The sequence below is a fragment of the Ureibacillus sinduriensis BLB-1 = JCM 15800 genome (assembly GCF_000772955.1).
Lineage (GTDB): Bacteria > Bacillota > Bacilli > Bacillales_A > Planococcaceae > Ureibacillus > Ureibacillus sinduriensis.
On record NZ_JPVO01000055.1, the window covers coordinates 403,700 to 461,370 of the forward strand.

General features: G+C 41.0%; 59 protein-coding genes and 1 riboswitch (2 of these 60 running past the window's edge). Of the genes, 47 read left to right on the forward strand and 12 right to left on the reverse strand.

The features are described from left to right. From mutS to CD33_RS17860, 7 genes are all read left to right on the forward strand, one after another. A protein-coding gene (gene mutS, locus CD33_RS17830) for a DNA mismatch repair protein MutS (RefSeq protein WP_036204140.1) crosses the window boundary here: on the forward strand, positions 1 to 1,686 show its 3' portion. It extends 927 nt beyond the left edge of the window; 1,686 of the gene's 2,613 nt are visible here — the last part of the coding sequence; its start codon lies off the left edge, out of view; the stop codon is at positions 1,684 to 1,686. Positions 1,687 to 1,776: 90 nt separating this feature from the next. Continuing rightward, positions 1,777 to 3,681: a DNA mismatch repair endonuclease MutL gene (gene mutL / locus CD33_RS17835; RefSeq protein WP_036203324.1), complete on the forward strand. Its 1,905-nt coding sequence runs from the start codon at positions 1,777 to 1,779 to the stop codon at positions 3,679 to 3,681. A 142-nt stretch (positions 3,682 to 3,823) separates the two neighbouring features. After that, on the forward strand, positions 3,824 to 5,461 hold the full coding sequence (locus CD33_RS17840; RefSeq protein ID WP_036203327.1) for a glycerol-3-phosphate dehydrogenase/oxidase: 1,638 nt from the start codon (positions 3,824 to 3,826) through the stop codon (positions 5,459 to 5,461). A gap of 11 nt (positions 5,462 to 5,472) precedes the next feature. Beyond that, on the forward strand, positions 5,473 to 6,387 hold the full coding sequence (locus tag CD33_RS17845; protein WP_235863136.1) for an alpha/beta fold hydrolase: 915 nt from the start codon (positions 5,473 to 5,475) through the stop codon (positions 6,385 to 6,387). After that, positions 6,384 to 7,301: a tRNA (adenosine(37)-N6)-dimethylallyltransferase MiaA gene (gene miaA / locus CD33_RS17850; RefSeq protein WP_036203329.1), complete on the forward strand. Its 918-nt coding sequence runs from the start codon at positions 6,384 to 6,386 to the stop codon at positions 7,299 to 7,301. The genes CD33_RS17845 and miaA overlap by 4 nt, the downstream gene beginning before the upstream one ends. Positions 7,302 to 7,366: 65 nt before the next feature. Continuing rightward, complete coding sequence (hfq, locus tag CD33_RS17855) at positions 7,367 to 7,600, forward strand: RNA chaperone Hfq (protein WP_036203332.1); 234 nt, start codon at positions 7,367 to 7,369, stop codon at positions 7,598 to 7,600. Between the two features lie 169 nt (positions 7,601 to 7,769). Beyond that, complete coding sequence (locus CD33_RS17860) at positions 7,770 to 8,072, forward strand: rhodanese-like domain-containing protein (RefSeq protein ID WP_036203336.1); 303 nt, start codon at positions 7,770 to 7,772, stop codon at positions 8,070 to 8,072. 102 nt (positions 8,073 to 8,174) lie between these two features. Here CD33_RS17860 and CD33_RS17865 read toward each other — a convergent pair whose 3' ends face one another. Next, positions 8,175 to 8,840: a trimeric intracellular cation channel family protein gene (locus tag CD33_RS17865; protein WP_052130326.1), complete on the reverse strand. Its 666-nt coding sequence runs from the start codon at positions 8,838 to 8,840 to the stop codon at positions 8,175 to 8,177. Positions 8,841 to 9,078: 238 nt separating this feature from the next. Here CD33_RS17865 and CD33_RS17870 point away from each other — a divergent pair, with 238 nt between their 5' ends. The 4 genes from CD33_RS17870 (at position 9,079) to glnA (ending at position 13,454) form a co-directional block, all read left to right on the forward strand. Continuing rightward, positions 9,079 to 10,326, forward strand: coding sequence for a methionine gamma-lyase family protein (locus CD33_RS17870; RefSeq protein ID WP_036203338.1), 1,248 nt, complete (start codon positions 9,079 to 9,081; stop codon positions 10,324 to 10,326). A gap of 341 nt (positions 10,327 to 10,667) precedes the next feature. After that, entirely contained in the window at positions 10,668 to 11,285 is a 618-nt protein-coding gene (locus tag CD33_RS17875) for a Bax inhibitor-1 family protein (protein ID WP_036203342.1), read from the forward strand. A 350-nt stretch (positions 11,286 to 11,635) separates the two neighbouring features. Next, positions 11,636 to 12,037 carry a MerR family transcriptional regulator gene (locus tag CD33_RS17880; protein WP_036203344.1) on the forward strand — a complete coding sequence of 134 codons (402 nt, stop codon included), beginning with the start codon at positions 11,636 to 11,638 and terminating at the stop codon, positions 12,035 to 12,037. Between the two features lie 82 nt (positions 12,038 to 12,119). Continuing rightward, positions 12,120 to 13,454, forward strand: a complete 1,335-nt coding sequence (glnA, locus tag CD33_RS17885; protein ID WP_036203348.1) for a type I glutamate--ammonia ligase — start codon at positions 12,120 to 12,122, stop codon at positions 13,452 to 13,454. Positions 13,455 to 13,912: 458 nt separating this feature from the next. Here the strand turns inward: glnA and CD33_RS17895 are convergent, their stop codons facing one another. The 3 genes from CD33_RS17895 to CD33_RS19615 are packed head-to-tail and all read right to left on the reverse strand — an operon-like array spanning position 13,913 to position 16,314. After that, positions 13,913 to 15,388: a hypothetical protein gene (locus CD33_RS17895; protein WP_036203354.1), complete on the reverse strand. Its 1,476-nt coding sequence runs from the start codon at positions 15,386 to 15,388 to the stop codon at positions 13,913 to 13,915. Continuing rightward, the gene (locus CD33_RS17900) at positions 15,372 to 15,809 is read right to left on the reverse strand and encodes a prepilin-type N-terminal cleavage/methylation domain-containing protein (RefSeq protein WP_036203357.1); all 438 of its coding nucleotides are present in this window, start codon (positions 15,807 to 15,809) and stop codon (positions 15,372 to 15,374) included. Before CD33_RS17900 ends, CD33_RS17895 begins: the two co-directional genes overlap by 17 nt. A 1-nt stretch (position 15,810) precedes the next feature. After that, positions 15,811 to 16,314, reverse strand: coding sequence for a hypothetical protein (locus CD33_RS19615; protein ID WP_052130327.1), 504 nt, complete (start codon positions 16,312 to 16,314; stop codon positions 15,811 to 15,813). A 587-nt stretch (positions 16,315 to 16,901) separates the two neighbouring features. Between CD33_RS19615 and CD33_RS17910 the strand changes: the two genes are divergently transcribed. The 10 genes from CD33_RS17910 (at position 16,902) to CD33_RS17955 (ending at position 26,975) form a co-directional block, all read left to right on the forward strand. Further along, a complete protein-coding gene (locus tag CD33_RS17910; RefSeq protein WP_036203360.1) occupies positions 16,902 to 18,275 on the forward strand; it encodes a VanW family protein in 1,374 nt (457 codons plus the stop codon). 23 nt (positions 18,276 to 18,298) lie between these two features. Next, the gene (locus CD33_RS17915; RefSeq protein WP_235863152.1) at positions 18,299 to 19,957 is read left to right on the forward strand and encodes a GspE/PulE family protein; all 1,659 of its coding nucleotides are present in this window, start codon (positions 18,299 to 18,301) and stop codon (positions 19,955 to 19,957) included. Between the two features lie 11 nt (positions 19,958 to 19,968). Continuing rightward, on the forward strand, positions 19,969 to 21,012 hold the full coding sequence (locus CD33_RS17920; protein ID WP_036203366.1) for a type IV pilus twitching motility protein PilT: 1,044 nt from the start codon (positions 19,969 to 19,971) through the stop codon (positions 21,010 to 21,012). 15 nt (positions 21,013 to 21,027) lie between these two features. Next, on the forward strand, positions 21,028 to 22,236 hold the full coding sequence (locus CD33_RS17925) for a type II secretion system F family protein (protein WP_052130328.1): 1,209 nt from the start codon (positions 21,028 to 21,030) through the stop codon (positions 22,234 to 22,236). Positions 22,237 to 22,284: 48 nt separating this feature from the next. Next, entirely contained in the window at positions 22,285 to 22,773 is a 489-nt protein-coding gene (locus CD33_RS19620; protein WP_373906710.1) for a prepilin-type N-terminal cleavage/methylation domain-containing protein, read from the forward strand. Positions 22,774 to 22,852: 79 nt separating this feature from the next. After that, positions 22,853 to 23,830 carry a type IV pilus biogenesis protein PilM gene (pilM, locus tag CD33_RS17935; RefSeq protein WP_036203368.1) on the forward strand — a complete coding sequence of 326 codons (978 nt, stop codon included), beginning with the start codon at positions 22,853 to 22,855 and terminating at the stop codon, positions 23,828 to 23,830. Beyond that, positions 23,827 to 24,414, forward strand: coding sequence for a PilN domain-containing protein (locus CD33_RS17940; RefSeq protein WP_036203370.1), 588 nt, complete (start codon positions 23,827 to 23,829; stop codon positions 24,412 to 24,414). Before pilM ends, CD33_RS17940 begins: the two co-directional genes overlap by 4 nt. Continuing rightward, positions 24,414 to 25,148: a hypothetical protein gene (locus CD33_RS17945; RefSeq protein ID WP_052130329.1), complete on the forward strand. Its 735-nt coding sequence runs from the start codon at positions 24,414 to 24,416 to the stop codon at positions 25,146 to 25,148. Before CD33_RS17940 ends, CD33_RS17945 begins: the two co-directional genes overlap by 1 nt. 98 nt (positions 25,149 to 25,246) lie before the next feature. Further along, positions 25,247 to 25,999 (forward strand): prepilin peptidase, encoded by a 753-nt coding sequence (locus tag CD33_RS17950; protein ID WP_036203374.1) that lies wholly within the window; start codon positions 25,247 to 25,249, stop codon positions 25,997 to 25,999. 232 nt (positions 26,000 to 26,231) lie between these two features. Further along, the gene (locus CD33_RS17955) at positions 26,232 to 26,975 is read left to right on the forward strand and encodes a gamma-glutamyl-gamma-aminobutyrate hydrolase family protein (protein ID WP_036203376.1); all 744 of its coding nucleotides are present in this window, start codon (positions 26,232 to 26,234) and stop codon (positions 26,973 to 26,975) included. A 112-nt stretch (positions 26,976 to 27,087) separates the two neighbouring features. On the opposite strand, the gene lexA is transcribed toward CD33_RS17955, so the two are convergent. Then, positions 27,088 to 27,708, reverse strand: coding sequence for a transcriptional repressor LexA (gene lexA, locus CD33_RS17960; protein ID WP_036203378.1), 621 nt, complete (start codon positions 27,706 to 27,708; stop codon positions 27,088 to 27,090). A gap of 170 nt (positions 27,709 to 27,878) precedes the next feature. On the opposite strand from lexA, the gene yneA reads away from it, so the two are divergent. The 24 genes from yneA to CD33_RS18080 all read left to right on the forward strand — a co-directional run bounded on the left by yneA (position 27,879) and on the right by CD33_RS18080 (position 50,971). Next, entirely contained in the window at positions 27,879 to 28,217 is a 339-nt protein-coding gene (yneA, locus tag CD33_RS17965; RefSeq protein ID WP_036203382.1) for a cell division suppressor protein YneA, read from the forward strand. Beyond that, positions 28,214 to 28,873 (forward strand): YneB family resolvase-like protein, encoded by a 660-nt coding sequence (locus CD33_RS17970; RefSeq protein ID WP_036203387.1) that lies wholly within the window; start codon positions 28,214 to 28,216, stop codon positions 28,871 to 28,873. The genes yneA and CD33_RS17970 overlap by 4 nt, the downstream gene beginning before the upstream one ends. Positions 28,874 to 29,081: 208 nt before the next feature. Then, positions 29,082 to 29,259, forward strand: a riboswitch (cobalamin riboswitch). 190 nt (positions 29,260 to 29,449) lie between these two features. Next, the gene (gene cobJ, locus CD33_RS17975; protein WP_036203390.1) at positions 29,450 to 31,093 is read left to right on the forward strand and encodes a precorrin-3B C(17)-methyltransferase; all 1,644 of its coding nucleotides are present in this window, start codon (positions 29,450 to 29,452) and stop codon (positions 31,091 to 31,093) included. 10 nt (positions 31,094 to 31,103) lie between these two features. After that, a complete protein-coding gene (gene cobK / locus CD33_RS17980) occupies positions 31,104 to 31,871 on the forward strand; it encodes a precorrin-6A reductase (RefSeq protein ID WP_036203393.1) in 768 nt (255 codons plus the stop codon). Further along, entirely contained in the window at positions 31,864 to 32,538 is a 675-nt protein-coding gene (locus CD33_RS17985; protein WP_036203395.1) for a precorrin-8X methylmutase, read from the forward strand. The genes cobK and CD33_RS17985 overlap by 8 nt, the downstream gene beginning before the upstream one ends. Next, on the forward strand, positions 32,513 to 33,655 hold the full coding sequence (locus CD33_RS17990) for a cobalt-precorrin-5B (C(1))-methyltransferase (protein WP_036203397.1): 1,143 nt from the start codon (positions 32,513 to 32,515) through the stop codon (positions 33,653 to 33,655). The genes CD33_RS17985 and CD33_RS17990 overlap by 26 nt, the downstream gene beginning before the upstream one ends. Beyond that, complete coding sequence (locus tag CD33_RS17995; RefSeq protein ID WP_036204156.1) at positions 33,630 to 34,832, forward strand: bifunctional cobalt-precorrin-7 (C(5))-methyltransferase/cobalt-precorrin-6B (C(15))-methyltransferase; 1,203 nt, start codon at positions 33,630 to 33,632, stop codon at positions 34,830 to 34,832. The genes CD33_RS17990 and CD33_RS17995 overlap by 26 nt, the downstream gene beginning before the upstream one ends. Next, positions 34,825 to 35,532, forward strand: a complete 708-nt coding sequence (gene cobI / locus CD33_RS18000; RefSeq protein ID WP_036203399.1) for a precorrin-2 C(20)-methyltransferase — start codon at positions 34,825 to 34,827, stop codon at positions 35,530 to 35,532. The genes CD33_RS17995 and cobI overlap by 8 nt, the downstream gene beginning before the upstream one ends. Beyond that, positions 35,532 to 36,314 carry a precorrin-4 C(11)-methyltransferase gene (gene cobM / locus CD33_RS18005; RefSeq protein WP_036203401.1) on the forward strand — a complete coding sequence of 261 codons (783 nt, stop codon included), beginning with the start codon at positions 35,532 to 35,534 and terminating at the stop codon, positions 36,312 to 36,314. Before cobI ends, cobM begins: the two co-directional genes overlap by 1 nt. Next, a complete protein-coding gene (locus CD33_RS18010) occupies positions 36,307 to 37,431 on the forward strand; it encodes a cobalt-precorrin 5A hydrolase (protein WP_036203404.1) in 1,125 nt (374 codons plus the stop codon). The genes cobM and CD33_RS18010 overlap by 8 nt, the downstream gene beginning before the upstream one ends. Positions 37,432 to 37,440: 9 nt before the next feature. Continuing rightward, positions 37,441 to 38,799 carry a cobyrinic acid a,c-diamide synthase CobB gene (locus CD33_RS18015; protein ID WP_036203406.1) on the forward strand — a complete coding sequence of 453 codons (1,359 nt, stop codon included), beginning with the start codon at positions 37,441 to 37,443 and terminating at the stop codon, positions 38,797 to 38,799. After that, the gene (locus tag CD33_RS18020) at positions 38,796 to 39,434 is read left to right on the forward strand and encodes a precorrin-2 dehydrogenase/sirohydrochlorin ferrochelatase family protein (protein WP_036203410.1); all 639 of its coding nucleotides are present in this window, start codon (positions 38,796 to 38,798) and stop codon (positions 39,432 to 39,434) included. Before CD33_RS18015 ends, CD33_RS18020 begins: the two co-directional genes overlap by 4 nt. Further along, positions 39,431 to 40,195, forward strand: a complete 765-nt coding sequence (gene cobA, locus CD33_RS18025; RefSeq protein WP_036203413.1) for a uroporphyrinogen-III C-methyltransferase — start codon at positions 39,431 to 39,433, stop codon at positions 40,193 to 40,195. Before CD33_RS18020 ends, cobA begins: the two co-directional genes overlap by 4 nt. Next, positions 40,192 to 40,752, forward strand: coding sequence for a nitroreductase family protein (locus tag CD33_RS18030; RefSeq protein ID WP_176400044.1), 561 nt, complete (start codon positions 40,192 to 40,194; stop codon positions 40,750 to 40,752). The genes cobA and CD33_RS18030 overlap by 4 nt, the downstream gene beginning before the upstream one ends. Positions 40,753 to 40,762: 10 nt before the next feature. Beyond that, positions 40,763 to 41,302 carry a cob(I)yrinic acid a,c-diamide adenosyltransferase gene (locus tag CD33_RS18035; RefSeq protein WP_036203416.1) on the forward strand — a complete coding sequence of 180 codons (540 nt, stop codon included), beginning with the start codon at positions 40,763 to 40,765 and terminating at the stop codon, positions 41,300 to 41,302. Next, complete coding sequence (locus CD33_RS18040) at positions 41,302 to 42,783, forward strand: cobyric acid synthase (protein ID WP_036203418.1); 1,482 nt, start codon at positions 41,302 to 41,304, stop codon at positions 42,781 to 42,783. The genes CD33_RS18035 and CD33_RS18040 overlap by 1 nt, the downstream gene beginning before the upstream one ends. A 109-nt stretch (positions 42,784 to 42,892) precedes the next feature. Beyond that, entirely contained in the window at positions 42,893 to 43,774 is an 882-nt protein-coding gene (locus tag CD33_RS18045; protein ID WP_235863141.1) for a class I SAM-dependent methyltransferase, read from the forward strand. Then, a complete protein-coding gene (locus CD33_RS18050; RefSeq protein ID WP_036203421.1) occupies positions 43,725 to 44,948 on the forward strand; it encodes a CbiX/SirB N-terminal domain-containing protein in 1,224 nt (407 codons plus the stop codon). Before CD33_RS18045 ends, CD33_RS18050 begins: the two co-directional genes overlap by 50 nt. 108 nt (positions 44,949 to 45,056) lie before the next feature. Further along, positions 45,057 to 46,010 carry an adenosylcobinamide-phosphate synthase CbiB gene (gene cbiB, locus CD33_RS18055; protein WP_036203424.1) on the forward strand — a complete coding sequence of 318 codons (954 nt, stop codon included), beginning with the start codon at positions 45,057 to 45,059 and terminating at the stop codon, positions 46,008 to 46,010. Continuing rightward, positions 45,985 to 47,058 carry a pyridoxal phosphate-dependent aminotransferase gene (locus CD33_RS18060; protein WP_036203427.1) on the forward strand — a complete coding sequence of 358 codons (1,074 nt, stop codon included), beginning with the start codon at positions 45,985 to 45,987 and terminating at the stop codon, positions 47,056 to 47,058. The genes cbiB and CD33_RS18060 overlap by 26 nt, the downstream gene beginning before the upstream one ends. Continuing rightward, positions 47,042 to 47,620: a histidine phosphatase family protein gene (locus CD33_RS18065; RefSeq protein WP_176400045.1), complete on the forward strand. Its 579-nt coding sequence runs from the start codon at positions 47,042 to 47,044 to the stop codon at positions 47,618 to 47,620. The genes CD33_RS18060 and CD33_RS18065 overlap by 17 nt, the downstream gene beginning before the upstream one ends. Before the next feature lie 164 nt (positions 47,621 to 47,784). Then, the gene (locus CD33_RS18070; protein ID WP_036203430.1) at positions 47,785 to 48,015 is read left to right on the forward strand and encodes a DUF896 domain-containing protein; all 231 of its coding nucleotides are present in this window, start codon (positions 47,785 to 47,787) and stop codon (positions 48,013 to 48,015) included. Positions 48,016 to 48,140: 125 nt separating this feature from the next. Continuing rightward, positions 48,141 to 50,135: a transketolase gene (gene tkt / locus CD33_RS18075; RefSeq protein ID WP_036203433.1), complete on the forward strand. Its 1,995-nt coding sequence runs from the start codon at positions 48,141 to 48,143 to the stop codon at positions 50,133 to 50,135. Between the two features lie 602 nt (positions 50,136 to 50,737). Further along, positions 50,738 to 50,971 (forward strand): hypothetical protein, encoded by a 234-nt coding sequence (locus tag CD33_RS18080; protein ID WP_036203436.1) that lies wholly within the window; start codon positions 50,738 to 50,740, stop codon positions 50,969 to 50,971. Between the two features lie 33 nt (positions 50,972 to 51,004). On the opposite strand, the gene CD33_RS18085 is transcribed toward CD33_RS18080, so the two are convergent. The 5 genes from CD33_RS18085 to CD33_RS18105 all read right to left on the reverse strand — a co-directional run bounded on the left by CD33_RS18085 (position 51,005) and on the right by CD33_RS18105 (position 54,651). Next, on the reverse strand, positions 51,005 to 51,637 hold the full coding sequence (locus CD33_RS18085; RefSeq protein WP_036203439.1) for a response regulator transcription factor: 633 nt from the start codon (positions 51,635 to 51,637) through the stop codon (positions 51,005 to 51,007). 48 nt (positions 51,638 to 51,685) lie between these two features. Then, entirely contained in the window at positions 51,686 to 52,774 is a 1,089-nt protein-coding gene (locus CD33_RS18090) for a sensor histidine kinase (protein ID WP_052130330.1), read from the reverse strand. Further along, a complete protein-coding gene (liaF, locus tag CD33_RS18095) occupies positions 52,771 to 53,451 on the reverse strand; it encodes a cell wall-active antibiotics response protein LiaF (RefSeq protein WP_036203441.1) in 681 nt (226 codons plus the stop codon). The genes CD33_RS18090 and liaF overlap by 4 nt, the downstream gene beginning before the upstream one ends. Before the next feature lie 168 nt (positions 53,452 to 53,619). Then, positions 53,620 to 54,273, reverse strand: coding sequence for a PspA/IM30 family protein (locus tag CD33_RS18100; RefSeq protein ID WP_036203444.1), 654 nt, complete (start codon positions 54,271 to 54,273; stop codon positions 53,620 to 53,622). Between the two features lie 21 nt (positions 54,274 to 54,294). Next, positions 54,295 to 54,651 carry a lmo0954 family membrane protein gene (locus tag CD33_RS18105; RefSeq protein ID WP_036203447.1) on the reverse strand — a complete coding sequence of 119 codons (357 nt, stop codon included), beginning with the start codon at positions 54,649 to 54,651 and terminating at the stop codon, positions 54,295 to 54,297. Positions 54,652 to 54,882: 231 nt separating this feature from the next. Here CD33_RS18105 and sirA point away from each other — a divergent pair, with 231 nt between their 5' ends. Continuing rightward, positions 54,883 to 55,311, forward strand: a complete 429-nt coding sequence (sirA, locus tag CD33_RS18110; protein WP_036203451.1) for a sporulation inhibitor of replication protein SirA — start codon at positions 54,883 to 54,885, stop codon at positions 55,309 to 55,311. Between the two features lie 211 nt (positions 55,312 to 55,522). Continuing rightward, positions 55,523 to 55,744, forward strand: a complete 222-nt coding sequence (locus CD33_RS18115; RefSeq protein WP_036203454.1) for a YneF family protein — start codon at positions 55,523 to 55,525, stop codon at positions 55,742 to 55,744. Between the two features lie 106 nt (positions 55,745 to 55,850). On the opposite strand, the gene CD33_RS18120 is transcribed toward CD33_RS18115, so the two are convergent. Together CD33_RS18120 and CD33_RS18125 are read right to left on the reverse strand one after the other, a co-directional pair. After that, a complete protein-coding gene (locus CD33_RS18120; RefSeq protein WP_084591408.1) occupies positions 55,851 to 56,897 on the reverse strand; it encodes an alpha/beta hydrolase in 1,047 nt (348 codons plus the stop codon). 488 nt (positions 56,898 to 57,385) lie between these two features. Continuing rightward, on the reverse strand, positions 57,386 to 57,671 hold the end of the coding sequence (locus tag CD33_RS18125; protein ID WP_036203456.1) for a 3-hydroxybutyrate dehydrogenase. It continues 482 nt past the right edge of the window; the window shows 286 of its 768 coding nt (coding positions 483–768); its start codon lies beyond the right edge, outside the window; it ends in the stop codon at positions 57,386 to 57,388.

The following is a 57,671-nucleotide window of genomic DNA, read 5'->3' on the forward strand; positions in this document are numbered from 1 at the left end:
CGCCTTTCCATCGTGACGGATTTATTGGATGAGTTTTTTGTTCGGAATGAGCTCAAGGAATTACTGAAAAATGTTTATGATTTAGAGCGTTTAGCAGGTCGTGTCGCCTTTGGCAATGTGGGTGGGCGTGATTTGGCGCAACTTCGGGAATCGCTTCGCCAAGTACCCTCCATTAAGCAACAGCTAATGAATGCGGGGAAGCCCACTCTTGCTCGTTTAGGTGAAAAACTGGATGAGTGTGGGGATATTGAAGCGTTTCTATCAAAAGCCATCACAGATAATCCGCCAATTGCCATTAAAGAGGGGGATGTCATTCGTGAAGGGTATAATGACAAATTGGATGAGTTGCGTTTTGCCTCCCGAAACGGGAAGGACTGGATCGCCCAATTAGAGCAAAAAGAGCGTGAACTAACAGGCATCAAAAACTTGAAAATCGGCTATAATCGAATTTTTGGCTATTATATCGAAATAACGAAATCAAATATTGCCAATGCAGATTTATCACGCTATGAAAGAAAACAAACGCTTGCTAACGCAGAGCGGTATATTACGGAAGAGTTAAAGGAAAAAGAAGCCATTATACTAAATGCGGAGGAACAAAGCTTGGCCTTGGAGTATGATCTTTTCGTTCAATTACGCGATCAGTTAAAAGTGTTTATTCCACGTGTTCAGGCTTTGGCTGCTGAAATCAGTGAACTGGATGTATATATCAGTTTCGCAGTTGTCTCTGAAAAATACCGATTTGTGAAACCTTCCTTCCACGAAAGCCGAGCATTAAAAATTGTGGGTGGGCGACATCCGGTCGTTGAAAAAATGTTGAATAAGCAAATGTATGTACCGAACGATTGTGTGCTGCCGAATGAAAAAAATATGATGCTGATTACTGGGCCGAATATGTCCGGGAAAAGTACATATATGCGTCAGGTAGCCTTGATTGTTGTTTTGGCGCAAATGGGCTGCTATGTGCCGGCTGATGAAGCCGTGCTTCCAATTACCGACCAAATCTTTACCCGAATTGGTGCGGCAGACGATTTAGTTGCTGGCCAGTCAACATTCATGGTCGAAATGCTGGAATCCCAAAATGCCATTACAAATGCCACTGAAAAAAGTTTATTGTTATTCGATGAAATCGGCCGTGGGACATCTACTTATGACGGCATGGCTTTGGCCCAGTCCATGATGGAATATATCCATGATAAAATAGGTGCCAACACGCTATTTTCCACCCACTACCATGAGTTAACGGCGTTGGAACAACAACTGGCGCGTCTGCAAAATGTACATGTCAGCGCGACGGAAAAGGACGGCAAAGTCGTATTCTTGCACAAAGTACGGCAAGGTGCCGCAGATAAAAGTTACGGAGTTCACGTAGCAAGCCTGGCAGAAATGCCCGAAGAGATTATCAACCGAGCGAGAGTGTTGTTGGAACAGTTCGAAGCGAAAGATCTGGGGGCATCTAGTGTTGCAGCTAGCGTGATAAACGAAGCGGCAACGGATGATGAGCTTCAATTATCACTGTTTGAAGAAGAAGCCATCATTCCTCCTGCTGATAGTGACAAGAAATTGTCGGAGATCGAAGTGGAAGTGCTGGAACGACTGGAGAAAATGAACATCATGGGTACAGCCCCAATCCAAGCAATCAACGTTCTGTACGAGTTGCAGCAAGCTTTGCTAAGTAAAAAGTAAAATCTTTAAACATAGAAAACTCGGAGGATAGATTCCCATCCGAGACGTAATTATAGTCAATAAAAAATATAATAAAGGAGGTTCTTTGGCATGGGAAAAATTCAGATTATGGATGAATGGTTATCCAACAAAATAGCTGCGGGGGAAGTGGTCGAACGCCCTTCGTCCGTCGTGAAAGAGCTCGTTGAAAACGCCATTGATGCAGGAAGTACGTCAATTGAAGTTTTTCTCGAAGAAGCAGGGTTAACCTCCATTCAAGTAACAGATAATGGGAGTGGAATGGATGAGGAAGATGCGCTCAAATCCTTCTCTAGGCATGCCACTTCCAAAATTTCAAAAGAACCGGACCTTTTCCGGATCCGTACGCTCGGATTCCGTGGTGAAGCTTTGGCATCCATTGCCTCAGTTTCGAAGGTGACATTGAAAACTTCGGATGGGGAACACAATGGGCTTGAGATTCAAATGGATGGTGGGCACTTGATTGAGAAGAAACCGACCGCCTTCCGAAGAGGGACGGACATTACAATCGCCCAGTTGTTTTACAATACACCTGCACGGTTAAAATATTTAAAAACGATTCAAACGGAGTTGGGGCACTCGATTGATTATATGAACCGACTGGCGCTTGCATACCCTGAAATTGCCTTCAAACTCGTACATAATGGGGGGGCGCTCCTTCAAACAAATGGCCGGGGGAATGTTCAACAAGTGATTGCGGCGATCTATGGGATGCAAAATGCAAAAAAAATGATTCCATTCAGTGCGGAATCAAATGACTACAAAGTGCATGGTTTTGTAAGCTTACCTGAGGTGACGCGGGCGAACAAAAATTACATCTCCATTTTTGTTAATGGGCGTTGGGTGAAGCATTACTTGGTGCAAAAAGCGATTGTAGACGCCTATCATACGTATTTGCCGATTGAGAGGTATCCAATCGCTGTGCTATACATTGAGGGTGACCCTTATTTGACGGATGTCAATGTGCATCCAGCAAAATTGCAAATTCGTTTGAGCAAAGAGCAGGAGTTATTGCCGCTCGTTCAGAATGCCATTAATCAAGCAATACGTTCCGCGATTCATGTACCGGTTGCAGAAAAAAAAGAGAAGCCGGTACGCGTTCCAAGTGAACAAATGAATATTTGGAAGCCATATACCCCAAACTTTGATGAAAATAAAATGACTGCGATAGTAGAAAAATTGTCATCGGAAAATTCCATAGTGAAAGAGCCGGCTGCCACTACTCTAATAGGAGGTGGTTCTTCGCAGCCGGAAGTTGAACGGATGGAAGAAATGCTAACAGTTTTGGACATGGAATGGGGCAATCCTTTGAGGGTAGAAACGCCGGAAGACTTGGTTGAGCCGGTTTTCGAGGAGCAAGGGCTTGAGAAAAAAGAGCCCGAGAAAAAGGAGCCGTTCCCACAACTCGAAATCGTTGGGCAAATTCATGGAACGTATATAGTTGCCCAAATGGAGGATGGATTTTACCTGATCGACCAGCACGCGGCTCAAGAACGGATTAAATATGAATATTTCCGTGAAAAAGTAGGTGAAGTGAATGCAAATGAACGGCAATCGCTCCTGTTGCCGTTAACTTTCCACTACTCAGCCGATGAAGCGTTGGTACTGAAGGAAAATGTTCATGCTTTGGAGGAAGTTGGCGTGTTTCTGGAGGACTTCGGCCAATCTTCTTTTGTAGTACGCGAACACCCGACCTGGTTTCCGAAAGGATTTGAGCAGGAGCTGATTGAAGAACTAATCGAGCAAGTATTAAAAACGCGAAGAGCTGACGTGAAAAAGCTCAGGGAAGAAGCTGCCATCATGATGAGTTGTAAAAAATCCATCAAAGCCAATTATTATTTAACAAAGGAGCAAATGGTCGTATTGCTAGACGACTTGCGAAAAGCCGACAATCCATTCACATGCCCACACGGCAGACCGGTTATGGTCCACTTTTCTACGTATGAAGTGGAGAAAATGTTTAAACGGGTTATGTAGGTGAAAGTTAATTCTAATAGGGACATTTATCTTTGGGTAGGAAAGAAGAATTCTAAACAGCGGACTAATGTGCGAAATTTTGGCATGTTCAGTAAAACAAACGTAGGTTTCACCTAAATTAAATAGTAAAGGGGTATTGCATATGTTTTCATTCAAGGAGCGTCCGAACATTCTAAATACATTAAATAGCTATACTTTCGATGTACTGGTCATCGGAGGGGGCATTACGGGTGCGGGGATTGCCCTCGATGCAGCATCACGCGGTCTTTCTGTTGCACTGGTTGAAATGCAGGATTTTGCCGCTGGGACTTCAAGCCGTTCGACGAAGCTTGTCCATGGGGGATTGCGATATTTAAAGCAATTAGAGATTGGCCTTGTTGCGGAAGTGGGCCGGGAACGTGAGATCGTGTATGAGAATGCGGTTCATGTCACACAACCCGAGTGGATGTTGCTGCCCCTTTATAAAGAGGGAACTTTAGGGAAAATGACTACTCGTGCTGCACTAACGCTTTACGATCGATTGGCTCAGGTGAAAAAAGATGAGCGCCGTAAAATGCTCTCAAAAAAAGAAGCGTTGGATAAAGTGCCTTTATTGAAAAAAGAAGGTTTGCGTGGGGCGGGCTATTATGTTGAATACAAAACAGATGATGCTCGTCTTACAATAGAGGTCCTGAAAAAGGCAGTTGAATACCAGGCGGTTTGTCTAAACTATGCACGAGTGGTAGATTTTGTTTATAAAAAGAAAAAAATCGTTGCTGCCAATGTCCGAGATGAAATTTCCGGCGAAAAAATTACGATCCATGCACATCAAATCATCAATGCAACAGGACCTTGGGTTGACGAGGTGCGCAAAATGGATAAAATCTATAATAAAAAAACGATCCGGCATACAAAAGGGGTACACATTGTCATTGACCAATCAAGACTCCCATTGGAGCAGGCCGTTTATTTTGATACAGAAGACGGCCGCATGGTTTTTGCGATACCTCGCGAAGGAAAAACATATGTTGGTACGACAGATACATTTTATGAAGAGGATCCTATTCAACCGGTCGCTACAAAAGAAGATGTGGACTATTTAATAAAAGCAACCCGTTTTATTTTCCCTGATACGAATGTAACAACTTTTGACGTCGAGTCTTCATGGGCTGGTGTCAGACCGTTAATCTCACAGGAAGGAAAGGACCCTTCCGAAATCTCGCGCAAAGATGAATTATGGGTTGCGCCAAGCGGCCTTCTTACAGTTGCGGGTGGGAAATTGACTGGTTATCGCCAAATGGCGGAAACGATTGTTGATAAGGTCGTCAAATTGAATAAATTCAAACATGCATCGGAATGTATCACAAAGGAATTATCCCTATCTGGTGCAAGGGGATTAAACTCATTGAATTTTGAAGACTATGTAGCAAACAAGTCGAGAGAAGGAAACGACTTAGGGATAAGTTACCATAATACACAACGACTTGTTCGAAGATATGGCACCAATGTAGATGAAGTGTTCCAATATGTGAAGGCAGTCAATAGGAGCGAACTTGACATCCCCCTTTCGCTTTATGCGGAACTGCTTTACTCAATCTACTATGAGATGGTGATGACACCGTGTGATTTCCTGATTCGAAGAACGGGCTATTTGTATTTCAATATCGAATTGGTTGAGCAATATAAAGAGGCTATACTGGAAATCATGTGCAATATTATCGGGTATTCTGAAAGTGAAATGGTATTTTACCGAATGCAATTGGAACAATTTATTGACGAAGCAAAAAATCCAATGAAATAGGGTGAATTCGATTGGTAGAGCTTGAAGAGATTTTAGAAATGGATGACGGCCATAAAGTTTATGTCCGCATATACAAACCTAAAGGTACACCAATAGGGAACTTCCATATTCTGCACGGAATGGCGGAACACGGGGGGCGTTATGACGATTTTGCCGAACGCTTGACCGAACAGGGTTATTTTGTAACCGCACATGATCATCGAGGTCATGGCAAGACTGCCGAATTGAATGGCATGCTCGGATTTTTTGGGGAAGAAAACGGCTTTCAGCGGGTAGTGGACGATGTGTTTGATATCATCCAACATTATAGTGAGGATCCGAGCAACCAGGAAATCGTACTGTTTGGACATAGCATGGGTTCTTTCATCGCCCGCAGGTTTCTTCAACTTTATAGCGGAATGATCGATAAGTGTATTTTATGTGGAACGGGTGCAACAACTGCCCTCCATCAAGTCGGAAATGCGGTTGCCCGTTCACTCTGTGCATGGAAAGGGAAAAACTTGCCAAGCCAGCTCATGAATGATTTAAGCTTCAATAGTTTCAGCAGGAGCGTGTTGAATCCCAGAACGATTTACGATTGGCTCTGCAGCAATGAAGAAGAAGTTGAAAAGTATATAGAAGATCCTTATTGTGGCTTTGTCCCAACCAATCAATTTTTTGTGGACCTGACAAATGGATTGTTAATCATCAATCAAAAAGAGGAACTAAAGAATATTCGTAAGGATTTACCGATTTTATTGATTAGCGGCAGTGAAGATCCCGTTGGAAGCAAGGGCTCCGGAGTTTTTAAGGTCGCTAAAGATATGAATGAAGCGAACCTTACGGATGTGGCCGTATATTTGTTTGAAGGCATGCGGCATGAAATCCTGAAAGAAGTCAATCGAGAACATGTATATTCTGTAATTACACGGTGGTTAAATAGATGAATGAAAAGAAAATCGATGTGGTCGCCATTGTTGGTCCGACCGCTTCAGGCAAGACAGCTTTAAGCATTAAAATGGCAAAAGCATTTGATGGGGAAATTATCAACGGTGATTCCATGCAAATTTACAAAGGGCTGGATATTGGTACAGCCAAAATTTCCGAAGAGGAAATGCAAGGCATTCCCCATCATCTGTTAAGCTTTAAAGAACCGACAGAAAGTTTTTCTGTTGCTGAATATCAAACACTTGTCCGGGAAAAGATTTCCGAAATACAAGATCGTGGAAAACTACCGATCATCGTAGGGGGGACAGGCCTCTATGTACAAGCAGTGCTTTACGATTTTCAGTTTACGAAAGAAGATGTGGATGAAGAAGCGCGGAAAAAGTATTATGAACAATTAGCGCAAATTGGTCCGGAAGCCATGCATTCAAAATTAAGGGAATTAGATCCACAGACTGCTGAAACAATCCATCCCAATAATACGCGCCGTGTTATTCGGGCGCTCGAAATGGTGGAGCTTCATGGGGTGTCAAAGGCTAGCGATGAGCACAATCGTGGAAATATACCATTATATAACCATTTAATCATTGGGCTCGATATGGATCGGGAGAAATTATATGAACGCATCAATTTGCGCGTAGATCTCATGATGGATCAAGGCTTGCTCGAAGAAGTGAGGAGCCTATGGGAACGCGGCATCCGTGATGTACAATCCGTCCAGGCAATCGGATATAAGGAATTATACGCCTATTTGGAAGGCAGGTTAACTCTAATGGATGCAATCGAGGAACTGAAACAAAATTCACGAAGATATGCGAAGCGCCAACTCACCTACTTCCGGAACAAGCTGGATGTCGAATGGATAGGAAATGAATGGAATAAAATCGAAAATTATTCGAAATTATTCAATTATTAAGAAGGATTTTCTTTCCAGGCACCGAATACCTAATAGTAGAAAACTATGGACGAGGTGTATACGGCGTGAAATCAATTAATCTACAAGATACTTTCCTGAATAATCTTCGAAAAAACAATACTTTTGTAACAGTATTCTTATTAAATGGTTTCCAATTAAAAGGTCTGGTCAAATCTTATGATAATTTTACTGTTTTGCTGGAAGTGGAAGGGAAACAACATTTAATTTATAAACATGCAATCTCTACTTTTTCTCCATCAAAACAAGTAGCAATTACTTCAGACAATGAGGAACATTGATGACAAAATCGGCCAAGTGATGGTACTTGCCGATTTTTTTAGTGTATGAATTAGCTTTTCTTAAAAATCCCGTTTATTGCAAGGGCATCTTTTTTTCATTATACTGAGTAGGAATTGCCTCATGTAAATTTTTATAAGAGGCGAAATGGAAATATCGGAGGTCTTAATAATGAAAACAATGACGAGCGACGAATTAATTAATTTACTGGATGCAAACGAAGATTTAAACATAATTGATGTGCGGGAAGATTTCGAGGTCGAGCAGGGCATGATTCCTGGTGCCATCCACATTCCACTCGGCTCAATCCCGGAAAAAGCTCCTGAGTTGGATAAGTCAAAAGAGTACATCATGGTATGCAAAGGTGGCGTCCGCAGTGCCAATGCAGGCGAGTATTTGGAATCTCAAGGTTTCCAGGTGACGAATCTTGAAGGCGGTATGATGGCATATGATGGTGAGTTAGAGTTTAAGTAAGGCAGTGGAGTGGATGAAGGGCAAATTTTGAAAAGATTGTAGCTTTTCAAACACTTACATATATGAGTACCAAAAAAAGCACATAGATGAGTGTTGTTTTACTCATCTGTGTGCTCCTTTATTTGTATCGATTTTAATCGCTGTTCGCTCTGATCCTGGCTTTTCGGTTTGTTTCAATGCTCTTACAGGCAATTTCCAATGTCTAGTATAGGATAAAACCCGTAAAGCTGTCATGACGATGAATAATGCATATAAGAGGATGTCGCCAGTTAAAAGTTGTAGGCCGATAATTAAACCGGCAGCTGCCGCCCAAACGGCATATATCTCATCACGAAGTACCAATGGCTTTCTCCGTGCTAATAAATCGCGGATAATTCCTCCACCCGATCCTGTCAAAACGGCCGCCACAATGACAGCACTGATTGGAAGTTCGAGGGAAACGGCATAAAGTGCCCCTTGAATTGCAAAAGCGGACAAGCCGATTGCATCTGTGAAATTTCCCCAGCGGTTCCAATGCTTGATCAGATGATGGGGAACTAGGAAAAATATGGTAATTGCAGCTATCGCAATTTGAAACATCATTTCTTGGCTCCACAAAGTAGAAACCGGCAAGCCAATCAACAAGTTTCGTATTGCACCCCCGCCAAAAGCAGTGACAATCCCCAACAAGTAAACACCGAATAGGTCGTATTCTTCTTCCATGGCCACAATTGCACCAGATATTGCAAAGGCGATAGTACCAATAATACTAAAGACTTCCCATGCCATTTTACATTGCCTCCTTACATGAACATGCAAGTTTGAGAATAGCAGTTTAAAAGGATTTCGTAAAGTAAATTTTTTTAATAAAATAATTTTTCCATTTCCTTAAGGATATGGAGTGTCCACAAACCTCACAACCTAAAATAGTTGAAAAGATAACAAGAATTGTTAAGATAAGAAAGGAAATATATTAGAAGGTATCACCATTGTCGCATCGGCGATTTTAGAGAACGGAGTAAAGAACATGACATTTAGATCAACTTTAAAGCCAGAAACGCTTGAGTTAGCAAATAAAGTAGAAGAAAAAGTTAAATCCATTCATGCGAAAATTGATGAAATGGCATTTTACAATCAACAAAAAGTACTAGCGGCATTCCGGAAGCATCAAGTAAGTGATTTTCATCTTCATCCTTCCAACGGGTACGGTTATGACGACGAGGGACGCGACAACTTGGAGCGAGTCTACGCGGATGCATTTGGTGCGGAGTCCGCCATTGTACGGGCACAAATTATTTCAGGAACCCACGCGATTACGCTAAGTTTATTCGGCGTGTTAAGACCTGGTGACGAACTGGTGTATATTACTGGAAAACCATACGATACGCTTCAGTCCATTGTGGACGGAGGGGAAAAAGATACAGGCTCGCTAAAAGATTTTGGTATCGGCTATTCCCATGTGGATTTAATAGAAGATCGCGAAATTGATTGGGATGGCGTTAAAGCATCAATTAATGATAAAACGAAAATGGTGGCCATCCAACGCTCGAAAGGATATGCTACGCGTCCGTCATATACAATTGAAGACATTGAGCAGATGTGCAGCAAAATTCGTGAAATCAAATCGGATGTCATCATTTTTGTGGATAACTGCTACGGGGAATTTGTCGAAGCAATGGAGCCGACGGAAATAGGAGCCGATTTAATGGCAGGTTCTTTAATAAAAAATCCAGGTGGCGGGCTGGCGAAAATCGGGGGATATATTGCAGGGCGGTCCGATTTGGTTGAAAAGTGTGCTTTCCGTATGACATCTCCAGGAATTGGTGCAGAAGCAGGCGCTTCCCTAAATACATTAGCCGACTTTTACCAAGGGTTCTTTTTAGCACCCCATGTGGTGGCGCAAAGCTTGAAAGGGGCAGTATTCACTTCGGCTATGCTGGAGGAGGTTGGAATGTCGACATATCCGCATTATGCGGACAAGCGGACAGATTTAATCCAATCCGTTTCTTTCCAGACGGCGGAGCAAATGATCGCATTTTGCCAAGAAATCCAAGCAGCTTCCCCGGTGAATGCGCATTTTGCCCCTGAACCCGCCTATATGCCAGGTTATGAGGATGACGTCATCATGGCAGCAGGTACTTTTGTTCAAGGATCAAGCATAGAACTGACTGCAGATGGTCCAATCCGCCCACCCTATACTGCCTTCGTGCAAGGTGGCTTGACTTACGAGCATGTTAAATATGCAATTTGCAGTGCGGTACAGAAATTAATATAACAGGACGGCGGCTCGGAGCAATCCGAGTCGCTTTTTAAACAACTTGCTTCTACAATGAAAACCTATAAAAATGCGGTCGGCCAAAATTACTCAAAATTATCCACCCGGAAAATGTTGTTGCCATTAAAACAAGATTAATTTAGTAAAGCTACATTCCCTAAACCCTGGCCTCCCATAACGAATATTCGCTTTGCTCTTAAAATATAGTGGTGCAGTTAAGTTTAAGCTGAATCACATGAAATCTACATCCCTAAAAAACTACCAACCTAAACAGGAATTTATTAATAACATATACTGTTTAAAAATATAATGTAGTAAATTATCCAAGATTGGGGTTGTGTATGGGGAAGTTCAAAAAGAATAAAAATTACGACCTCATCATATTTTATTTCATAGGTATGTGGGTTCTGAGCGTGATTGGTCTTTTGGTCGCATTGTTATTGCCGATTTCGGTAGTAATAATCCTAGCTTTGCTTGGTATTGGTCTAGCCGTCGTGACATTTATGTGGCGACTTGGCAATATGATGGTTTTCCTGATACCGATTTTATTTGGGGTTCTGCATTTTTTGCTCCTCATCATTTTGATTGACTGGTTAGGAGCGGCTTTAATCATTTCGGTGTTCATCGGAACCATTGTTATTTTCCTGACAGTTGCATTCTTGGGAATCAAGCTTATAGAATATAGCATTTCAGAGGCTTTGATGTACTCCTTCACGATTTTGATTGTATTTGTTGTCTTCGCTTTCATCTATATTTTTATTCCAGTAAGTAGTCCATTTTTCCTTGTAGTAGCCGGTATTTTTGTATTGGCTTTTGCCCTGTATACTGTCTATGAGTTGGATTGTATCCGGAATGAATTTATTCGTGAAAATGAAGTTCTATTTTTTGCGCTAAGGTTGTACTTAAACCTGGCATTTATCGTCATCAATATCCTTGTGTCAAAGCGGGGGAAAAGATAGTAGGTCTCGCTTTCGGTATACTTGTCACTAATATTCTAATAAAGAGCTGCAGTTTGGATTGGTATAACCAATTTGATCTGCGGTTTTTTGTTTTCTCGAGGGGAGTTTTCGATTAAATTCTGCTATACACCTTAATCTTTATATTTAACAGTCAATGTAAAGTATCATCAACTATCAGACAAATGATGTCATAATAAAAAGAATTATAAAACTATTGTAAAAACTTAAATCTCAAGATATTCTTTTATAAGTAAATGTTCATAACCTTCTTCGTTAATGTTAGTTTTTCTAACGTAAGATTGACAATCTATCTGACTGAGGTTAAGATGGATGTAAGGGAGGTGGATTAAATGGGTAGTGAAAGAAGATCAAGTGAATTAAGAAGATCCATGCCGCTTTTGCCGATCAGTACGGTTATGCAGTTAACTGAACTATCAGCGCGTCAAATTCGCTATTACGAAGAACATGATTTAATTCAGCCACACCGTACGGAAGGTAATAGAAGAATGTTTTCCTTAAACGACGTCGATACGTTGTTGGATGTGAAGGATATGTTGGAGCAAGGCGTCAACATGGCCGGAATCAAAAAAGTATTTGAGATGAAAAATAATCCTGCAGTCCAAGCTGCCAAAGCAAAAGAAGAAATTTCTGATGCAGAATTGCGCCGTATACTTCGTGAAGAAATGATGAATAATGGGCGTCATCAAAAAACGTCGTTACGACAAGGGGATTTATCGCGTTTCTATCAATAGGACGCGTGAATTATAAATAGAAACTAGTATATGAACTAATTTGCAAATCGCTAAATAGGGAAAAGTAGGAGTGTGGAATTCTGTGGGTAAATACACGAAGGACGATATTAAACGTCTTGTTCAAGAAAAAGAAGTAAAATATATTCGACTACAATTTACAGACATTTTAGGGACGATTAAAAACGTAGAAATTCCAGTAAGTCAACTTGATAAAGCATTGGATAACAAAATGATGTTTGATGGATCTTCGATTGAAGGATTCGTACGCATTGAAGAATCCGATATGTATCTTTATCCTGATCTTGACACATTCATGGTGTTCCCATGGACTACTGACAACGGTAAAGTAGCACGTTTCATATGCGACATATACACTGCTGAAGGTGAACCATTCTCAGGTGACCCTCGCAATAACTTAAAACGTGTACTAAAAGGGATGGAAGAGTTAGGTTTCACGCATTTCAACTTAGGACCCGAGCCGGAGTTCTTCTTGTTCAAACTTGATGCAAAAGGGGAACCGACACTTGAAGTAAACGACCATGGGGGCTATTTTGACTTGGCGCCTACAGATTTAGGTGAAAACTGCCGTCGAGATATTGTGTTGGAGCTTGAGGAAATGGGCTTTGAAATTGAGGCATCCCACCATGAGGTTGCTCCTGGCCAACATGAAATCGACTTCAAATATGCAAATGCGATTGAAGCATGCGATAATATCCAAACGTTTAAACTTGTTGTTAAAACGATTGCTCGCAAACATGGGTTACATGCAACATTCATGCCAAAACCATTATTTGGTGAGGCAGGCTCAGGAATGCACTGTAACGTTTCGCTATTTAAGGGCAAAGAGAATGCATTCTACGACCCAAGCACAGAAATCGGATTATCCCAAACGGCTATGCAGTTCATGGCGGGAGTATTGGGGCACGTTCAAGGGTTTACAGCGATTACAAACCCAACAGTAAACTCGTACAAACGCCTTGTACCTGGCTATGAAGCGCCATGTTACGTGGCTTGGTCAGCGCAAAACCGTTCACCGTTAATTCGCGTACCGGCTTCTCGTGGTTTATCCACTCGTATCGAAGTGCGCTCAGTGGACCCTTCTGCAAATCCTTATTTAGCTTTAGCGGCGATTTTGGAATCTGGCTTGGAAGGTATTCGTAACAAAATGACACCTCCGCCTGCAATTAACCGCAACATCTACGTGATGAGCGAGGAAGAGCGTAAAGCAAACGGAATCGATAACTTACCGGCTTCACTAGACGATGCGCTTATTGCTCTTTCAAAAGATGAAGTTGTCAAAAACGCATTAGGAAGCCATATCTATGCAAACTTCAAGGAAGCAAAAGAGATTGAGTTCGATATGTTCCGCACGGTCGTCCACCCATGGGAACGTGAACAATATTTGAAAATGTATTAATTTTTATGCACCTGGCACAGTATGTGTCAGGTTTTTTCGTTCGTCTAGAAAGAATTAAATAATTTTATATTGGAAACAGAAGCAGTAAATTTGCTTGAAAATCAATTTTAAAGTCCTGATATTCATTTCTATTAACATTCACTCGTTGATAATTTATTAATTGAACTTCTTTAAATATCCGAAATTGTTGTTCGAGATTAGTGATTTTTTCAGTATTTGTATTAAAACGCTGCGGTTGAAAAAATATTGAATCATACATAATAGTTCCTGTTATGTATTGGAATATGGATATTATTGACAATTGCTAGATGTGTGTAATAGTAACAGGAAGAAACTTTTAGGATATGCAATATAGGGGGGATTTTAATGAGCCTGTAAAAGTGGAATATAGTGCTTATGAAGCTTGTTCATAGGCACTATAATTTTTTGACTGTGAAATTGGAAAGCTATATAGATTATTATTCCTCCTCAATTATTGAATCGCTAAGTGTTAACTTGCGTGCTTGACCATACTCTATGATAGTAAGTCCGGAACCGATATTGCCACCTGTTCCTTGTGCAAAAACTACTTGAGCGTTTCCGGAAGCTGTAAAAGATCGGGCATATATAGCACCAGTTACTTTTGCACTTCCTTCTAATTGTACGTGTGCATTGGGTGCATAAACATGTTGCCCGTCTGCACCTGCAGCTCCACTAATAGTTAAATTAGAACCACCTGTATATATATTGCCTTTTAAGCTCGGTCCGTTCCATCCATTTGCTACGTTCATATTTGCGTTCTTTACAAAAATGTTAGCACTCATAGCTGTTTCATCCGTAATGTTGAAATCGTTGTTGCCAAGATAGTATATACTGGCTCTTTCCGGACTTCCAGATTTATTAAAAGACCCTTTTATTGCATAGGAACTTTTCACATATATATTTAACTTGCCTGTACCATTTAGGGTAATATGTCCCTGCAGAATATTTAAATTATCAACAAATATATTCTTGTCTGTACTTCCTACATTGATAGATAAATTAATATTTTCCACAACTTTCAATTCTTTTAAATGCATATCGCCTTGCAGTTCAATCGTTTTCGTACTGTTGGTACCAGTTGTTAAAACACCGTTTTGAATGAATGGTTTCAGATTCGATGGATAAGAATATTCTCCCCAGTTTGAAAATTTACTATCGGGGAAAATAGGTAATATGTTTTTAGGTAATGGTTCGGGTTCAATTAGCTGTTTTACCATATCGCTTTTATAACTCGGATAACTAAATTTGCTTCGTGTTGTACCGATTTTTCCATCAATGCTATTGTTTCCAATTATAGAAATGCTTCCGGATTCTGAAGAAACGCTTCCCTTTATCCCGGCACTGCCATACATTGTGATATCCCCATATGTATGGACGGCATACTTTGCGGGTGGCAGACCAGTAGTTTTCGATGTTTCCTCCACGTCGAAAAGGATAGTGATATTTTGTGAAACTGTCCGGGTGTGATTATCTATGTTTCCGGTGGAAGTTATCTTATAGATTAATGGTGTAGTATTAATCTTGCTTATTCTAATATGTGCAGAAGGATGTTCACCGAATTGTGGTTCGAAATCTGTGTAAGTTTTGGTATCGGTATCTACATGTAATGCTACAGCTTTAAAAAATTCTTCCTCAAAATTAAATGTAGCTTTATCTTTATCTGGTAGACGATTGTAGAAGCTTTTAATTGTTTCATATGTTTTTAAGATAGTGTTATTGAGTGATGAAACTTCTCTATTTAAACCCGCTTCAGCAATATAGTAGGTCGATTGGTCGGCGCGTTCACTAGATGATATTTTTAAAACGTTTGAAGATAGTGATAGTAAGCTTATGCCAATTACGGAGACGAAAACAAGCAACAAAAATGCAATCAACATTGAATAGCCATTTTCATTCTTAAGATTTTGTTCCATTGAATACATCCCCCCTAAAATATAAAGTAGTTGATTCACCTTTGGATGATTTGATCTCAATACTATTATCAATTTTATTAAGATTGAATTGATCTATATTAGAAACTAACTTTTGATCATTTCGGTATAGAGTATTATCGATCAGCGCATATACAATATCACCGTCATTTGTCTCAAAAATGTATTGGTTATTTGCTTTGTTGTATTCCACGTATATAGTTTTCCTTACATCCTTTGTTACAACTTTAAAAGCATAACTTACAGCGCTTAACTCTTGGTTACTTTTCACTTCTTCTTTATGTGCTTTGTTACTGTTGAAAAGTATCCCTATTAGGAGTATGGAAATAAAAGAGATAATAATAAGTACCGCTAACACTTCAATCAATGTAATTCCTTTTTGTGTCTTTATGAGAGGGAACATATTAATGTTCCTCCTTCCAATTAAATGCGTTTTCCATTTGAGTTTTTAGAATATTATTTTCATATACCTTAATCACAATTGCTACCACAGCTACTTTTGATTCATTTTCGAGTATGACATTATCTTTAATTGTTAATAGAATGTATGAATTAGGGCCGTTATCTAATTTTAATGTTTCATCCACCTTGGTTGAAGAATCACTTTTATATCCAAGATTTTTAAAGTCATTTGAAATTTGCTCTTTTATATTATTTATAATGTTTTCTTGGTTTAAATTGGAAAATGTATTTCTCTCCAATGTTTTATTCATATTATATATATTTTCCATTTCAGTCTGAGCGATGTATGTAGAATTGACTATATCTTCACTTGAGTTGCCAACCCTATTAGATTGGATAATAAGACTAAAGAAAGAAATTAAAACTATACTAATAATCAGTATAGAAGCAATTACTTCGATAAGTGAGATACCTTGTTCATTCAGTTTTTTATTTATTCTATTCAATGAGTTACACCTCTTTAAGTGGGTTTAATTAAATATACCCGTATTTACAATTTCAATTCTGATTCATTTACTTTAATTTTAGTAGCTCATTTTACCAATGATAGTTTTGGTGAATTGAAGGAGTTTATCATCTACAATGTGACTTTTCTATGCGTGGTGTATCAATTTTTTCGTATAAATTAAATGATAATATCGGAATATTATTTTTTTATTATACTGTGTACATTAAAATAGTAATAGAGGGAAGTCGATAATAAATAAAAAAATATTTTGTTTAGTAAAAAAGATATATACATTACTAATAAAATTGTGTATTTTAGTTATAAGATACAATATTTTGGTATCTATTATTGTTATTTTTTAAGATTTTCTAAAGATACATACAATTTTAACACTACTAATAGTTTCATATAGTAGAATGAGAAGTAAATAATTTGTAGGAGTCAATGGACTTACATACTAATCATAAAGTCTGAATTATCAAATAGCAATATTTGCTAATTTTAGTTTAAGTTACATACGAAAAAAGTTAAATTTTGAAACATCCTACTATAAATAGTTTTAATTAGGAACTTGAGGTGAGTTGCATGGCATCAAAAATGAAACCGGTTCTTTTAATCGCATTAAGTGTGGCTGTTATTCTGTTTTTATCTATCCAGGGAAGTATTATGAATACCGCCTCTGCTGATGAGTCGGTGAAGGGATCGACCATCGCGGGAGTTGAAGTGTCTGGGTTGGATGAGGACGAGATGATGGAAGCTCTACAACTTGCCATTAATTCGTGGATCGCGGAACCTATGATCATTAGTGATGGGGAACACGAAGTCCAAGTTGACCCTTCACAACTCATTTTTGATTTGGAAAGTACAGTAAAACAGTACCAGACAACTGTGGATCAGCCATGGTTTGCCTTTTGGGAATCTGAGCAAGTAGTCCATCTCCCGATTCAAGTAACGGTGTCAGAAGTTATAAAAAACGATATAGCTACACAAATGAATTGGGATGTTGAGGCTACTTTGAATTCAATGACAACGCACGCTTCTTATCTAAAAGAGCATGAGATTGCCGCCGTACAAAAAGATTTAACGTCTCTTGAAAATGAGCGAATTGCCCTTTCCATTGAAACGATTCCAAATGAAGGAGCAGGAATCTCGGATGTGGTCGATCTCTTGAATGGGACGGTTGTCTATCCGGGTGAGACGTTTTCTTTCATCACGGTGATGGGAGAAAGCAATGCAACCAACGAAGCCAAAAATTTTGTTGCTTCACTTTTGTATGATGCGATATTAAATACAGAATTTCAAATTGTTGAGCGTCATGCCCAAGAGAAACTACCAGCTTACTTAGAGCCTGGAATTAATGCAAAAATCAACATTCAATTTAATGAAGACTTACAGTTTTTGAACAGTTCAATGAATCCCATCAAAATCAATGCAACGGTTGAAGGGCCTGAATTAAAACTGGAAATCTATTCAACTGAAAAAAGTAAGGAAGTACTTGTACAAACTTTCAAAGAAGAAATATCGCCCCGCATTATCAATCGCTATTCTGAAAATCTGTCGGCTGGACAAGAGCAATTAGTTCAAGAGGGCAAGAATGGTATGCGCGTTGTTGTTACCCGCATTGTTTCGGAGAGAGGCAGTACAACAGAGGAACAAATCAGTCGCGACTACTACTCACCTACGAATCGCATTGTCTTGATATCAGCCGATCAACCAGAGCAAGCTGGAACAACGAATCCAGCGGATATGATAGACGAAAATGGTTACCCTGCTGATAACACAGATACAACAGGAACAGCAAATTTCGGGCCTGACCCAAATGGGGTAGATAACGGAGATCCCGATACTCAAATTGATTTAGACAATAACGGGTTGCCTGATATGCCATTGAATGAAGGGGAAGAGGATTTGCCAGAAGGCAGTTATTACGACAAAGGTGGAAACTTGATTACTCCATAGGAAGGGGAGTGTGGCAATTGAGAATGCAATCTCGAAAACGACTTGGGGACTTGCTCGTTGAAGCAGGGGTCATTACAAATGATCAGCTTGATTATGCCTTGACGAATAAAAGCCGCGATGAAAAACTAGGGGACTTTTTGATTCGCGAAAATTACTTGACCGAGCAGCAGCTGATCGAAGTTCTTGAATTTCAATTGGGCATTCCACATATTAACTTAAACCAATATTCGATTGAACCGGAACTATTGCAATTAGTGCCGGCTGAACTCGCAAAACGAGCGAATATTATGCCCATCCGACGTGAGAAAAACAGGCTTTTTATTGCCATGGCGGATCCAATGGACTATTTCGCTATTGAAGAAGTACGAATGGCAACGGGCTGTCAAATCGAGACAAGTATTGCAGCGAAAGATGACCTATATCGAACGATTACCAAATACTATGACTTGCAAGAGTCAATGGAAGCAGCACTAACCGATCTTGGTGTTACAGCACCTGAGGCACAGCCAGAAATAACGGATGAAGAATCGCCTATAGTCCGTCTGGTCAATCAAATTATCGCTAATGGGGTCGCACAAAGGGCCAGTGATATTCACTTCGACCCACAGGAAACTGAATTCCGTGTGCGATACCGTGTTGACGGCCAGTTAAGAACTGAGCGTTCATTACCAAAGCATATGCAAAATATGCTTGCAGCCCGCGTGAAAATTATGGGGGGTTTAAATATTACCGAAAACCGTGTACCGCAAGACGGTCGAATCAAAACAACGGTTAACTTTAAACCGATCGACATACGGTTATCGACTTTGCCAACGATTTTTGGTGAGAAGATTGTAATGCGTATCCTCGATCTTAGTAATGCTGCAACCGATGTGGACAAGCTAGGTTTGAACTCCAAAAATGAGCAGCTATTCCGAAATATGATTGCCCGGCCGAATGGTATTGTTTTGATTACCGGACCAACCGGATCAGGTAAATCGACAACTTTATATGCGGCCTTGTCCCATCTGAATAAGGAAGGCGTCAACATTATAACCGTTGAGGATCCCGTGGAATATCAATTGGATGGAATCAACCAAATCCAAGTGAAGGAAGAAGTAGGCTTAACTTTTGCGGCTGGTTTACGTTCGATCTTGCGTCAAGACCCCGATATCGTCATGATAGGGGAAATACGAGATCTGGAAACGGCTGAAATAGCGACTCGCGCTTCCTTAACCGGGCACTTGGTTCTCAGTACATTGCATACAAACAGTGCGGTTGAATCGATTTCGAGGCTGCATGATATGGGCATTGAACCTTTCCTTATCTCCTCATCATTAGTGGGAGTCGTTGCCCAACGTTTAGTTCGCAAGGTATGTCGGGACTGTGGAAAAACGGTACCTGCAACAGACCGCGAGAAAGAAATTTTTGCCGAAGTCGGAATGACGGTATCAACCGTCAATCGCGGACGCGGTTGTCCAGCTTGCAATCATACCGGGTACCGGGGACGCCTTGCCATCCACGAAATTCTCCCGGTTGACCGAACAATCAAAGACTTCATTCTGCAAAGAACAAGTGTGAATTTAATTCGAAACTACATGAAAGAAGCAGGTTATCACACACTGGTGGAAGATGGTTTGTTAAAAGTGCTTGAAGGTTATACAACTACTGAAGAAGTATTACATGTAGCAACAGTTGAATAGGAAGTGAGAAGATGTTTAGTATACGTTCGTTATTGGAGAGAGCCTACGAAGAAAAAGCATCGGATTTGCATATTACGGTTGGAATTCCCCCTGTCTACCGGATAAATGGAAAACTTAAGCAGTATGGTGACGTTGCTGTAACCCCGGATATGGCGCAAGCACTTGTCAGGGAAGTCCTTCCTAGTTATAAGTCGGATGAATACGAGGGTAAAGGGGAAACGGATTTTAATTACTCGCTGGATGATTTGTGCCGCTTCCGTGTCAATGCTTATCATCAACGGAACGATTGTGCCATTGCATTCCGTTTGATTCCATCGAAAATCCCGACGATCGAATCCCTTGGTATGCCTAAAGTGCTATACGATTTAGCGGATAAACCTCAAGGGTTAATTTTGGTCACGGGTCCAACAGGTTCCGGTAAATCAACAACACTCGCTGCAATGCTTGATTATATTAATGAGACAAAGTCGAAGCACATCATCACGCTTGAAGACCCAATCGAATATTTGCATAACCATAAAAAATCGATTGTCAATCAACGTGAGATCGGTATTGATACACAGGATTTTGCCAGCGGCTTACGTGCATCGCTCCGCCAGGATCCCGATGTCATTTTGGTTGGCGAGATGCGTGATTTGGAGACAATTTCCACTGCTATCACTGCTGCTGAAACAGGGCATCTGGTTTTTGCGACATTGCATACATCAAGTGCACCGACAACGATTGACCGTATCATTGATGTGTTTCCGCCGCATCAACAAGGGCAAATTCGAATACAGCTTGCGAACGTGCTTCAAGGGATTATCTCCCAAAGGTTATTCACCCGCAGAGACGCAACAAGTCGTATAGCAGCAACTGAAATATTAACAGCCCCTCCTTCCGTGACGAACTTGATCCGGAACGAAAAAGTACACCAAATTCCTAGTGTAATGCAAACAAGCAGGGCCATGGGGATGCATACTTTGGAAACTTCGATTCAAACGCTCATTTCTTCCGGTAAGGTATCGATGGAAGAAGCGCGTCCTTACCTGAAGATGGAAGATTATAGTATATGAATGTTGGTGAGTTAATTGACTGTTTATAAATATATAGGCCGTTCGAAGCAAGGGGCACAAAAAAAGGGCATTGTGGAAGCTGCCAATAAACAAGCGGCTATTGCAAAACTCAGAGCTGATGGCATAAACCCGCGTGAAGTGAGCGAATCCAATAGTCTTTTGCATAAGGAATTGAGCTTGGTCGGCAATAAAGTTAAAAACCAAGATTTTGTCATTTACTTGAGACAATTTGCAACATTAATAAGAGCTGGCGTATCCATCGTTGAATCGACCCGGATTTTAGCGGATCAAACAAAAAGCAAACCTTTGAAAAAGGCATTATTAACGGTTGAGGAAGATATTAGGACAGGTGTTTCTTTCTCGGAGGCTACACACAAACATCCAAAAGTGTTTCCGCTGCTCTTTTCGAACATGATGCGTTCAGGTGAGGCAACAGGGAATATTGATGATACGTTGGAACGGTTGGCTAATACGTTCGAAAAACAATACAACCTAAAGAAAAAAGTGCAATCGACGATGACCTATCCTGCCGTCCTGTTTGTTTTAACGATTGTTGTGGCGATTTTTATGATGGTGGTGATTGTTCCATCTTTTGTGGAGTCATTTGAAAGTATGGGTGCCGAGCTGCCTTGGATGACGGTAGTAACGATTGCGGTTAGTGAATGGCTGCAGAAGTTTTGGTGGCTATTGATTTTATTGGTAGTTGCGGCTGTGATCTCATTCCGGATGCTCTATAAAAGAAACGAACAATTCAACTATGCGGTGCATTACGCGTTGCTGAGAATGCCGATCTTTGGCCCGTTGCTGCAAAAAACAGCGATATCCCGCATGATGGGGACTTTATCTTCATTATTCAGCAGTGCGGTTCCCATTTTGCAGTCATTGACAATTGTGGAACGAGTAGTCGGAAATCCTGTCATGAGCCGGGTGGTTTTGGAAGCAAGGGATAATTTGGAAAGAGGGAATACACTTTCCGAACCGCTTGAAGAAAGCTGGCTTTTCCCACCGCTTGTGACTTCCATGACAAGAATCGGGGAGTCGACAGGTTCGTTGGATTATATGCTGGAAAAAATAGCGGAGTTCTATGACGCGGAAGTGGAAAGATCTGTCGATACATTGAAATCATTAATTGAACCTCTAATGATTCTGTTCCTGGCCGGAATAGTCGGCGTGATCGTTTCGGCCATCTTCCTGCCGATGTTTAGTCTTTACGAGCAAATGTAATAAAATTCGAAAAAATAACGAGGACGTTTTGCAGGGAGGTGAAAAGACATGCAACAAACGTCCATGCAAAAACACAATATTATTCATCAAAACATAAAATTTAAAGGAGGATTTCATATGTTTAAAAATATGAAAAAACGTATTAAAAACGAAAAAGGTTTAACATTGATCGAACTATTAGCAGTAATCGTTATTTTAGCTATTATTGCGGCAATTGCGATTCCTGCTATTGGGAATATTATTGATAATTCTAGAATTAAAGCAGTAAAAGCAGATGCAGCAAATATTATTAATGCTGCAAATTTATATTATACTGATGGAAATACAGCGACTTTCACTCAGTCTACTGCAGGTGAATATGTTGGAGACCCTGGTTCGTTTTCAGCGTATTCTGTTGATAACTCACTTACTATGACTACTGGTACAGCAGAAAGTGGTGGACGCACGTATACGTTAACAAATGCTACAATAAATGGCTTAGAGATAGAAAGTGCTGAAATTGGTGCTGAGTTCGGAATTACCCGTACAGGAGACTAACTAGATTAGTTTTTGATGAAACACCCAATTTTTATTGGGTGTTTTAATGAAAATCTAATTTATAAAAGGAGCCCTGCGAATGTTCAAGAAAAAGAAAAATTCCCATGTGTCAATCGAGATGAATGATTATGTACTTCGCGCACTTGTTTCAAAGGGCCCAGATTTGTCCCAAGCCGAGGTGTTTGAAGTGGCTTTGCCTCATGAAGTCATCGACGAAGCTACTTTGAAAGATGAAATGGCGTTGTTCGAGATTTTTAAAGAAAATGCCGTTAAATGGGGTGGGAAAAAGCAAAATGTCCGCTTTTTTGTCCCCGATCCGACCGTTTTGTTAAAATCGTTTGAGCATCCCCGTGATGTCGAGCCCGACAAACTGAAAGAGTATGTCCAAATGGAGCTTGGGCACAGTATTCACTTACCTTTCCAAGATTCATTAATCGATGTTTACGACCCCATTGCCGGCGATGGGCAGGCGATGTTGTTTGCCGCTGCTTCTGAAGAAGTCAATAAATACATCACCCTCTTTTTGGACATCCATATGGAGCCGCAAGCTGCCGACATCCGCGCGTTATGCAATTTACGCTTGCTTGAAAGAATGGAAATGATCGATAATGAAAAGACATACTTAATTTCCAACTGGCTTATTAATGAATTATCGATTTGTATCTACTCCAATGGGCATGTGGATTTCTTGCGTTATCAGCAGATCCCCACGACCATTTCCCAATGGCACTCCAAGTCAATAAAGGATAATGAGCTGGAGTTTACATATGGCGGCGAGTTGGAAGATTACCGAATGACGATTATGGATCAGGTGCTGGAACTTGAACGTATTATGAACTTCTTCCGTTTTTCTTTGCATAAAGGGGAAAAGTCCGTTGATGAAATCATTGTTATGGGCGATAACCCGCTTCTTGATAATATTCATCGTTATCTGCAAGATACACTGCCGGTTACAGCGAAAATGGTGGATGATTCACAAATCAACAAGTACTTCCCAGGATTTAAAGCAAAACATGCATCGTTGCTTGGGCTTGCGCTAAAGGAGATTTCATCATGATACCAGATATTAACCTCATCCCCAGACTTGAAAAAAGCCAACAAGGATCCAAACTGGTTTATATCTTGCTCGTAATTGTTGCTTTATTGGCACTGACATTCCTCATCTGGCAATACTTTACGGCACGCGCAGACATTGCGAATCTGGAAAGGGAACAAGCGAGCCTTAATAACCAGCGCAATCAATTGAACGAACAAATAGCTGCTTTACAGCCAGGAAGTGGAGGATCTTTGGAACAATCGTTGCAATTCATTGAAATGGTGTCTTATCCAGTTTCGCCATTGATCGATGAAATTCAAGGGTTGCAACCGAACAACTCCTATTTGCGCAATTATGCATTTAGTCCGGAAAGTGTTTCACTCTCGATTGATTTTGAAACATTGAGCGATGTTTCTGCATTTGTGACAAGGTTGAATAATAGCGCATATTTCATCGATGGACAAGTTCTTTCGATTACAAGCTCCGCGCTGGGTGAGGAACCCGGTACCGAGGATGAAACGGATTTTAATGTCATTCCTAGACAATCCGTTGAAATCATGCTTTTGATCAACGAGACCTATTTGGCTACTGGAGGTGTTCAATAGTGAAGCTCTCTGGTAATAAAAATACTTCTTTGCTACTGCTTGTAGCATTAATCGCTGCCTTGTTATTTGCGATTTTCTATTACATCGTGTTGCCGAAAAAAGATAATGTGCAATCACTTGAAAACTCCATAAATGCTTTACAGACAGAGATTGGGGCACTTCAGGCGCAGATTGATTCTTCAACAGAAGAATCGACTAGCGATGTCTCCAATGTATTTGAAATTCGTCAAAAGTTGCCTCAATCACGACAGATTGATCAGCTGCTTCTAAACTTGGAAGAGATTGAGTTTGTATCAAAAACCCGTATTACTTCCATTGGTTTTAACAGCTATGATGCACTCGTATCGGAATCTGCTATTGTTCCCCTTCCTGAGGAAGAGACGGCTGAGGATGCAGCAGAAGGTCAGATGGATGGAGCGGAAGTTACTGACACTGAAGAAGCGGGTGAAGGAAATGAAACAGGCGAAACGGTTGAAACGCCTGTATCAGAAATTGCTGCACAGACATTGCCAACTGAACTTAAGCTCATTACTTTCAATTTGGAAATCGAGGCACCGGATGATCAAAATATACAAGTTTTCATCGAAGAAATTGAAAACTTGAAACGCATTATGCATATGGACTCAATTAGCTTCACACTTCTGGGGGAAGAAGGTGAATTCAGGGAAGAGGGCAACGATACAGTTACTGCTTCTATCCAAGTAACGACTTTCTATTATGAAGGAGAGTCTTAATTAGACATTCTCCAAATAAGTGAACAATGTTAAAATGATACAATCGGGATTCGGATGTTGACGGATCCCGATGATTTTAGGTTTAGGAGGTGCATACTATGGAAATCGTTTATACCGTGTTTGCATTTATTTTTGGACTTGTGTTTGGCTCGTTCCTTAACGTGGTAGGTTTGAGAGTGCCCAAGAAAGAGTCGATATCCACACCACCGTCTCATTGCACAAACTGCCAGCGTCGCTTAACGCTATTGGATTTGATTCCTGTCTTGTCATACATATTTTTACGGGGTAAATGCCGAACATGCCATGCCAAAATCTCCCCGATTTACTTACTTACAGAGATGGTTACGGGGCTTCTATTTGCGCTCGCGGTTTGGAATTTCGGGTTAACAATTGAAACAGCCGTGGCGCTGTTGTTCATTTCCTTATTGATGATTATCGTGGTGTCTGACTTTGCCTATATGCTTATTCCGGACAAGGTGCTCTTGTTCTTTTTGCCGTTACTCGCATTAGGTCGCATATTCTCGCCGATTGAGCCATGGTGGGATAGCATCCTGGGGGCTGTTGTCGGCTTTGGCATCCTCTATCTCATCGCGGTTGTTTCCAAAGGAGGCATGGGTGGGGGAGACATTAAGCTTTTCTTTTTAATAGGACTTGTGTTGGGAACATTGAATACACTGCTCACCCTATTCCTGTCAGCATTCATCGGAATGATTGCAGGTATGATCATGCTGAAAGTCCGCAATCAAGGCAGGAAAACACCTATCCCATTCGGACCTTCCATCGCTTTGGCTGCCATCATCGTCTATTTTTACGGTGAAGTGATACTAGATTGGTATGCGAATTTATTTTGATGATTAGAGACGCCTCCAGACTGTTGACGAATGCTTTCATCCTGAGTTGGTTTTCTGTCAAGCTAATCCTTCATTAGAAGGGGGATAACCTAAAAAAGTGATACAAAGTCGAAGATCGACATTGTCTAAGTCGCCTATTGATTAGGCGACTCTTTTTTTGAAAGGAAAAATAAAGTTAGTCTAGAATATTCTAAAACAAGTAATTATTATAGGAATTATGGAGGTGGTTCGGATGAAACCGATAATCGGAATTACGATGACAACGAACAACGGGCAGTATTGCATAAATGAGGCTTATGTAAAATCCATCATTCAAGCGGGCGGAATTCCGCTCATGATTCCTTTTGGTGTGGAAAGAGATGCCGAACAATTGCTCGAAGGGATCGATGGGTTGCTGCTCACAGGTGGGGTGGACATCCATCCGCATTTCTTTGATGAAGAGCCACATATTAAAATCGGCGAAATTATGCTGGAACGCGATGAAGTCGAACTGGAGCTAACAGAAGCCGCACTGAAGAAAAAAATGCCGATATTCGGGATTTGCAGGGGGTTTCAACTGTTAAACGTAGCGCTGGGTGGAACGCTCTATCAGGATATCAATTCGCAATATGAGCATACGCCCATCCTTCACAAGCAAAATGCCCGCAGAAAAGAAGCATCCCATTTCATAGAAATTAGGAAGGGCAGCCAGCTATACGAAATGATCGGCAAAGAAAAAATTGCAGTCAATTCATTTCATCATCAAGCATTGAAGAAGGTACCGGATAGTTTCGAGATTACAGCAAAAGCAAGCGACGGCATTATCGAAGCCTTTGAAATGAAAGATTATCCTTATTGTGTGGGCGTACAATGGCATCCTGAGGAGATGGCCATTGCCGAGGATGAACATGCAAAGAAACTATTCAAGTCATTTATCGACGCTAGTGCTGCCTTTAAACAGCAAAATGAACCGCTCGTGTCACACTTGCCTTCATAAGTTGCCAGATGAGGGTGAAGCTCTTAATCTAATGGTGGCCATCAGACTTGTATAAGAATACTATAAATAAAAAGGTTGTCTCACAGTCTATTGACCAACGAGACAACTTTTTTTAATGAATATTTCGATATAAACCTACTACCTTACCTAAAATCGTCACTTGATTTACTAGGATTGGGTCCATAGTTGAATTTTCCGGTTGAAGTCGGAAGTGTGTTTTTTCTTTAAAGAAACGTTTTACCGTTGCTTCGTCATCCTCCGTCATCGCCACGACGATCTCACCGTTATTCGCCGTGTTCGTTTGTTTCACAACTACATAATCGCCATCCAGAATACCGGCTTCTATCATTGATTCTCCCATGACCTCAAGCATGAATAAATTTTCCTCGCCTGTACCGTACGCATCTGGCAGTGGGAAATATTCCTCGATATTTTCAATTGCCGTGATCGGCAGTCCCGCGGTAACTTTCCCTACTAATGGAACATGTACTACGGATTGCTTTTGAACTGTAGCTTCTTCCTGATCAAGAATTTCAATGGCGCGCGGTTTTGTCGGGTCACGGCGGATTAAGCCTTTACTCTCCAACCGAGCTAGATGGCCATGTACCGTCGAACTTGACGCAAGACCTACAGCCTCTCCTATTTCACGAACTGATGGGGGATATCCCTTCGTCCGTACTTCTTCTTTTATGAATGTTAAAATATCTTCTTGCCTCTTTGATATTTTCTTCAACTCTACCACCTCTTTTGTGAATATGTACCTCTATTAGTTACATATAGTATATCAGTGAAAGAACAAAAATGCAAACATAGGTTCGAAATCGGTGTTGACAAAAACAAGTGTTCGTATTAAATTAGGAACATATATTCGTGAGAACAAATATTCGAAAAGAGGTTTTATTTATGAAATGGTTGGAAAAAAATACTTATATTGTGGTGTTATTCATTGCTTTTCTTGTAATGGGTGCATTTCTATTAATAACTGATAATGGCAAAACAACATACGAACAAATTGAAATTCAGCATGGCGATACATTATGGACACTAGCAGAAACTTATCGTGGTAAAATGCCAATACAAGAGTGGATACAGCAAGTGAAAGCTGAAAACGGGATTTCTGATGAACATATCGTTGCTGGACATGCCTTAACTGTTCCGGTGAATTCCCATAGTATCTATATTGCAAAAATAAAGAGTGAAGAAGATCTTCATTCAGTAGAGGTAGCGGTCAAAAATCAATGAGCAAGAAAAATAAGGCAGTCATTTATACACGGGTAAGTACCGATAAAAATACGCAAGAGACATCACTAGCGCGGCAGGAAGAGGAATTGCGGCGCTATGCGGATGAAATGGATTTTCAAATTTTGGGGACATTCCAAGACCAACATAGCGGCTATGAAGTGGAGCGGGATGGGCTTCTTGAAATGTTGGATTTCATAAAAGAAAAGAAAGTAACAGTATTGTTCGTGCAAGACGAAACGCGTTTGGGGCGTGGCAATGCTCGAATGGCCGTATTGCATTTGCTGCAAAAAAATGGGACAACGGTTTATTCCTTAAACAATGCGGGACCTCTGACATTAAATGAAATGGATACGATGTTACTGGAGATTCTTGCAATCGTGGAAGAGTACCAACGAAAAATTCATAATGCAAAAATAAAAAGAGGTATGAGGCGTGCAGTCGATAACGGTTATCGACCCGAGTTGAATATTAAAAATCGGCATAATCATGAGGGGCGCGAACGGATAGAAGTACCGATCGAAGAAATTGTAAATTTACGGGACAAGGGTCTGACTTTCCAGGAAATCGCTTCTACCTTAAGGGGGTTGGGATTCCAAGTGAGCAAAGCTACCGTCCACCGTAGATATATAGAATATGTTGAAAGTCTTGAACATTAAACATGTTGAGTATGATAAATCAGTTAAACAAGTCCTAATTTGAAATGTTAAATCAATTCTCTTAAATTCTTCTATGGTAAGGAGTTAGATCCATAACCACTCAACTTAATCCTAGCAATTTCTTTTCATTGAAATTGCAATCTGGTAGAATTTTTTTAAAAATGGGTATGATTTCTATTTTTTGTATGCTATATTTGTGATAATTCAATATTCGAAAAATTTATTAAGTGCTCATATTCAAAAATGAGGTAAAAGGGAAATCAGTGAAATTCTGGTACAGCCCCCGCTACTGTAAGGCAGATGAACCCACAATACCACCAGTTCAGGGAAGGTGTGGCAGTAAGGTGAAGCCGAGTCAGGAAACCTGCTTAATAAAGATAGTTAGACTTTTCGGAGGGAAAAGACAAGGCTAGTGTTTGTTAATTACATTGCGGTATTTAACGTTTTTTGTTATGCCAATATTAATTCTGCCTGTATTCCTAAAAAGAGTACAGGCTTTTTTTATTTTCTTTTCCCCTTATGTTGAATTCGTAGGGGAAAAGCAACCGCAGTTTTTACTAGTTTAGGGGGAGTGTTATGAATAAAGGGAAAATTTTTGTTGTTGGCTTTGGTCCCGGCGACTATGAACATATAACCAAAAGAGCTATTGATGCTTTGCAGCAAAGTGAATATATTATCGGCTATAAAACCTATGTTGAATTGATCGCCGACTTGGTTACAGCAAAATCAATCGTCAGTACAGGCATGACGGAAGAAGTTTCTCGTGCACAGGAAGCCGTACGGCAAGCTGAGCTCGGAAACATTGTATCGGTTATTTCCAGTGGTGATTCCGGTGTATATGGAATGGCCGGACTTGTCTATGAGGTGCTTATTGAAATGGGCTGGAAGCAGGATACAGGCATCGAAGTGGAGGTTGTACCAGGTATTTCAGCCATCAACTCTTGTGCTAGTTTGCTCGGTGCACCGGTAATGCACGATTCTTGCACAATCAGTTTGAGTGACCATTTGACGCCCTGGACCGTCATTGAAAAGCGAATTGAAGCAGCAGCAATGGCGGACTTCGTTATTGCCCTATACAACCCGAAAAGCGGTCGACGCACTAGGCAAATTGTTGAGGCACAAAGAATCTTGTTGCAATATCGATCCCCTTCAACACCAGTTGGACTGGTGAAAAGCGCATATAGGGAAAAGCAACAGATTGTGATGACAACATTGGCGGAAATGCTGAATCATGAAATCGGTATGTTAACAACAGTGATTATAGGTAACTCTTCAACCTTTTATTATGATAATAAAATGATTACCCCCCGCGGCTATCAACGGAAATATACGCTGGGAGAAGAGAAACAGGCCTTGAAACCGCATCAACGCTTGAAAAAAGAGGCGGAACCGTGGGCACTTGATCAAGATACCGGGTTGGCTAAGAGCGGTTATGAGAAAATCGTCGAAAAAAAAGTAAATCGATCTGCACTGGAACTGGCTAGTGAAGCATTGGCACTTGTCGGAGGAGTCAAAAGTGAGCCCCCCCGTGACCAAAATTTCGCCAAGCCGCTTGTTCAGCAGGAAATCGAATCCATCTTTGAAATTGGGGTGAGCCCAGGGGTTGCAAATAAATCGTTTACTCCGGAACAAATGCGGACTTTAGCAGACTTGGTAGGGGAAAATGGCACGATGGAATATACGCCAGATCACAAAATCCATTTGAAAATCCCAACAGAACAGCCGTTGAAAATTGTCGAAATGTTGGAAAACGTCGGATTTTTGTTGGCACCAATCGGCGATTACTTAAATTTAAAAGCATGTGATTTTTGCTACGGCGAAAAAGCGGATGCAATTCCATACGCTGAAAGGATTCAAAAAGATTTAGGTGGGATGAAGCTGCCCAAGGAGTTGCATATAGGATTTAATGGCTGCGGTATGGCTTGCTATCGGGCTGTTTTTGATGATATCGGCATCGTCTATCGAAAGAAAAAGTTTGACTTGTTCATCGGTGCCAAACCAGTTGGGCGAACGGCCCATGCAGCCCAGCCAGTTGCTGAGGGCATCGAACCCGAGGAACTCGTTCCATTAATCACAAGAATTATAGATGAGTATAAACAAAATGCACACCCAAATGAGCGACTGTTCAAATATTTTAAACGTGTCAGGAAAATTTTGAATTACAACTATCAGGATATGAGCAGCAAAATTGAAGTTGAACCTGCGCCATGCGGAGATTAGGAGGTAAACAATGATACTTTTCTTGGCTGGTACTAGTGATGCCAGAGAACTCGCTGTTTTCCTGCATCAGAATGGATATCGTTTACTTGCAACAGTGGTCACGCAATCAGCCGCGGACAGCTTGCAAGATTGCGGTATAGAGCACCATGTTGGTCGATTGACTCATGAGGACATGCTTCGCCTCGGAACTGAGATTGGCGCCGAAGTGATTGTCGATGCTTCACACCCATTTGCAGAAGAAGCCTCTAAAACGGCCATTGGAACAGCAAAATCAATGAGAATACCTTATCTAAGGTTTGAGAGAAAAGATAGTATTTTTAACCACGAGCTGATTACGGAAGTAGATTCATATGAACAAGCCGCACTCGAAGCAAAAAAGAGGGGCGGAACGATTATGTTGACGACAGGCAGTAAAACGTTGGCCACTTTCACAAAACATTTATTAAATCCGAACATCAAATTATATGCAAGGATGTTGCCAAATATGGAAAATATGGAGAAATGTGCAAGTTTAGGAATCCCTCAAAAAAATATCATTGCAATTCAAGGACCATTTTCTAAAGAATTGAATCATTCGCTTTATAAACAGTACGGCGTGACTTTGATGATTACTAAAGAAAGCGGGAAAGTTGGTTCCATGGATGAAAAGATTGAAGCGGCCATAGAGCAACGAATCGAAGTAATCATAATCAAAAGGCCACGTATTGATTATGGCAATAAATATTCCACTTTTGAAGAAATACTCAAACAATTACAAGGAGTGTCAAACAATGGCTAATACAAATTTTAATACCGATTTCACCCCTCTTACAGTGGATCCTGACAAAATTTATGATTATAGTTTTTCAATTATTGATGAAGAGATGGGCGAGCATTCGTTTTCGGAGGATCAATGGAAGGTAGTGCGCCGAATCATCCATGCTTCGGCGGATTTTGAATTAGGCAGAAGCGTTTTGATTACCCCGGATGCAATCGAGGCGGGTATTCGGGCAATTTTGAATGGGCGTCATGTCATTGCCGATGTACAAATGATTCAAAGTGGATCTGGACAAAAGCGATTCCAAAAACATGGAGGGGATTTGCATTGCTATATCGCAGATTCGGACGTATCGGCAGAAGCAAAAAAATTGGGCACCACGCGGGCGATTATTTCCATGCAAAAAGCAGTACGTAAACATGTCGGGGGTATTTATGCGATCGGGAATGCGCCAACAGCACTATTGGAATTAATCCGCCTTATAAAAGAGGGAGTCGCTAAACCAGATTTGATTATCGGAATGCCGGTTGGTTTTGTATCGGCAGCAGAGTCGAAAGAAGAATTAGCTAAGCTTGAGGGAATCCCTTATATTACGAATGTTGGGAGAAAAGGCGGCAGTACTGTAACGGTTGCTGCATTAAATGCCATTTCGTTGTTGGCCGATGAACGTGCAAAAGAAATCAAATAAAAAAGACCCGAAAGACATGCGCTACGGATATACAACAGGTGCGTGCGCCACAGCCACAACTAAAGCGGCTTTGCTTGCTCTTATAACGAACGAACCGCAAAGACAAGTAACGATCTATTTGCCAGTGGGCCAATTCGCAACGTTTCAAATTACGGAGACGGTTATCACGTCGGAAAAGGTTAGCTGCGTAACGATCAAAGATGCCGGTGATGACCCGGACGTAACCCATTTAGCGAAGATCGTTAGTTCCGTTAGATTTGTAGAAAAGCCCGGCATTCATTTGGATGGTGGGATTGGTGTGGGTCGTGTTACAAAACCCGGCTTGCCGGTAGCTGTCGGCGAAGCAGCCATCAATCCGGTCCCCCGTAAAATGATTCTCGAGGTTGTACAAGAACTGATTGATACTTACCACATCGAGAAAGGGATAGAGGTAGTTATCTCAGTTCCTGATGGTGAGGAACTGGCGAAAAAAACATTGAATGGCCGTCTTGGGATTGTGGGAGGCATCTCCATATTAGGGACTCGCGGGACCGTGGTGCCTTTTTCAAACTCTGCCTATATGGCGAGTATTGTACAAGCAATCAGCGTCGCAAAAGAAGCGGGATGTACACATTTAGTGCTGACCACTGGAGGGAGAAGCGAGAAATTTGCTATGAAGCAATATCCCGACCTTCCGGAAGAAGCGTTTATTGAGATGGGTGATTTTGCTGGCTTTACTCTAAAACATATTAAAAAAAAGCAAATCCCCAATGTCTCTCTTGTCGGAATGATGGGGAAATTCTCAAAACTCGCACAAGGGAATATGATGCTTCATTCAAAAAGTGCGCCCGTTAATTTCGTCTTTTTGGCTGAAATGGCAAAACGAGCCGGGGCAGCGGAGGAAATACAAGAACTTATAAAACAGGCGAATACGGCTTCACAAGTCGGTGAAATAATGAAAGAACTCAATAATACAGCATTTTTCGAATCACTTTGCCGAAATTGCAGTTACCATGCGATCTCTCATGTGAAAGGTGACATTTCTGTATCAACTGCATTTTACTCGATGAGTGGCGAATGTTTAGGAAAGGTGGAGCATCTTGACACAATTAATGAAAATGATTGGTATCGGGGATAACGGGGTTACCGGGCTATTGCCCCAGTATATCAATTGGATTGACCGAAGTGAAGTTTTGGTAGGTGGGGAACGTCAACTAGCATTTTTCCCTGATTATAAAGGAGAAAAGATTGTCATCAAGGGTGGCCTTTCAAAACTGGTGGAACAACTGCAGGCTGAACAACGAAGGACGGTGATCCTGGCATCAGGCGACCCCCTTTTTTATGGCATCGGCAGTTATTTATCGAAAAAAATCCCTTTAGAAATTTATCCGTATGCAAGTTCGCTGCAGTTGGCGTTTTCCCGTTTGAGGGAATCTTGGCAAGATGCATATATTATCAGTTTGCACGGCCGTCCCATGAAAGGTTTGGCCCAAAAAATCGATGGTCGTCAAAAAGTAGCAATATTAACAGATGACAAAAATTCTCCGGTAGAGATTGCGAATTACTTAAAGTTTTTCGGCATGACTGAATATGAAATGTTCATTGCGGAAAATTTGGAGGGTGAAAATGAACGTTGTCGCTTAATGACATTGGATGAAGCAGTAGAAAGCTCATTTTCTCCATTGAATATTGTCATTCTGCGCCAAACAAAAAGTGGGCCGGCCTATCCTATGGGTATTGAGGATGATGAATTTTCCCAGCGCAAGCCTGATAAAGGCCTGATAACCAAAAAAGAAATCCGAGTTCTAAGTTTGCAGGCAATGAATATTGAGCCAACCAGTGTGATATGGGATATAGGAACGTGTACAGGGTCCATGGCCATAGAAGCAGGCAAACTCGCAAAAGAAGGGGCCGTTTTTGCAATTGAAAAAAATGAAGGGGATTTAGAGAACTGTGTGGCAAACCAGCGAAAATTCCGTGTCGATATCACGGCTATACACGGGAGAGCACCAGATCGCCTGGAGGAATTCCCTGATCCGAATGCTATTTTCATCGGTGGTTCCGGTGGAGAAATGCAGCAATTGCTAACTGTTTGCATCGATAGATTGCAGCCACAAGGACGATTGATCATGAATCTGGCAACAATTGAAAATTTATACGAAGCTATTACTTGTTTAAAAGAATTGAAGTGTGAGGTTTCCATATTGCAGGCACAACTTTCGCGAAGTAAACCAATTCTACATATGACAAGATTCGTCCCGTTAAATCCTATCTATATTATCACGGCAATCAAGAAAGGAATTGAAAATGCATAATTTAGGAAAATTATATGGGCTGGGCGTTGGTCCGGGAGATCCAGAGTTAATTACAGTAAAGGCTTTCCGTATGCTAAAAGAATGTCCGGTCATTGCTTATCCAAAAAAATTGCGAGGCAGCAAAAGCTACGCACACAAAATTATTGAAGTGTACATTCAACCGGAAGAAAAAGAAATGCTCGGGTTGGTTTTTCCGATGACGAAGGATGAAGAAACATTGGAAAGAGAATGGTCAAAGTCCGTGGAACTCATTTATGCCTCCTTAGCACAAGGGAAGGATGTCGCCTTTGTTACGGAAGGGGACCCTATGTTATTCAGTACGTTCATTCATCTTATGAAGGTAATGAAAGACAAGTATCCGGCGGTTGAGGTTGAAACTGTTCCCGGCATTTCTTCATTCAATGGTTCGGCGAACAGGCTCGGCATTCCACTAGCCGATGGGGATGACCATGTAGCGATGATTCCGGCTCAAGATGATTATGAACTTATGAAAAAAGCATTGGAAGATCATGATGCGGTTGTCTTTATTAAAGTTGCGAAAGTATTGGATATGATGCTTACGCTATTAAAAGAGATGAATCTATATGACAAAGCAGCGGTTGTAACGAAAGTCACTTCAGAGGAGGAAATCATCTGGAAGCTGGATGAGTTGGAAGGCGCTGAATTAAATTATTTATCCTTGATGGTGGTGCGAAAATAATGAAAAAAATATGGATTATCGGAGCTGGACCGGGAGACCCGGAACTAATAACGTGGAAAGGTCTGAAGCTTATGCAACAAGCAGATGTTGTGATGTATACGGACTCCCTCGTCAGTGAAGAGCTTGTTGCAATGGCAAAACCGGATGCTGAAATCGTGCGAACAGCGGGTATGCATCTGCAGGAAATGGTTGATTGTATGGCACGCTTTGTGGATGAAGGCAAGATGGTCGTACGCATGCATACCGGAGACCCGGCCATGTACGGAGCCACAATGGAACAGGTCGCACTATTAAAAGAGCGGGGCATCGGTTACGAGGTGGTGCCTGGAGTAAGTTCGGTATTTGCTTCGGCAGCTGCAGTAGGGGCGGAACTAACCATTCCTGACCTGACACAAACACTGATTTTGACTCGTGCAGAAGGACGCACTCCGGTCCCGGAGCGGGAAAAGTTGAGGGAGCTTGCAAGTCACCATTGTACCATCGCTTTATTTTTAAGTGCCACACTAACAAAGAAAATAGTGAAAGAATTACAAGCTGCAGGATGGGCAGATAATACACCCGTTGCCGTAGTTCAAAGAGCTTCATGGCCTGATCAGAAAATTGTTCGTACCACATTGATTGAACTTGATGAGGCAATGCGCCTGAACGGAATACGTAAGCATGCAATGATTCTTGCGGGTTGGGCATTGGATCCTGAGATTCATGAAAAGAATTATCGTTCAAAATTGTATGATGCTACATTTACCCATGGGTTCCGAAAAGGTGTGAAGGTTGATGATTGAGTTACAAGAAGGAATTATTCCTGAGATTGAAGTATCAAAGCCTTATGCATTAGTTGCCATTACAAAGCATGGTGTGCAAAAAGCACGTCAGATGGCACAGGATTTCCCTAATGTTGATGTATATTATATGGCAAAATTCGAGCACGGCGATGAGCAGGTCAAGGGCATCCAGTTATTTAAAGGAACAGTCCGTTTATTATTGCCGGCCTTATTTAAAAATTACAAAGGACTCATCTTGATTATTTCATTAGGTGCTGTCGTTCGTATGATTGCGCCTATTTTAGAAGATAAAAAGAAAGATCCGGCTGTTTTGGTGATCGATGATAAAGGGGAGCATGTCATCAGTGTTCTTTCCGGCCATATCGGTGGTGCCAACGCGCTGACTCATGAAGTGGCCAACGCCATTGGGGGTAAGCCCATTATTACAACCGCTTCGGATGTCCAAAAAACCATCCCGGTTGATTTATTCGGTGCTCGCTTTGGGTGGATTTGGGAATCGGATGAAAAGTTAACGCCGGTCAGTGCTTCCGTCGTGAACGAGGAGTCTGTCGCGATTGTACAAGAGGCTGGGGAAACGGGCTGGTGGATGCATGAAACACCAATCCCAGCCAATATCAGACAATATCAAACGATTAAACAGGCGATAGAATCAAAACCTGATGCAGCTTTAATTATTACGGACCGTATATTGGATACAGATGAAGAAGGGATTTTGGAAAATGGCGTAATTTATCGCCCTAAGTCCCTTGTGCTTGGTATGGGGTGCAATCGGGGCACATCGGTTGAAGAAATTGACGCTGTTATTGATGAAACACTTTCTGAGCTGAAGTTGGCGAAGAAAAGTATTAAGGCATTAGCGACGATTGATTTGAAAAAAGATGAACAGTGCTTTATCGATATAACGAATCGCTATGGTTGGAAGTTTGCCACCTATACCCCTGAACAACTAAATGAAATGCCGTTATTAAATCCATCAGAAACGGTCTTTAAATTTACTGGTGCTTACGGGGTGAGTGAACCTGCTGCGATGAGATATGCCAATACAACCGATTTGCTGCTGCAAAAAAAGAAACATGGAAATGTAACTATTTCTATTGCCAGAATGACGTTTCACTAGGAGGAAGATATGAGTAAGCGATTTGTGATTGCAGGAACGGGCAGTGGAGTTGGAAAAACGACCATATCAGTTGGCTTAATGAAAGCTTTGATGAACAAAGGTTTAAGCGTCCAAGGCTTCAAATGTGGCCCTGATTATATTGATCCGTCTTATCATACGGCCGTAACAAAAAGAACTTCACGTAATATTGATAGTTGGATGTTATCGCCCGAAATTGTCGAGACCATAGTCAGCCGGGCAAGCAAGCAAGCTGATGTGGCGATTATCGAGGGGGTCATGGGATTTTACGATGGCAAAAATCCCTTGAGTGATGAGGGTTCTACCGCGGAAATTAGTCGAATTACAGCCAGTCCTGTCATTTTAGTTGTTAATGCAGCGAGCATGGCGAGAAGTGTAGCCGCTGTTGTCAAAGGGTTCCAGACCTTATCGCAAGATGTCAACATCGTCGGGGTCATCGCAAACCAACTGGGAAGCAAAAGTCATTTTGAAATCGTCAAGACGGCAATAGAAGAAGAATGCAAGATACCTGTAGTAGGTTATTTACTGAAAGGGGCCGTCCCCTCACTACCTAGCCGTCATTTAGGATTGGTTCCGGCAATTGAAAGAGGGGAACTAGATTCATATTTTGAGGAACTTGCACAAGCAATTGAAGCGACCGTTGATCTGGACTTACTGCTCTCGTTAGCGGATGCACCAATACTAAATGAAAAAACCACTATTTTTGAAAAACAGCAAAACGAAAAAATACATATTGCTGTTGCAAGAGATGAAGCATTCAACTTTTATTATCCCGAAAACCTTGAGTTGCTAGAGGCCCATGGTGCGCAATTACATTTCTTTTCTCCATTGCGAAATGAACGAGTACCAGACATCGCACAAGGGCTATATATCGGTGGAGGGTTTCCGGAGGAATTCGCAGAACAGCTTTCTGAAAATGAACTTACAAAAGATTCGATTCGCGAAACGATAGCTGCCGGCGTTCCGACTCTCGCCGAATGCGGAGGTTTTATGTATTGTACAGAAGCCATTGAAAGAAGGGATGGCGAACAATTTAAGATGCTCGGTATTATTCCGGGGAAAGTTGTGATGCAGGACAAATTAGCCGCTTTGGGATATAGAGAAATCACGGGAGTGGAGGGGAACTTTTTGATTAATTCCCATCAACAGGCGAAGGGGCATGAATTTCATTATTCAACTTATCAAGGTGAGCCCGTTTCCCCGGCTTATTTTTCAAAAGGGAGATTCCGGGCGCAGCAAGAAGGATATTTAGCGAAAAATTTAGTGGCAGGTTATACCCACTTTCATTTTGCATCCAATCCTCAACTCGTTGAAAACTGGTTAAAAGCTTGTATGGAGGTAAAAGTATGAACTATTTTCCAATCATGCTGGATATTGATTTCAAAAAAGTAGTTATTGTTGGCGGTGGCCATGTAGCAAGGCAAAAACTAGAGGCATTATTACCAACAAAAGCTCAAATTATCATTATTAGTCCAACGATTACGGATGAAATTGCCGGCTATCTCGAACAAGGCAAAGCTGTTTGGAGAGAGAAATATTTTGAGCCAAGTGATCTCGATAATGCCTCTTTAGTTTTTGCAGTAACCGAACAGGAAACAGTCAATGATGCAGTCGAACAAGCCACACAGCATTGGCAATTGTTAAGTCGTGCAGATGCAAAAGGCAGGGTGGACTTCATCAATCCAGCTGTTGTTAGAAGAGGCGATCTCACTTTCGCTGTTTCCACGTCCGGTGCGCATCCAGGATTGACCCGCAAGTTAAAAGGAGATTTGGCAGCTCAATATGATGATACGTACATTGATTATATTGACTATTTAAAAAAAGCAAGACGTGAAATCATTCTTAAGGTTCACGATAAACATCGAAAACGTGAAGCGATTGCAGCTCTTTTGGACCCGCAAGTCGAACTTTGGGCAAGAGAAAAGAAATGGGAGCAATGTGACGCATACGTCCAAAAAATCCTGACAGGAGTTCAACCATTATGACAGGCAAGGTTTATTTAGTGGGCGCTGGTCCAGGTGATCCTAAATTAATTACAGTTTATGGACTTGAATGCATAAAAAATGCGGATGTGATCGCATATGACCGATTAGTTAATAAGGAATTGCTGAAAAATGCAAGGGAAACAGCGGAACTTGTTTATTGCGGCAAAGAACCAGGTAGGCATGGATTGATTCAAGAGGAAATACACGAACTGCTAGTCAAGGAAGCGACGAACGGAAAAATGGTCGTAAGATTAAAGGGGGGAGACCCGTTTGTATTCGGCCGGGGTGCCGAGGAAGCTGCAGTTTTAAAAGCAGCCAACATTCCATACGAGGTTGTTCCAGGTATTACCGCAGGAATCGCAGCAGCGGCATATGCAGGAATACCAGTCACCCACCGTGATTACGCAACAAGTTTTGCGATTGTTACGGGCCACGGCCGAGCGGAAAAAGGAAACGATTTTTTGCACTGGGAAGCTCTGGCTAACGGCATCGATACAATTGCATTTTATATGAGTGTGGGAAATATTCGTCATATTGCAGGACAACTTATTGCACATGGAAGAGATAAAAATACGTCTGTTGCCATCATAGAACGCGGGACGACCGAAAATCAAAGGACAATTACCTCAAAACTGGAAAGTATAGCCGACAGAATCGAGCAAGAAAAAGTCGTCAATCCCGCATTGATCATAGTAGGGGATGTTGTTGATGTGAGGGAGAAAATCGCTTGGTTTGAGCAAATGGAGGAGACTATACGATGACAATATTCGATGCATTAAAAAAACGCCGTGCAATACGGCAATATCAAAATAAACCTGTTGAAAAACATAAAATTGAACAACTATTGGAAGCAGCCACTTTTGCCCCAAATGATCGTAATCGTGAACCTTGGCATTTTTATATCCTTCAAGGAGGAGCACTAAAAAGATATGAAGAGGTGGCCACAGAATACCTATTAGAACGTTTTCCGACCAAGCCCAATTTAATTGAAAGTTCGTTGGAAGTAATAAAAACAACTCCGCTTGTAATTGTAGTGACATCCGAAAAAGTCGAAGATGACGAAGCTGCTACAAAGGATAATGTATTCGCTGTTTGCAGCGCCATCATGTCGATGTGGCTGATGGCAGAAGAGCTAGGTTTAGGTTTCGTTTGGCGTACAAGAGGTGTCGGTCTTGTACACGATGAACGGCTGCATTCTTTTATCGGCGCAGCGGCGAACGAGCAAGTAGTAGGTACTCTGTTTATCGGATATCCCCAGGAAGGGCAACTTTCGGAGAAAAAGCGCACTTCATTTGAAGAAAAAACTACTTGGCTATAGGAGGAGACAAATGGTCAAACGAGGTCTATTACTTGTTTATACAGGCGAAGGAAAAGGAAAAACAACTGCTTCACTTGGTTTAACTTTGCGAGCAATCGGCCGAGGGATGAAAGTTGAATTTTTGCAATTTATCAAATCACCCGACCGGACTTACGGCGAACAAATTGCATTGCGCAAGTTGGGGGTCGAAACGGAGCAACTGGGAATTGGTTTTACTTGGACAAAAACACCGGAAGAACATCGTGAAGCATTGGAAAAAGCTTGGAAACGAGTGAAAGGTGCACTCCAAGATGAGTCCCTCGACCTGCTCGTCCTTGACGAATTGAATAATGCACTTGCAATTCAAACATTCCCGATTGACGATGTATTGCCATTATCCGAAGTTATAGAAGCCATTAAAAATCGTCCTCCGCATATGCATGTTGTGATTACTGGTCGGGCTGCCAATCCAGCATTGCTCGAGATTGCCGATCTAGTATCCACCATCGACCCGACGAAACATTACTATTCAGATCAAAATATATCAGCAGTCAAAGGACTGGAATTTTAATGGCAAAGGCGATTATGGTTCAAGGGACTGCTTCGGACGTTGGGAAGAGTTTAATATGTACAGCTTTATGTAGAATTTTTGCAAATGATGGCTATCGTGTTGCCCCATTTAAATCTCAAAATATGGCGTTGAATTCATACATCACCAACGATGGCGGGGAAATAGGACGCGCACAAGGCGTACAGGCGGAGGCCGCAAAAGTGGATGCTACGACCGATATGAATCCGATACTGTTGAAGCCAAAAGGTGAAATGATGTCGGAAGTCATCGTTCATGGAAAACATCGTCTAAACATCGATGCCAAAAGATATCGGGAAGAATTCGTGGAAATGGTGATGCCGGAAGTGGAAACTTCTTTGCAAAATCTCCGACAACAATATGACATCATCTTGTTGGAAGGGGCAGGCAGTCCAGCGGAAATCAATTTGAAAGATCGGGATATCGCAAACATGCGTATGGCCCATTTAGCGGATGCATCGGTCATTTTGATAGCCGATATCGACCGTGGGGGAGTATTTGCTTCCATCATTGGAACCCTCATGTTGCTAGATGAAAAGGAAAGAGCGAGAGTAAAAGGCATTATTATCAATAAGTTCAGGGGAATGCAGGAATTATTGACGAGCGGTATTGAATGGCTTGAAAAGGAAACGAATATTCCGGTTCTAGGAATTATTCCATATCTCGATGTTGCAATCGATGCCGAGGATTCTTTAGCATTATCGAGTTTACAACTAAAAAAGCCAAAACAAGGCGAAAGCAGTATAGATGTCGCGATGCTGAGGCTGCCGCATATTTCAAATTTTACGGATATTGATCCACTTTATGATGAACCGGGTGTAGGAGTAAGATTAGTTTCAAATCTGCATCAAATTCAAACCCCGGATTTACTTATCTTGCCAGGAACAAAAAATACGGTGGAAGACTTAAACTGGCTGAAACAATCTGGACTGGCTGAAGCGATTCAACGATTGGCAAAAAAAGGAACAAGAATTTTCGGAATTTGCGGGGGCTATCAAATGTTGGGGGAGCTTCTTATTGATCCAGATGCGGTTGAAGGGGATGGAGGTACTTTCAAGGGGCTAGGTTTAATTCCAATTGAAACAACCTTTGTTCATCAAAAGCAAACAATCCAAGTGAAGGGAACTCTAGAGGACGGTCAACAAGTTTCTGGATATGAAATTCATCTGGGGCGTTCTAAAAAAACGGCAAGCATCAGGTCCTTCATTCGATTGGAAGATGACCGCGAGGATGGCGTTATTTCAGATAATGGGCAGATTATCGGCACCTATTTACACGGAATATTCCATAACCGTTTATTTACCCGGAAGCTTTTCAATGAATTGAGGCAAGAAAAAGGATTGCCGCTCCATCCGGAAGAGGTTAAAAGTGATGGGGAATTGAGAGAAGAGGCATATGAATTGCTTGATCTTCAAGTAAGAAAGCATTTGGATATGGATAAATTATACTCGTTTATCCTTTAAGAGATTCATTGCAATTGAGGATTGGTGCTCTGGTGATCATAAGGGAGCTACACCGTCATTTTAATTTATGCATTTTTTTTTAACCGTACAAATGACTGGAGGGGGTCACTTGAAGGGACCACTAACGATAGATTTTGAATCATCTTGGCAAGAAGGAATGCATGATTGGCATGGCAATATGCCTGAACGCATGAAAGACGATTCATTGGAGGAAGCATTCTGGCGGCAGTCGATTGAAAGGAAAGTCATCCGCCAAACAGATGCGCATGCAGAGCAGATTTTTGAAATCATCCAATCATATATTTCGTGTGAAGACGAAGTACTTGAAATCGGTCCTGGGTGGGGAAACTATACGTTCCCTATGCAGGCGATTGCCAAAAAAGTTACTTGTGTTGATAGTTCTGAGGCAGTTCTGGATTATTTGAAAATGTGCTTAGAAGATACCCAAAATGTTCGCTATATCCATGCCAAATGGGAAGATGCTCAAGTTGAGGAGCATGATATTGTGGTGGGCGTTAATTGCTTTTACCGAATGTACTACATGTTGGATGCCCTGAAAAAGATGAATGCAGTCGCAAAAAAACGAGCCATCATCGGCATGACGACGGGCCCTATTCAGCCTCATTATGAAGTATTGAATAAGCGGTTCGGCTATGACATAAAGTATCCGCGCAGAGATTATATTCAGATAGTGAATATGCTGTACCAGTTAGGGATTTTCGCTGACTGCCAGATGTTGCCCTTGGAGCGGACATACCATTATGAAACGAAAGAACAGCTCATAACGGCGCAAAGTAAAAAAATATTGAGTGACCAATTCGATCGCCTTCATGTCGAACAATCATTGGAGCCTTTTGTGTTGGAGGATGAAGGGGGCTTCCACTATACTCATAACTTTTACGCAGCGATTATTTCTTGGAAACCGGTAAGGGAGGTCTCACATGACAACATGGAATTTACAAGGCATGCAAAAACATTTGCTAATTTGTAACGGTAGCACCTGTATGGGAGCTGGTGCGGAAGAAATCACGCTTGCCATCCGCGATGAAATTACGAAACAAAAATTGGATGAACAGATTCACACTTCCCGAACGAGATGTAATGGAAGATGCAGAGATAAATGCATTGTGATTTCTTATCCTGAAGGCAACTGGTTTAGTGTGCCTAATGACTCGATTGCAAGAGGGATTGTCAATGAAACAATTGATGAAAAACATCGAATTTATACAATGGGCCAAAATGGATTACAGCAAGTGAATGACCAATATGGCAAGGGGATTTCGAAAAGCAAGCAACGGCAAAGGAAAGAAGGAAAACAAAGCGTGAAAAGAGCGGTGTTATTTGTAGGGCATGGCAGCCGGCTGGAAAAAGGTAATGAAGAAGTCCGGGAATTTATCACACGAACAAAAGCGTTAATAAGTTCTGATATTTTAGTTGAAACATGTTTTTTGGAATTTGCATCACCGAATATCGAAGAAGGCATTGAATTATGCGTTGAAAAAGGTGCTCAGGAAATTCATGTCATACCAATCATTTTGCTTCATGCGGGGCATTCAAAGTTGCATATTCCCGCTGAAATCGAGCATGCCCGGGAACATTTTCCGCATATCGAATTTACATATGGGCAAACCATTGGAATCCATGATGAAATATTTGAGATACTAAAGGCAAGATTAATAGAAATCGGTTTTAATCCTGAAGCAAGATATGATGATACAGCAATATTATTGATAGCACGCGGAGGAAGCGATCCCGGTGCTAACGGAGATTTTTACAAGATTTCACGACTGCTTTGGGAAAAACTCGATGTACAGTGGGTTGAAAGTGCCTTTATGGGGGTGACCACACCCACTGTAGAAGAAGGGATAGAGCGTTGTATTAAATTGGGAGCTAAAAAAATTATCATGCTGCCGTATTTCTTGTTCACAGGTATCTTAATGGAAAGAATGCACAGAATGCGAGAGAAATTTGTTCAACAACATCCACAGGTTGAAATTGAAATCGCAAGTTATTTCGGTTATCATGAAAAACTTCAACATATTTTGATTGAACGGGTAGAACAGGCGATGAACGGTACCTCGACTGGAATGCAAGATTTAGAAAATTACCGTATCTATGCAAAAGAAAATGGCCCGGTCCATCACCATCATCATCATCACCATTAATAAGAACAAGTAAGACAAAGAATGTAAGGGCTTTGTCTTACTTGTTTTTGTAAATTATCTATAAAATAGATAGAATAAACAGTAGACATAGATTATAGAGGTATAAATATGAATGTAGTAATCTGTCTTTTCGCATTACTAATTGATAGAATCTTTGGAGATCCTAAAAAATGGACACATCCCGTCGTCTTTATTGGCCGTCTGATTGAGTTGATGGAAAAAAGTTTGAATAGCGGTCAACATCGAAAAGTAAAGGGATCCATATGTGTTGTCATTGTGGTGATTGTGACAGCAGCAGTAGTGGCTGGTGTTGTTTGGATAAGTTATAAAATGAATTTTTTAATCGGAGTGTTTGTTGAAATTATCTTTATAAGTCTGGCGCTTGCCCAAAAAAGTCTTCAGCAAGCTGCAATGAAGGTATATAACGAATTGGCGCGGGAAAATGTTCAAACAGCCCGGGAATATCTAGGATGGATTGTAGGGCGGGATACCGATCGGTTACAGGAGGAAGAAATTGTCCGTGGGGTGGTTGAAACGGTGTCCGAAAATACAAGTGACGGGGTTACCGCCCCATTATTCTATGCATTGCTCTTCGGGGCAACGGGAGCTTGGGTGTATAAAGCAATTAATACATTGGATTCGATGATCGGTTATAAAAATGAACGATATGGACAGTTCGGTTTTATCGCTGCCAAAGCAGATGATGCAGTAAATTACATTCCAAGCCGTATTACGGGATTTCTCATTTTAAGTTTTACGACACAAGATAAACCGCAACCATTTTTAAGTAAATTGAAAATTTGGCTTAGGGATGCCGCAAAACATCCGAGCCCGAATAGTGGTTATTTAGAAGCCGCTACCGCGATTCAGCTGGGTGTTCAACTAGGCGGGGAAAATTCCTATGGGGGAATTAAGTCAATCCGTGCGTTTATGGGACAACCGTACATTCAGTTAAATCGCCGCCATATATTACAATCGATTCAACAAATGTATGTGGCAACAATATTATTTTACTTAATCGTAGGAGGGATTTTCATTGCACTTACCATTGCATGGAGCTAATCCTCACAAAGTGTACCAATCATCCAATATCGAAATGCCAGAAATTATTATCGATTTAAGCGAAAATGTGAATGCCCTGGGAGTGCCCATCGAGATTCAGAATATGTGGCCACAAATGGTTGAGTTGCTGGAGAGTTATCCGGATGAGCTAGCAGATCCTTTAAGAACAAAACTTGCACAGTTTCATCAACTGCCTGATGAACATATTATTGTGAGCAATGGCGCGTCGGAAAGCCTAGCCGTATTGGCCCGATATTTCAGGGGGAAGAAAGCGTGCATCTTGCAGCCCTCTTTTTCAGAATATGAACGGACCTTATTGGCCGAAAATGTACAAGTCGAGTCTTTGATTGTGGAGGATATTAGCCAGTATGCGTTTTCCATTGCAAAAGTTAAGCAGGCAATGAATGATGCACAAGCCGTCTACTTATGTAATCCGAATAATCCAACTGGAGTGCTAATCGGGGCAGATACAATTGAACAGCTTGCGCGGCATGGGTTGAAACATAACTGTACGATAGTAGTCGATGAGGCATTTATGGATTGGACAGATGAAGCTGAATCCGTCATTCCTTTAATTGCTAAGTATGATAATTTGATTGTCGTTCGCTCCATGACCAAAATGTACAGTCTTGCAGGAATCCGGTTGGGGTATATTTTAACGCAAAAAGCGCCAAATTTAAGAAAGCATTATTCCCACTGGAATGTCAGTAATATTGCAATAAAGATTGGTGAACGGTGCTTGGAACTGGGTGAATTTGTGAATCATTCAATTCAAATGAATGAAATTTGGAGAGAAGACGTGAAATCCTTTTTAATGAATATCGGTTGTGAAGTATCGGAAAGCCGGACGAATTACCTTTTGTTTAAATTACCGAAAAAATTTCAGGCGCATGACTTTTTCCAATACTTATTAAAAAAAGGGATTGTACTCCGGCATACATACAACTTTATTGGACTGGATGGGGAATGGTTCCGCATTGCCATTAAAACACCTACAAATATGAAAATTTTTAGGAATGTTTTTAAAAGTTATGTGCAAAGTCGTTAAAATTTTCCGCCATGGAGAAACCGTTTGGAATAAAGCGGGTATTCTACAAGGGTGGCTCGATTCACCATTGACGGAAACAGGTATACAACAAGCAAAAATCCAAAGTTTCATTCCCGACGTTGTTTATTCGAGCGACTTAGGCAGAGCTTATGAAACAGCCAGATTGATGTTTCCGGGGTACAAAATTCATGCAGACTCAAATTTGAGAGAAATTCATTTGGGAGATTGGCAAGGGAAAAAAATTGTCGATTTAGGACTTGATAGGAATTATCAATCTTATCTACGTCATCCCGAAAGATTCACGGCAACTTCCCAAGAAACATTTCAACAAGTAACGGAAAGGATGCTATGTTTTTTGCAGGCACTCATTCACAGACCAGAAAATAATATTGCCATTATTTCGCATGGTGTGGCGATTGCTTGCTTACATAGTGCTCTGCGGCATAGACCTTTATCCAATTTATGGGATGAAGGATTATTGGCGGGAGGACAAAGCATCACCTATAGATTTTGTGAAAATCACTGGCAACTAGTTTCATCAAGAACTTACAGCAAAAATTAGCACCCCACATTTACAATGCAGAATTCCAAAGTTGTTTTCACTTGCACTCCAAGGTTTTTTTCCTTACCTTTGAAGTGTAGCTATCTTCATTTAGTATAATATAAGTTATCAATTGTTATGAAATACCAATATGCTAGATGATTGAAATAGAAAGGTGAGAAATCATGTTATCAGAACAAAAAATCAAACGAATCAATGAACTATCCAAAAAGGCAAAAGAAGGTAATTTAACAGAAAACGAAGCAAAGGAGCGTACACAGCTTCGGAAGGAATATTTAGATTCATTCCGCTCTTCTTTCCGCAATACAATTGAAAATGTCCAAATTATCGATGCAACCGGTAATGATGTTACACCAGAGAAAGTTAAAGAAATTCAACGTAATAAATTAAACTAATAATGTTCCATCAACACGAAAGTATGACATTATACTAAAAATGTGTTGGAAATGGATTGTTTTCTTAGAAAATCTTGTCTAAACTGTAAAAGAACAATATTAAGCGCGAGAAAGGATATCACAAAATGGCACACACTGCTGATCTTTTAGCAATTAATGCAATCCGAACGTTATCAATTGACGCAATCGAGCAAGCGAACTCCGGTCACCCCGGTTTACCAATGGGGGCGGCTCCAATGGCTTACACATTGTGGACAAAGCAATTACGCCACAATCCACAAAATCCGAAATGGGTAGATCGCGATCGTTTCGTTCTTTCAGCTGGTCATGGCTCGATGTTACTTTATAGCTTACTTCACTTAGGTGGATATGGTTTAGATATGGAAGAAATTAAAAACTTCCGTCAATGGGGTTCCAAAACACCAGGACATCCCGAATATGGTCATACTGTGGGAGTCGAAGCAACAACAGGTCCTCTTGGTCAAGGTATTGCAATGGCTGTCGGTATGGCAATGGCTGAACGTCATCTAGCGGCTACATATAATAAACCTGGACATGAAATCGTTGATCACTACACTTACGCACTTTGCGGAGATGGTGATTTAATGGAGGGGGTTGCTGCGGAAAGCATTTCATTAGCAGGCCACCTACAGCTTGATAAATTAATCGTCCTTTATGATTCAAATGATATTTCCTTGGACGGCGATTTGGCTAAATCGTTCTCTGAAAACGTTCAAAAACGTTTCGAATCCTATGGCTGGAACTACGTTCATGTAGCGGATGGCACAGAGGTAGATGCGGTTAATGCTGCAATCGAGAAAGCGAAACAATCATCAGGAAAACCAACGTTAATCGAAGTTAAAACGGTTATCGGTTTTGGTTCACCAAATAAATCAGGTAAATCGGATTCTCATGGTGCACCACTTGGCGCCGATGAAGTTGTTTTAACGAAGACGGCTTACGGTTGGCAACATGAGCCATTCCAAATTCCTGAAGAAGTATATTCAATCTTTAAAGAAGCAGCTAAAAAGCAAGGTGTTCAACCGGAAGCGGAATGGAATGAAAGATTCGAAAGCTATAAAGCCGAATATCCGCAGTTGGCGGAGCAGTTCTTGAAAGCGATGAACAACGAACTTCCAGCTGACTTTGATGCAGAAGTACCAGTATATGAAGCTGGAAAGTCTGTAGCCACTCGTTCTTCATCTGGTGATGTAATTAACGCATTAGCCAAAAAAGTGCCATCATTCTTCGGAGGAAGTGCGGACCTTGCTGGTTCAAACAAAACAACAATCAAAGGTGCGGGCGATTTCTTCCCGGATACTCCGGAAGGCCGCAACATTTGGTTTGGTGTACGTGAATTCGCTATGGGTGCGGCATTGAATGGTATGGCATTACACGGCGGTTTAAATGTATTTGGCGGCACATTCTTTGTGTTCTCCGATTACGTTCGTCCGGCTGTGCGCCTATCTGCATTAATGGGCTTACCTGTAACTTATGTCTTTACACATGATTCAATTGCCGTCGGGGAAGATGGCCCAACGCATGAACCAGTCGAGCATTTGGCTTCACTACGTGCGATGCCAAATCTTTCAGTTATTCGTCCAGCTGATGCAAATGAATCCGCAGAAGCATGGAAGTTAGCTGTATCGTCAAAAAATGTTCCAACTGTTCTCGTTCTTTCGCGTCAAAACTTGCCGGTTCTTGAGAAATCAGCAGAACTTGCAAAAGACGGTGTAGCGAAAGGAGCTTACGTAGTATCGCCGGCAACGAAAGAAACTCCGGATGCAATCCTAATTGCAACAGGTTCGGAAGTTTCACTAGCAGTAGATGCACAAAAACAATTATTAGCTGAAGGAATCGATGCATCCGTTGTGTCGATGCCATCCATGGATCGTTTTGAGCAACAATCGGCTGAGTATAAAGAATCTGTGCTACCGAAAGCTGTGACAAAACGTTTAGCCATCGAAATGGGCTCTTCATTCGGATGGCATAAATATACCGGCTTTGAAGGAGACATTCTGGCAATCGACCGATTCGGAGCTAGTGCACCTGGCGAAATCATTATCGAGCAATACGGCTTTACAGTAGAAAACGTTGTAGCCAAAGTGAAAGCTTTATAATATTTAATAAATCGGACTTACTAAAGATCGATGAATATAACCAGGTTGAGGAAAACTACCGTTTTTCTCAACCTGGTTTTTTTGTGTAAGAAATAAATCAAGAATCATTTTGAGATAAATTATCAAGTGTAAGCAGATGACAGAATAAAAAATTACCTAGTGAAACGGAAAGTCGGAATTAAGCAGTATAAGACAAGCCGGGCAGCTGGTGAGATGGAGTGTCAGTTGGAGCAATCAATAAGACAAATTCAGGAAGTAGGGGAGGTGAATTGTCCAAAAGAGGCACTCAATTGGACAACTCGAAGCAAGAAGAGAAGGAAATTGTCTAATAGAAGCAGTCTATAGGACAAATCAATGCAGCAATGGAGCTGAATTGTCCAAAAGAGGCACTCAAATGGACAACTCGAAGCGAGGAGAGAAGGAAATTGTCTAATAGAAGCAGTCTATAGGACAAATCCAGGCAGCAGAGGAGCTGAATTGTCCAAAAGAGGCACTCAATTGGACAGTTCGAAGCAAGGAGAGAAGAAACTTGTCTAATAGAAGCAGTCTATAGGACAATTTAAGGCAGCAGAGGAGCTGAATTGTCCTAAAGAGGCACTCAATTGGACAGTTCGAAGCAAGGAGAGAAGGAAATTGTCCAAAAGAAGCAGTCTATAGGACAATTTAAGGCAGCAGTGGATCTGAATTGTCCAAAAGAGGCACTCAATTGGACAACTCGAATCAAGAAGATAGGGGAAGTGTCCTTTAGAAACAATAGAACAGTCAAATACAACGAAGTGCACGTAGATACAGAGCAGGAATTTAATGCTTTCCCGGTTCATTCGAAAAAATTTTAAAAAAAAAACGTTGGATTACACCAACGTTATACGTTATTTGACCAGTCCGTTTTGGAATGCATAGACGACTGCTTGAGTACGATCTTGAACGTCCAGCTTTGCCAGGATATTGCTAACATGGGTCTTTACTGTTTTGAGTGCAATGAATAGTTCATCGGCGATATCTTGGTTTGTTTTTCCTTGGGCTACCAACAAAAGCACTTCCGTTTCCCTTTCGGTCAGTAGTTCGTGGAGGGCAGTATTGGCGTTCCCCCGCATGCGGGATATCATTTTCGTCGTCACTTCAGGCTCAAGCACCGTTTCGCCATTGATTGTTTTGCGGATGGCTTCCGCAATTTGCTTGGCGTTGGACGTTTTCAGAATGTAGCTAACTGCACCGGCTTCCAAGGCGGGATACACCTTATCATCATCTAGGAAGCTTGTCACCATCATAATTTTGGCATCAGGCCATTGCTTTAGAATTTGAGCAGTGGCTTCAGCACCTGTCATGATGGGCATGACATTGTCCATTAGGATGATATCGGGTTTCAGTTCGAGTGCTTTCTCAACTGCCTGCTGGCCATTTGCGGCTTCCCCGACAACGGTCATATCAGCCTGTGCGGAAAGATAGGCGGAAACGCCGATGCGTACCATTTCATGATCATCTGCAATCAAAATTCGTATCATTCTTTCACCTCAATTTCTCGATTTCTCTTTCTCTTAAAACCGAACTTCCTATTCGGCTAACTTCTCTACTTTTGAAAGTTCAACCTCGGTAACACTTTTGGATTCTGTCGTGGTCACATCCAATTTCTTTGCAAGGGGCACCTTTACTTCGACAATTGTGCCTTCACCAGGAACTGAAACGATTTTATACGAGCAACCAATTTCAACGGCCCGTTCTGCAATGTTCCTTAAACCATAAGAGGTTGATTTATCCTCTTCGATGTTGAATCCCTTGCCGTTATCTTGAATCCGAAGAATCCCGACATTGTCCCGGGCAATCAACAAAAGTTCTACTTCTGATGCTTTTGCATGACGTAATGTGTTCGAAAGGGCTTCTTGGGCAATACGGAATAAATGATCTTCTTCGGCTTTGGACAGGTTCACTTCTTCAATTCGATAGTCGATATCGAAGTAAACCTTCTGCTGGAGTTCCTGGATTAAATCCGTCAACCCTTGAGCCAACGTACTGTTTTTCAATGCAATCGGCCTTAAATGGAGGAGCAATGCCCGCATCTCTAATTGGGCTTGCTGAACAATTTTTTCCACCTGCTGAAGTGTAGGTTTCGATGCGCCCAGCGATTCTTCCTGCTCCGTAACAGCGGATAAAAGCATAGACGCAGCAAAAAGTTGCTGGGAGACGGAATCGTGCAGTTCGCGAGCCAATCGTTGGCGTTCTGCGATAATTCGTTCCTGGATAATTTTGTCGTTTGCTTCAGCTTTTTCGTTTGTCATTCGCTGCAAACTTTTCCGTTGTGTTTCGATTAAATCATTCGCTTGGGTTAAAGCTTTTTTCAAAGTGAAGGAAACATTCTTCTTTTTTTTCATCGAAAATCCGGGTTCCACCAATTGCTTTACGTAGCGCGTCGCGGAACTTTCACGTGATCTCACTACCACACTCATCCAAATGCTGATAATAAAGCTGATCGATCCGATTGTAATCATAATAAGCCCAATCATGGGCAGTTCATATGAATCGTATTCGAGCAAAATGCCCCATTTTTCCTCTGTCGGTGATCCTAAAAGATAATAGATAAAACCAAAAGCGGTGCTGCTTAATAAAAAGAATAGCGTTATCATACGAAATAAAAACGAAATCATTTACGGATCACCTCCACGTCCCCAAGCCAAGTAGCGACATGTATCACTACTTTGCGTTTTGCATCTTCTGTTTCTCCATCTTCGAATATGAGCTTTTCATTGATTAACCGTTTTGGATTATTGTCCAGGATTTTTGCTTCTCCAAGAATCGTTGAATATTGTAGACGGAAGGGAATCTCGTAAGGTAAGACAATCGTGACTTTCCCGATGGATTGACGGATTGTCACGACCGAAGTTCCGGCCGGCAATATGGTATCGGTTAAATCCAGTGAGATGTCGCCAATCAATTTTTGAATCTGGATGTCTTCCCATTTATAGTTATCCAGTGGGGAAGAGAGATTGCCGATCAGTTGATTTTTTTCTATTTTCGCATGAAGTTGCTGCGTATTGATGGTCACAAAGTTTTGTTCTTTTGTTACGTGTTTATAAAGTATGTAAATCAAAACGCCGACAATCAACAGGCGTAAGCTCCAGATCGATAAAATTGCCATGAAGAGAAAGAAACAACCACTCCAAAATAAATATTTCTTATTTTTGGAAAAGCTTAAGTACAGTAGAATTGCGCCAAGGATGATTAAAAAGGTGCTGCCATTATTAAAAATTGTAAGCTCCGCGAACACAACTAAAATAACAGCAATTGCGACAAAGGTTAATTGGTTCGTACTAAATCTGTTCAAAGTGGGTCCTCCTTTTTATTCTTGGTGAGTAAGCGATTCTACTCGAGACAAAAAACCTTAGGAGAAGACTTGGTTTGTCTTCTCCTAACAATTGTCATTATAGCATGAATCATCTAATTAATAGATGGTTTTCTTGTTTGAATGATCGGCAGTTTTAGTGCGAATAATTTATTTCGCTTCGCTTTCCTCTTTTTTTAGTTCGATGCTGGGCTGTACTTGGTTTGTTTTTTCCAAGCTAGCAAGACGAGCTTCCAACTGTGTTCTGTCATAATCTTGTTCGATTTTATCAGCAAGCGTTTCGATGTAGGAAGAAAGATCATCAAATTCAGATTCATCTTTTGATTTTAGTACGCCATCCATTTTGTGGTGGGCACGTGTCACGTTTTCTTTTCCCATCAATTGCAGCTGGCGAACTTTCATATCCTTGATTTTGTGTTTCATCGTCTCGAATTTTTGTTCAAGCTCCACAAATTCTTTATCTGACTGCTCGAGTGAATTTAAAAGAGTGAATTGACGTGTATTGTATGTTTCAACTTCTTGTGTCGCAAATGCAACTAAGTCTGTTTCGTTCGACTGCTGTGCTAGCTCAAGTTGTTTTGTTCGTTTTTCCAGCATTGCTGTCGTTTCTTTTAATTCAGACTGCAGTTGTTCTTTTAACTGTGCTTGGCGCATGAGTAATTTTCCTGTTTGCTCCGTTTGTTTCTCTGCTTCTCGAATATACTGATTCAACATAGCGATTGGATTTTTGCTTTCCTTTTTATCGAACAATTGGTGTAAATCAGCCTCTAAAGTGTATCGAAATCTTTTTAATAAACCTACCATTTTAATATCTCTCCTCAATTTTTATTTTGTTAACTTTGCCCATTCGTTTTCAAAGTTTGTAAATGGATCTGCTTCTTTCATAATGCTTGATTTGCCGAAAGTGACTTCTTCATTGTTCCATTTTTTATAAAGAACATAGATAAGAAGGATAGCAGCAAGGCCAACCAAAGCAGGGATATTGGAGATTGCTGTAAAGACGCCGATCAAGCCAAGGGAAACCCAAAATACCTTACCAAACCCTGAGTTGGATTTCACATAATTGTGTAATCCTAAATAAACAAGTAATGCCGAGAAGGCAAAGCCTACCAATGGCCCTAACATACTAAGGGCAACAATTGCTGCGACAATGCCGGCAGCAATGAAGAATAATTTTTTCATTTTTTCTAGCTCCTTTCGTGATACCTTTATGTTACTCTTGCTTTGAATTTCTTAAAACGGCCTCGAATTGCATTTTTTAGTAGGTCCTGAGGCTGAGTGCTTCTAGGTAAAGTGAACGAATTAAATGTTTTCACGAAATTTTGACAAAAAAAGTAATAGAGTACGGACACCTTTTGACAAATAATTCAAAATCTTTCTTTTATAATGTGGTTATAGAGAGGAGGACGAAAGATGAGAATTTATTCAATATTTCATATAAAAAAACAATACCAGTCTTTTGTATTTGGTAGAGAAAGACAGCTTCTTGAAATGGTAACGACAAAAGAGCCAGCTCTCGAGTCCTCTGTAAGCAAGCAGCTAAGCTATCTATGTGAACCAATCGAAGGAAGAATGGTACAAGGCGTACTCTATGAACATTTAAAGAAGAGTTTTCCGACTATCCAATGGGTGAATGAATATATGAAATTTGAACACCAATTTAAAGGTGGTTTGAAAATAAAAGTATGTACGTATCATTTGGAAGCGATTTGCGAAGGCTCACGTATGTTGGATCTCGATTTGTTCCATAGCCTATCCCAGATGAATGATTCGTTCATTGCATTTAATGCAGAGGATTCTGAATGCGGGTGGCTGAAACCGATCAAGCATGCCTCTTACTAGAGAAAAAGTAGTGTTAGTTAAGCGAAATCGCCTACATCCCGGGAAAAAAACTATTGAATAACTAGTAACAATGTTGTTATTAGTGTATAATCCTTCATGGAGAGTTTAACTTTGTGTAAGTTTTGGAGAAGTTGCTTCTTTTAGTGAGTAACGGATGAAACTTGCAAAAGTAGATTCGTGGTATAAAGGAAAGTGGAGGAGGTAGGCACAAATGAATTTATGGCTTGCAATTGTACTTATCATCGTAGCATTAGCAGGGGGAGTAGCACTAGGCTTCTACTTTGCTCGTCAATATATGATGAAATACTTAAAAGAAAATCCACCGATCAACGAACAAATGATTCGTGTGATGATGGCTCAAATGGGACGTAAACCATCTGAGAAACAAGTACGTCAAATGATGGCTCAAATGAATAAATTACAAGATAAATAATTGTAATCCAACAACAGTTTGCCCAGGTATAACTGTTGTTTTGCTTTCTAAAGGCATGCGATAGCAAAATGAAACCGTCTCCGCTAATGTGAGACGGTTTTTTTCATTAGGAGATTTCTTTTTCATCTAGAGGCAACTTAATTGTTGGGGTCTCTGGTTCTTCCAGTGGGATTTTTGTGTATCGTCTTTCCATTCCATGTAGCGGTGTAACAACCATTTCACCAGATTTTTTATAGACATGATTTTCGATAAACTCTAAAACGGTTTTTTCGTATTCTTGTTGGTTTTCATTAAATGACTCGGCATGGCCGCCTTTTTCAAATAACTTGATCATTTTTGGCCCTTCTTTTTCTTCATACAGCTCTTCAGTCATGTAAGGAAGAATGAAGTCATCCCCCAAACTATGAATAAATAGGACAGGGGAAGAGATATTTTTGACAGCTTCTTTCGGTGTGACACTTTTAAATGTATAGCCATCGCGAATCCGAAGAAAAATATTGGCTAAATGGATCGGTATTTTTGTACGAAGATATGTGGTTTTCAACATAATCTGCGAAATAAGCTCCGAGAAGTTTGAAAATCCACAATCCGCAATATAGAAGTCGGCACCATCTTCTATTAGGCCTGCGTATAATAGCATACTGGCGGCGCCCATCGATTCCCCTTGAATACCAATGAGTGCATCCTCGCCAACAATGGATTTCACAGTTTGTACAACCGCAGCGACATCGAACTTCTCATAATAGCCATAGCTCGTCGTTTTTCCGCCGGAGTCGCCATGACGCCTGTGGTCAAAGACAAAAGTATTGAAACCAAGTCTTTCGAACATACGGGCGTATTTGACCATGCTGATTTTATTTTCAGTTACACCGTGGCAAATAATAATTGTATTTTTTGTTTTGAGGGGTTTCAAGAAAATGCCTTTTATCGGATAGCCGTTGGGAGAATCAATACTTAATTCTTCCTTTGGACATTGATTAAACCAGTTCTGATCAAAACGTTGTGCTTTTAATTCACGATCATAGACAAAATCAACATCCTTCTTTTTTATATACATTAGTTGATTGGTCACAACATAGCCGAAGATCGCAGCACCGGTTGATAGAATTGTTGTAATGATACTTGACGCCCATAAGAAATTTTTTCGTTTCATCAAAAACACCTCGATTCATTTATAGTATCTAACATAATTCTTACCCTATTCACCGATATGTTAATTGTATCATTATGGGTTTTTTAAGTGATTCAATTGAAACCATTAAAGAAGATATTTTTTCGGAATGGTACAAAATAAATGGAAGATTTCTTATTAGCGGAGTTCGGCAAACAATCTATTAGCAAAAGTGTTAGTGGAATGATCAAATATTCATCTTTTCTGTAAATAGTAGGGAGAGGCGGAAAGGGAAGATGCGTTATTATAATATATTTTCATTTAATATATTGTGTTCATTGCAAATATTAATATTCCGCAAAAATATTAATGTGGCAATGAACCGGGTTCAATCAATCATTACACCTAAAATACATCTATGGTTCCTATAGAATTTATTTTTCTATAGTAATATCGCTTATAACCGAAAACTTACTTATAAATGAAAAGAGCCTCCACATTCCATATGTGGAGGCACTTTGTCATCAATATTATTGAATCGTATACCCGCCGTCCAATACGACTGCTTGGCCGGTCATACCTTTTGAAGCGTCGCTCGCGATAAAGAGGGTGAGGTCGGCTATTTCCGATACATCAAGTAAGCGTCTTTGTGGGACGAGTGGGTAAATCACTTCGTCCAATACTTTTTCTACTGGTACGTTGCGCGTTGTGGCTAAGTCTTGCAGTTGGTTGCGTACGAGCGGTGTATCGACATAGCCTGGGCAAATGGCATTGACTGTAATACCGTCTGTTGCCGTTTCAAGCGCTGCCACTTTG

Excerpts from the sequence above, each read along its gene's own strand:
- mutL (WP_036203324.1), top strand. The coding sequence starts at position 1,777 with ATGGGAAAAATTCAGATTATGGATGAATGGTTATCCAACAAAATAGCT.
- CD33_RS17840 (WP_036203327.1), top strand. The coding sequence starts at position 3,824 with ATGTTTTCATTCAAGGAGCGTCCGAACATTCTAAATACATTAAATAGC.
- miaA (WP_036203329.1), top strand. The coding sequence starts at position 6,384 with ATGAATGAAAAGAAAATCGATGTGGTCGCCATTGTTGGTCCGACCGCT.
- CD33_RS17860 (WP_036203336.1), top strand. The coding sequence starts at position 7,770 with ATGAAAACAATGACGAGCGACGAATTAATTAATTTACTGGATGCAAAC.
- CD33_RS17865 (WP_052130326.1), bottom strand. The coding sequence starts at position 8,840 with ATGGCATGGGAAGTCTTTAGTATTATTGGTACTATCGCCTTTGCAATA.
- CD33_RS17870 (WP_036203338.1), top strand. The coding sequence starts at position 9,079 with ATGACATTTAGATCAACTTTAAAGCCAGAAACGCTTGAGTTAGCAAAT.
- CD33_RS17875 (WP_036203342.1), top strand. The coding sequence starts at position 10,668 with ATGGGGAAGTTCAAAAAGAATAAAAATTACGACCTCATCATATTTTAT.
- CD33_RS17880 (WP_036203344.1), top strand. The coding sequence starts at position 11,636 with ATGGGTAGTGAAAGAAGATCAAGTGAATTAAGAAGATCCATGCCGCTT.
- CD33_RS17895 (WP_036203354.1), bottom strand. The coding sequence starts at position 15,388 with ATGGAACAAAATCTTAAGAATGAAAATGGCTATTCAATGTTGATTGCA.
- CD33_RS17900 (WP_036203357.1), bottom strand. The coding sequence starts at position 15,809 with ATGTTCCCTCTCATAAAGACACAAAAAGGAATTACATTGATTGAAGTG.
- CD33_RS17910 (WP_036203360.1), top strand. The coding sequence starts at position 16,902 with ATGGCATCAAAAATGAAACCGGTTCTTTTAATCGCATTAAGTGTGGCT.
- CD33_RS17915 (WP_235863152.1), top strand. The coding sequence starts at position 18,299 with ATGCAATCTCGAAAACGACTTGGGGACTTGCTCGTTGAAGCAGGGGTC.
- CD33_RS17920 (WP_036203366.1), top strand. The coding sequence starts at position 19,969 with ATGTTTAGTATACGTTCGTTATTGGAGAGAGCCTACGAAGAAAAAGCA.
- CD33_RS19620 (WP_373906710.1), top strand. The coding sequence starts at position 22,285 with ATGCAACAAACGTCCATGCAAAAACACAATATTATTCATCAAAACATA.
- pilM (WP_036203368.1), top strand. The coding sequence starts at position 22,853 with ATGTTCAAGAAAAAGAAAAATTCCCATGTGTCAATCGAGATGAATGAT.
- CD33_RS17940 (WP_036203370.1), top strand. The coding sequence starts at position 23,827 with ATGATACCAGATATTAACCTCATCCCCAGACTTGAAAAAAGCCAACAA.
- CD33_RS17950 (WP_036203374.1), top strand. The coding sequence starts at position 25,247 with ATGGAAATCGTTTATACCGTGTTTGCATTTATTTTTGGACTTGTGTTT.
- CD33_RS17955 (WP_036203376.1), top strand. The coding sequence starts at position 26,232 with ATGAAACCGATAATCGGAATTACGATGACAACGAACAACGGGCAGTAT.
- yneA (WP_036203382.1), top strand. The coding sequence starts at position 27,879 with ATGAAATGGTTGGAAAAAAATACTTATATTGTGGTGTTATTCATTGCT.
- CD33_RS17970 (WP_036203387.1), top strand. The coding sequence starts at position 28,214 with ATGAGCAAGAAAAATAAGGCAGTCATTTATACACGGGTAAGTACCGAT.
- cobJ (WP_036203390.1), top strand. The coding sequence starts at position 29,450 with ATGAATAAAGGGAAAATTTTTGTTGTTGGCTTTGGTCCCGGCGACTAT.
- cobK (WP_036203393.1), top strand. The coding sequence starts at position 31,104 with ATGATACTTTTCTTGGCTGGTACTAGTGATGCCAGAGAACTCGCTGTT.
- CD33_RS17985 (WP_036203395.1), top strand. The coding sequence starts at position 31,864 with ATGGCTAATACAAATTTTAATACCGATTTCACCCCTCTTACAGTGGAT.
- CD33_RS17990 (WP_036203397.1), top strand. The coding sequence starts at position 32,513 with ATGAACGTGCAAAAGAAATCAAATAAAAAAGACCCGAAAGACATGCGC.
- CD33_RS17995 (WP_036204156.1), top strand. The coding sequence starts at position 33,630 with ATGAAAATGATTGGTATCGGGGATAACGGGGTTACCGGGCTATTGCCC.
- cobI (WP_036203399.1), top strand. The coding sequence starts at position 34,825 with ATGCATAATTTAGGAAAATTATATGGGCTGGGCGTTGGTCCGGGAGAT.
- cobM (WP_036203401.1), top strand. The coding sequence starts at position 35,532 with ATGAAAAAAATATGGATTATCGGAGCTGGACCGGGAGACCCGGAACTA.
- CD33_RS18010 (WP_036203404.1), top strand. The coding sequence starts at position 36,307 with ATGATTGAGTTACAAGAAGGAATTATTCCTGAGATTGAAGTATCAAAG.
- CD33_RS18015 (WP_036203406.1), top strand. The coding sequence starts at position 37,441 with ATGAGTAAGCGATTTGTGATTGCAGGAACGGGCAGTGGAGTTGGAAAA.
- CD33_RS18020 (WP_036203410.1), top strand. The coding sequence starts at position 38,796 with ATGAACTATTTTCCAATCATGCTGGATATTGATTTCAAAAAAGTAGTT.
- cobA (WP_036203413.1), top strand. The coding sequence starts at position 39,431 with ATGACAGGCAAGGTTTATTTAGTGGGCGCTGGTCCAGGTGATCCTAAA.
- CD33_RS18030 (WP_176400044.1), top strand. The coding sequence starts at position 40,192 with ATGACAATATTCGATGCATTAAAAAAACGCCGTGCAATACGGCAATAT.
- CD33_RS18035 (WP_036203416.1), top strand. The coding sequence starts at position 40,763 with ATGGTCAAACGAGGTCTATTACTTGTTTATACAGGCGAAGGAAAAGGA.
- CD33_RS18040 (WP_036203418.1), top strand. The coding sequence starts at position 41,302 with ATGGCAAAGGCGATTATGGTTCAAGGGACTGCTTCGGACGTTGGGAAG.
- CD33_RS18050 (WP_036203421.1), top strand. The coding sequence starts at position 43,725 with ATGACAACATGGAATTTACAAGGCATGCAAAAACATTTGCTAATTTGT.
- cbiB (WP_036203424.1), top strand. The coding sequence starts at position 45,057 with ATGAATGTAGTAATCTGTCTTTTCGCATTACTAATTGATAGAATCTTT.
- CD33_RS18065 (WP_176400045.1), top strand. The coding sequence starts at position 47,042 with ATGTGCAAAGTCGTTAAAATTTTCCGCCATGGAGAAACCGTTTGGAAT.
- CD33_RS18070 (WP_036203430.1), top strand. The coding sequence starts at position 47,785 with ATGTTATCAGAACAAAAAATCAAACGAATCAATGAACTATCCAAAAAG.
- tkt (WP_036203433.1), top strand. The coding sequence starts at position 48,141 with ATGGCACACACTGCTGATCTTTTAGCAATTAATGCAATCCGAACGTTA.
- CD33_RS18085 (WP_036203439.1), bottom strand. The coding sequence starts at position 51,637 with ATGATACGAATTTTGATTGCAGATGATCATGAAATGGTACGCATCGGC.
- CD33_RS18090 (WP_052130330.1), bottom strand. The coding sequence starts at position 52,774 with ATGATTTCGTTTTTATTTCGTATGATAACGCTATTCTTTTTATTAAGC.
- CD33_RS18100 (WP_036203444.1), bottom strand. The coding sequence starts at position 54,273 with ATGGTAGGTTTATTAAAAAGATTTCGATACACTTTAGAGGCTGATTTA.
- CD33_RS18105 (WP_036203447.1), bottom strand. The coding sequence starts at position 54,651 with ATGAAAAAATTATTCTTCATTGCTGCCGGCATTGTCGCAGCAATTGTT.
- sirA (WP_036203451.1), top strand. The coding sequence starts at position 54,883 with ATGAGAATTTATTCAATATTTCATATAAAAAAACAATACCAGTCTTTT.
- CD33_RS18115 (WP_036203454.1), top strand. The coding sequence starts at position 55,523 with ATGAATTTATGGCTTGCAATTGTACTTATCATCGTAGCATTAGCAGGG.
- CD33_RS18120 (WP_084591408.1), bottom strand. The coding sequence starts at position 56,897 with ATGAAACGAAAAAATTTCTTATGGGCGTCAAGTATCATTACAACAATT.